We start from the raw sequence: 56,337 nt of genomic DNA on the forward strand, positions 1-56,337 counted from the left end.
CGACCCAGCGCTGGGCGGCCTCGACCGGGTCGCCGTAGGTCTTCTCGGTACCGCGTTCACCCTGAACGAGTTGGACGACTTCACCGTCTTGCATATCGACGGCGGGGATGACTTCGAACTCCGGGAACATACGACATCGTCTGCGAGCGACGGCCCTAAACGCACCGAATGCGGCGACGCCAGCGGGGGGACGGTGCGTCACTCGGAAAACAACAGTTCGGAACGGCTTTGTCGCGCCGGGTAACAGACATACCCAATGAAACTCTTCGGTTCCAGCGGGACGCGCGGTGTGGTGGGTGAGAGCCTCACCCCGGAGTTCGTCCTCCGCGTCGCCAAGGCCGCCGGGACGGTCTGGACCGCCGACCGCGTCGCCATCGCCCGCGATACACGAACCACAGGAGAGATGTTCGTCAACGCCGCCGCGTCCGGTCTCGCGAGCGTCGGCGTGGACGTAGACGACCTCGGTGTGGTTCCGACACCCGCCGCCGTCCGATACTGTGAGAGTGAGTCCATCCCGGGCGTCGTCATCACCGCCTCGCACAACCCACCCGAGTTCAATGGCGTCAAACTCGTCGGCGACGACGGTATCGAACTCTCTGTCGAGGAGTTAGAGCGCATCGAAGACCACATTCTCACCGAAGAGTTCGACGTCGCGGCGTGGGACGAAGTCGGCAGTTGTCGATCGGTCGAGACGGTGAACGACGACTACCGCGAGGAACTGCTCGCGAACGTGGACCGCGAGGCCATCGCCGCCGCGAACCTCACCGTCGCACTCGACCCCGGCCACGGCGCTGGGTCGCTCGTCACCCCCGACCTCTTGCGCGAACTCGGCTGTGAGGTCCGCACGGTCAACGCCCAGCCAGACGGCCACTTCCCCGGCCGAGAATCCGAACCCGTCCCCGAGAACCTCGGTGACCTCGAACGACTCGTTCGTGCCACCGGCGCCGACATCGGTATCGCACACGACGGCGACGCAGACCGGGCCATCTTCGTCGACGAACACGGCCAGACCATCTCCGGCGAAGCATCGCTCGCCGCACTCTCTGCTGCCTTCCTCGAACCGGGCGACTACACCGTCTCTGCGGTGAACGTCTCCCAGCGACTCGTGGACGTCTGCGACGACGTGGGTGCCGAACTCGAACTCACCCCTATCGGAGCGACGAACCTCATCACGAGAATCCGCGAACTCTGGCGGGCAGGCGAGAACGTCCCCATCGCCGGCGAGGGCAACGGGGGCATCTTCTTCCCGAACTATCGACTCGTCCGCGACGGGGCCTACATCGCGGGAAAGTTCCTCGAACTCGTCGCCGAACGCCCCGCGAGCGAGGTTGTCGCGCCCTATCAAGAGTACTACAACGTCCGCATCAACATCGAGTATAGCGACGAAGCGGAGTTGACGGCCATGCTAAACGCCGCCGACGAGTACGCCGCGAACGCCGACGCGACGCCGAACACGACCGACGGCTACCGCCTCGACTACGGCGACGCGTGGGTACTCGTCCGCCCGTCGGGGACAGAGCCCAAAGTCCGCATCTACGCCGAGGGTCGCGACGAAGCCCGGGCGACCGAACTGGCTGAAGACGCCGAAGACGCCCTCCGCGCTGCAATCGCCGACCTGTAGCGGGGCTAGTTCTGTACGCAGGGAACCATTTTCAGGCGGGGGTGGGACCTTCATCCATGGACAGTGCCATCGCCATCAGACCCCCGTCTTCGCTCGCGGAGATGCGAGCCGTCTGGGACGTGAACGTTCGGTGTTGGCTCGATGCCTACGGCCACATCTTCCCTGACGACGCCCTGCCGGACCCAGACGCCGGCCCCGACGACCACGAACTTCGTCAGCGATTCGAGTATGTGAACATGCTCAACGAAACCGACTCGGGGAGATACGTCGTCGCCGTGGACGAATCGGCACCAGATGGAGAGACTGGTGTCGTGGGGTTCGCCGCCACACGATGGGGTGACGAGACGAAGTCGTTCGTCGGTGACGACGACGCTGATCTGTGGGTCATCTATGTCGACCCGACTCGCTGGGGTGACGGAATCGGGTCGGCACTGCTCGACGAGGTCACAGGGGCAATTCCGTCACGATACGACCGTCTCGTCCTTGAGACGTTCGCAGACAACGACGGTGGCAAACAGTTCTACCTCGCACGAGGGTTCACCGTCATCGACCGAATCGAGACGGACGTCGGAGACGACAGCTATCCCGCACTCATCATGGCTCGCTCACTCGACGCGTAATCGCCGCGAGGAGGTCACACAGAAACTAATCGCTGCGAGCACGCAACTCAGAAACTAATCGCGGCGAAAATCAGTGCGAGTGCCCCGAAGACGAGGAGCATGAACCCGCGTTCGAGGTCGGAAGCGTCGATGGCGTCCTCCGGCGGGTCCTCCCGTGTCGAGTCGAGGACGAACTCCGGGTCGTCTGAGCGGGCGACTCGACGGGCGGCGGCGGCGCTCTTGAGGAGTCGGGCACCGAGTGCGAAACACCCGAGGCCCACGACGACTGCCACGACGGTGATTGCGTTTACCATTGCTCCTCGCTGTCTCTCGTTCGGTTACTGGTCGTCGTAGACGGCGGCCGGGTCGAAGACGCGTTCACCGACGTTCTCGCCGTCGATGGTCCGGTAGAAACACGACCGATGGCCGGTGTGGCACGCGCCGACGTTCTGGTCGACGAGGTAGAGTAACGTATCGGCGTCACAATCGACGCGCACTTCTCGTATCTCCTGTGTGTGGCCGCTCGATGCACCTTTCTCCCAGAGTTCGTCGCGACTGCGCGAGTAGTAGTGTGCTCGGCCCGTCTCGATAGTCCGTTCGAGCGCCTCCGGCGAGACGTACGCCAGCATGAGCACCTCCCCAGATTCCGCATCCTGCGCCACGGCGGGGACGAGTCCGTCGTCCCCGAAGTCGACATCGACCGTCATAGTTCGGGCGACGAGGTCACGGGGGTTATCTCTTGTGCGTCGTGGACGCGTGACATCAGGCGATTCCGAGCGCGCCCAGCACGCCGAAGAGGATGTCGCCGTAGACGAACGCGACGACCAGTCCGACGAACATCGGGACGATGAACGGAATTCCCGGCGAAATCCAGACAGACTCGCGAGTCGTCACGAGGTCGAGCCCACCACGGAGTTTCTCGGGTGTCGTCCCGTACGCAGAGCCCTCGATCGACTCGAGGAACGCCGCCGCACCCCACGGGTCGTCGAAGTCGGTCTCGGGGTCAGCGTCTGCATCCGGCGACTGTTCGGCTTCAGTGACTCCCCCATCAGTACGCACCGTTCGATGGACTGCACCGTCAGTCGGGTCGAACGTCTCGTCGATGCTCTCGGGGTCACGGAACGTGTCGGGGGTCTCGCGGAGGTCAGAGAGCGTGATGCCACGCCAGCGAAGGTACATTCGAAGCGCGTCGATATCCAGGCCGTTTCGCGTGATACCGTCGGGCGACTCGAAGAGACGGCCGTGCGTGGTCGAAAGCGACGGGACCGACACGCGCCGGCCGACGAACGAGAGGGGGAACTCGAACTCGCCTGCGGTGAGGTTGCGGACGGCGAGCAACAGGGGGTACGCGAGGCCGACGATAACGGTGTTCGTCAGGATGGTCATCGAGAAGACGCCGAGCGCCGTCTGTTCGAGGGGGAACACCAGTTCGCCGAGGGTGTAACTCGGGAACGTCGGCAACAGGATGGCGAACACCATGAGCGCCTTGGCGTCGGCACCACCGAAGCCACCGAGTCGCCAGAAGAGGTACGAAAGCGGGACGACGAAGAAGACGCTCACGCCGACGCGGATGAGATAGAGGCGGTCGAACACTGTCTCGACTGGCAGGTGGCCGAGCAGTTCCCACGCGAGCAAGACGAGTCCCAGCGCCGCCAGCGGATACCAGACGACGTTGGGGACGCGTCGCGTGCGAATGTCGCGCCACGCAGTCCACGCGAGGACGGGTACGACGACCAGTCGGAGGAGGTCAGGGAGCGTCCCGATACCGAACATACCCGCAGACTGGGGGCAGGGGAGTTAGGTGTTCGGGATGGATATCAATCGTGAAAGTAGACGGTGTCACGGCATGGCAAACCCACAATACCGCCAACACAGGTTCTCCTCCAGAAGCTATATAACCGCGTCCACTGCAGAAAGAGGTGACATGTGCCGGGAGACGAAGCGAGAGCCAGCCTGGGTGTCGGCCATCAGGCTGGCGTTCCTCCGAGGAACGATAACCATCGAGGGCGTGATGGAAGAAGCAAACCTCGAGCCCGGCCACGAGCGAACGGTGCAAAACGTACTCTCGACGATGGCCGAACGAAATCTCATCAGACCAGTCGAGTCGAAAGAAGACACCTACGTCCCTGGTCCCGTCCTCATCGAATCCGACCGATACAACCTCGACTTCTCGAAAGCCTCGAACGGCGGTGCCCATCGCTGGAAGTCGGCCAACTAACGTCCGACGGCCCCATCTCTGTCATCGTCTTTTCATAGCGTAAACTATGAGTGAACTACGCGGGTACTCAGTGACTATGGGACGTCTTACGGACACGAAGATATCCGAGAAGAACCTGACGACGATACCGAAACCAGTGCGGAATTTCCTCGATGTCGGTGCCGGCGACCGAGTCGAGTGGCACGTCGAGGACGGACAGATTCTGGTCAAGAAACTCGATTCAGCGTAAGCATTCGAGACAGCGTAGGCATTCGAGAAAGGGTCGGTGACGACGACCCAGGTTCGGCGTGTCGCACTCAGATGTCGTCTGGGGCGTCGATGTCGCGCCGAATTCCAGCGTCGGCGACGTCGACGAGCGCGCTCCTCTCGCCGTCGAGAAGAATCTCCCGCCCGCCTCTGTCACCCTCGGTGTCGAGCAGGGCGTCGAAGTGACGTGCGTCGAAGAGGACCGGGTTTCCTCTGGTACCCTCGAACGCCGCGGCGAGTGCGTCACCAGCGCCGGTCTCGTACGCGACACGGAGCGCGTCGACCGTCTCAGAGGCGACAAACGGCATGTCGCCGAGTGCGACGACGACAGCATCTGCGTCGGGGTATCGGTCCCGGACCGCTTCGATTCCCGTCCGAAGAGACGATGCCTGTCCCGTGTCGTAAGCGTCGTTGACGGCGATTTCGACAGGGAGACCGTCGAGAGCCTCGCGCACACGGTCGGCTTCGTACCCGAGGACGACGACGACGGCGTCGACGCCGCTGTCGACGAGCGTCTGGGCGGCGTGACGGACGACGGGGTCCCGGTCGACCGTCGCCAGCAACTTGTTTTGGTCACCAAATCGACTGCTCGTCCCGGCGGCGAGCAAGACGCCAACCACGGTTGGTGAGTCGCCCATCGAGTCGGAATCGGATGCAGCGTCAGGAGTAACGCCCCGAACGAGCGGTAGGTCTCGGGAATCGACCGGCGTACCCGGCCCTCCTTCCGGGCGTTTTCCTGTCATCGTTCCAGTACCGAGTACGGGACGACAGAGACCTGTTCGTCGGCCGCGACCGGGTCCTCCGTGAGTACTACCCCGTCTGCCGCGCTCGCACGGGTACTTGACGAGAGGACGCTCGGATTGAACGTCTCGTCGTACACCGAGAGCGCCGAATCGACGTGGCCGAGCGGCATCGCGACTCCATCCTCGACGGTCACCGGAATCCCGTAGGTGAACCCGGGTGGGGCAACGTCGACATCGCGCGCCATTCGCGCAGTGACCGTCGGGAGCGACGTCTCACCGGTGAAGAACGGGCGAGCGACGAGCGCCGTCACGAGGTGTGCGCCGACTGGCTTGCCGGGGATGGCAAATGCAACCGCATCGTGGTCGGGGAGTCGAGCCACAGCGATGGGTTTGCCCGGCCGCAGTTGGACGCGGTGGAACAGCACGTCTCCGAGGTCGGCGAGTGCCCGGACGACGTAGTCTTTGTCGCCGACGCTCGTCCCCCCGGTGGTGACGACGACGTCGTACTCTCGGGCGAGGTCCGCGATTCGACGTTTGACACGGTCGTGGGTGTCGGGGACGGACCCCTCGTACGTCGCCTCGTGGCCCCACGACCGGATCAGGCCGGCGAGCATCGGCGAGTCGAGGTCGGCGAGGCGGCCCTCGTGAATCTCCGTGCCGGTCGCCAGCAGCCCGACGGAGAAGCGTTCGTGGACGCGAACCTCCTCGATACCGAGGTCGCCGAGCAGTAGCGCGTCTTTGGCACCGAGGCGGTCGCCGACGGCGAACAGTTCTTCTCCCGCGGAGACGTTGCTCCCACGTTCGTACACGTACGTCCCGGGTTCGATGTCGGGTCCGGTGAGACGACCGTCTTCGACGACGGCCTCTTCGCGTTTGAGGACGGCGTTCGCCGATGGCGGGAGTGGTGCACCGGTCGCAATACGGGTCGCCGTCCCGGAGGCGAGCGCGGGTGGTTCGTCCTCCGGAAACACGCCGGTGTCGACGACTTCGAACGGATACGAGTCGGACGCGTCGAACGCGAATCCGTCCATCGTCGCGAAACTATACTCTGGGAGGTCGACGGGAGCAGCGACCACTTCTGCGACCGTCCGACCGACGAGATTGTCGAGCGAGACACGTTCGGTCCCGAGTCGGGACAGCTGAACGTCGCGGAGCGAGCGAGTTCGCCTGATTGCGTCCGAGACCGGGATGAGGTCGTCGCATTCATGCGATTTTACGTTACTCATTGGATTGGATTACCTCGTGAGCAGTGATAACATACCACCGAACACTTATTGTCACGGTGTACTATGAAAGATGACGAGGTAATAGTATGCACATAGTGCGGGGTTATAAAAGATGACAACGGACAGTGACCGACCAACGAAGCTCGAAGGCGGGTGGCACTGATGGAGTTCAACGGCGAGTTCGAACTCGAGAGCGTCCCACCGGAGAAAGCGTGGGTCGTACTGTCAGACCCTATCGCGGTACGAAACTCGTTGAAAGGCTGTAAGTACATCACGCCGAAGACCGACGAGTTTAGCTTCGACGACTACGAGCCGGAGGAGGATGTCGAGACACTCCCCGAGGCGGACCCCGAAGTCGTCGCGGCGCGCGCGTTCAAAGAGGGACAGGAGTACGCCGCACTGATGCAAATCGGCGTCGGGAGCGTCAAGCCACGCTTCGAGACGACCGTGACCATCCAAGAGCGCGACGAAGACGACTTCATCATGACCGCAACGGGCGGGGGAAGCGCGAGCGGCAGCAGCTTCAGCATGGAGTCGGGGATGGAGATTAACCCACTCGAGAACGGCGACGGGTCACGTATCGAATGGTGGACCGAGGCCGACATCTCGGGTCGCATCGCCCAACTCGGGTCACGCGTCATCAACCCTGTGGCGAACAAAATCGTCGGCAACTTCTTCAAAGATATCGAGCGCCAGATGACCGAAGTCAACGAGGAGACGGATTCGAGTATCACAGACCGAATCCGAGGGTTGCTATGAAGCCCGCACCGTTCGAGCAGCACGAACCGACGACAGTCAAGGAGGCGGTGAGCCTGCTCGAAAGTCTGGACGACCGGGCGATTCTCGCCGGCGGCCAGAGTATGGTTCCGATGCTTCGATTCCGACTCGCAGTGCCGGAGACCATCATCGACATCAACCGCGTCGAGGGACTCGACAACTTCGGAGAGGAGGACGGGTGGCTCAAACTCGGCGCGCTCGTGCGCCACGCAGACGTGGAACACTCCGACCTCATCGCCGAGAAGTACGGCAGTTTCGCCGACGCGGCCCCGCTCGTCGCTGACCCGCAGATTCGAAATCGCGGGACGGTCGCCGGGTCGGTCGCACAGGCAGACCCGAAAGGTGACTGGGGGAGCGTCCTCCTCGCCCACGAGGGCGAAGTCGTCGCCCACGGCCCCGACGGCGAACGGACCATCCCAGCGGACGAGTTCTTCCTGTTACCGTACGACACGACGCTCGATGAGAACGAACTGCTCACCGAACTTCGCGTCCCGGTTCCGGCCGCGAACGAGGGGAGTGCCTACCACAAACTGAAACGCAAGGTCGGTGACTACGCGATGGTCGGGTCGGCCGTGCGGCTCATCCTCGACGACGACGGCGTCATCGAGAAGGCCAACATCGGTCTCACCGCCGTCGACATCACAAACGTCCGGGCGACCGACGCCGAAGAACACCTCGAAGGTGAACGTCCGGGGAGCGAACTGTTCAAGCGCGCCGGCGAGCTGGCGGCAGAACAGTCGAACCCCGAGGCCGACGAACACGGCGGCGTCGCGTACAAAGAGCGGATGGTGAGCGTCCTCACCCAGCGGGCGCTCGCCGACGCGGTCGAACGTACTGGCGCGGTGAAACGAAAGGTGAAACAATGACAATCACACGAGAGATTACGCTCACGGTCAACGGAACCGAGCACACGGTAGAAGTCGAACCGCGCCAACTCCTGGTCCACGCCATCAGGGAAGAACTGGACATGACCGGGACGCACATCGGGTGCGACACCGGAAACTGCGGCGCGTGTACCGTCGTGAAGGACGGCGAACCCATCAAATCCTGTCTGATGTTCGCCACGCAAGCCGACGGAAGCGAACTCCTCACCGTCGAAGGAATGGAAGAACTCCCCGAGGCGGCCGGCGGACTCCACCCGTTACAGGAGGGCTTCCGCGAGGAACACGGCCTCCAGTGTGGGTACTGCACGCCCGGCATGCTCATGTCCGGGAAGGCACTGCTCGACGACAACCCGAACCCGAGCGAAGGCGAGATTCGCGAGGCCATCAGCGGCAACCTCTGTCGCTGTACCGGCTACCAGAACATCGTCAAATCGGTCGAGTACGCGTCGGAGAAACTCTCCGAGGTCGCCGCCGCCGACGGTGGCGTCGACGCGAGCGACGCGCCCAGCACGGCCGACACCGAGTTCACCTGCGGCGTCGAGAACTGCTGCGGCGGCCCATCGACCGACCGCGAACACGTCTCCGACACGGGAGGTGACGTCCGATGAGCAGCGACGAGCGACCGTACGTCCACTCGGAAGACGGCGGACCCGACCCGGAGACGTTCTGTGGCCACGGCCGCGGCGGGATGGGCGAGGAGGTCAAACGCAAGGAAGACCAGCGGTTCATCACCGGTCGCGGCAACTACGTCGACGACATCAAGAAACCGGGGATGCTCCACTGCGAAATCGTCCGCAGTCCGCACGCCCACGCCCGCATCGAGAACATCGACAAATCCCGAGCGTTAGACGTTGACGGCGTCGTCGCCGTGCTCACCGCAGACGACCTGCTCGAACACGGCCTCGCGACGATGCCGACGTTGATGTCGGACACGCAGGACGTGCTCGTCAACGACAAGGTGAAGTTCCAGTCCCAGGAGGTCGCCGCGGTCATCGCGACCGACCGCTACACCGCGAAGGACGGCGCGCAGAAGGTCGTCGTCGACTACGACGTTCTCGACCCGGTCGTCGATCCGAAGAAGGCGCTCGAAGACGACGCGCCACTCATCCGCGACGACATCGAAGGGAAAGAAGACAACCACTGTCTCGACTGGGAGACAGGCGACGAGGAGGCCACCGCGAAGGTGTTCGACGAAGCCGACGTGACGGTCAAAGAGCAGATGCTCTACCAGCGACTCCACCCCGCACCAATCGAGACGTGTGGAGCGGTCGGCGACTACGACCCCGGCAAGGACAAACTGACGGTGCACATGACCTCGCAGGCGCCGCACATCCACCGGACGCTGTTCTCGATGGTGGCGGGCATCCCCGAACACAAGATTCGCATCATCAGCCCCGACGTGGGCGGTGGATTCGGCAACAAGGTGCCCATCTACCCCGGCTACGTCGTCGCTGCGGCGGCGTCGGTCGTCCTCGAAAAGCCGGTGAAGTGGGTCGAGGAGCGCTCGGAGAACATCCAGACGACCGGGTTCGCCCGCGACTACGACATGACGGGCGAAATCGCGGCGACCGAAGATGGCGAGATTCTCGCGGTCAGAACCGACGTGCTGGCGAACCACGGCGCGTACAACGCCGTCGCCCAGCCATCGAACTTCCCGGCGGGGTTCTTCAACATCTTCACCGGGTCGTACGACATCGAGACGGCCTACGGGTCGTTGACGGCGGCCTACACGAACACCGCACCAGGCGGGGTCGCCTATCGCTGTTCGTTCCGGGTCACCGAAGCCGTCTATCTCATCGAGCGGATGGTGAAGGTGCTCGCCGACGAACTCGGGATGGACCCGGCGGAGATTCGACGGAAGAACTTCATCCCGGCGGAGAAGTTCCCCTACGAGAGTCCGACCGGATGGAACTACGACTCCGGCGACTACGAGAAAGCGCTCGACCTCGCACTGGAGATGGCCGACTACGACGCCTACCGCGAAGAACAACAGCGCCGTATCGACGAGGATGCCGACAAACTGCTCGGTATCGGCATCTCCTCGTTTACCGAAATCGTCGGGGCCGGACCCGGCAAGACCTGTGACATCGCGGGCGTCGAAATGTTCGACTCCGCCGAGATTCGGGTCAACCCGACCGGAAGTGCCGTGGTCAGAGTCGGCGTCCAGACGCAAGGACAGGGTCACGAGACCACGTTCGCCCAAATCGTCGCCGAAGAACTCGGCATGGACGTCGAAGATATCACGGTCGAACACGGCGACACCGACAACGACCCGTACGGGCTCGGTACCTACGGGTCGCGGAGTACGCCGGTCGCGGGCGCGGCGGCAGCGGTTGCCGCCCGGAAGGTCCGCGAGAAGGCAAAGACCATCGCCGCGAACGAACTCGAAGCGAGCGAGGACGACGTGACGTGGGACCGCCAGAGCGGCGAGTTCCACGTCGTCGGCGCACCGGAGCGGTCGGTCACGATTACCGAAATCGCCGCCGGTGCGTACATGAACCACCCCGCGGGCGAAGAACCCGGCCTCGAAGCCGTGGATTACTACGACCCGCCGGAGATGACGTACCCGTTCGGTTCGTACATCGTCATCGTCGAAGTCGACCGAGAGACCGGTGAAGTCGAGTTCGAGAAATTCGTCGCCGTCGACGACTGTGGGAACCGCATCAACCCCATGATCATCGAAGGGCAAATCCACGGCGGACTCGCCCAGGGTATCGGGACGGCGATGATGGAACACGTCACCTACGACGACAACGGCAACGTCACTGGTGGCGACTTCATGAACTACCTCCTTCCCACGTCGATGGAGATCCCCGAATTCGAGACGGGATACACCGTCACGCCGTCGCCACACCATCCCATCGGTGCGAAGGGCGTCGGCGAATCGCCGACCGTCGGGTCGCCACCGGCCATCGTCAACGCCGTCGTCGACGCGATGTCGCACGCCGGCATCAGCCACATCGAGATGCCGATGACGCCAGACAGAGTCTGGGAGAAACTCGACGAAGCGGGCCTCGCCATCGACCCGGCCGACCACCTCGACTTCGAGTTCGAAGCGGCGGGAAGCGGCGAGACAGCAGACGACTAACGATACATGACAGACGGAACAGCACACGACGGCCACGATGGACACCACGACGCGGACGCCACCGACGACCTCGCCGAGCGCGAACGCCTGCTAACCGAACGCGGCGAACCATACGCTCGGGCGACGGTCGTCCGGCGCAAGCCGCCGGTCTCGGCGAACGTCGGCGACCGCGCAGTCGTTACCTCAGCGGGTGACCTCGTCGGTTGGGTCGGCGGCGCGTCCTGTGCGCAATCGACGGTGATTCGCGAAGCGCAAGCAGCGATCGCTGACGGGAAGCCACGGCTGCTCGGCCTCGCGCCCGACCCAGAGGACGTTGCACGCCCCGGACTGGACGCGTTCCCGATGACGTGCCACAGTGAAGGGACGCTCGAGGTGTTCGTCGAACCGGTGATTCCAGCGACGCGACTCCTCGTCGTCGGCGACTCACCCGTCGCACGCTCGCTCGCCAGATTCGCCCCCGAACTCGACATGGCAGTCACCGTCGTCGCTCCCGACGGGGCGAGCGACTGGCAGGCAGCAGACGACTCCACGACGGTCCTTTCTACGCTCGACCCCGGCACAATCGCCGCGGAGGTCGGGTCGGAGCCGCTCGTCCTCGTCGCCTCGATGGGCAAGTACGACGCTCGCGGTGTCGCCGCCGGCGTCATCGCCGACGCGCCGTACATCGGTCTCGTGGCGAGCAGCGTGCGCGCGACGGAAGTCGTCGAGCGTGCTGCCGGACTCCTCGAGACCGACCCGAATTCGGTTCGAGAGGCGATTACGAACCCCGCCGGCGTCGACATCGGTGCCCACACGGGGGCCGAAATCGCAGTCAGCGTGCTCGCCGAACTGGTCGACGTTCGGTCGTCGATGGGGGCGGTTAGCGAGTCGGTCGGCGACTCGGACCGCGCTGCCACTGCCGACTCGCCAGGCGATGTCGAGACCGGGTCTTGCTGTTCCGGAAGTGACGGCGGAGCGAAGACCGCAGACTCCACCGACGCGAGCGCCGGCCCGCACGTCGACCCTGTCTGCGGGATGACGGTCGACCCAGACGGCGCACCGAGCGTCAGTCACGAGGGAGAGACCTACTACTTCTGCTGTCAGGGCTGTGCGGACTCCTTCAGCAACGACCCGGACGAGTACCTCGACGCGGACGAGGGACAACCCGCGCATTCACGATGACGAGAGAGCAGTCCGAGTCCTCGAACGTACCCGCGCCGTTCGCCGATCTCTCCGAGTCGGAGTTGCGTGAGCGATTCGACCGACTGGACTACGTTGCGACCGACCGCGTCGTCACCACCGTCTATCTCGCGCTTCGGATGGGGCGACCACTCCTCGCGGAGGGACTGCCCGGAAGCGGGAAGACGGAACTCGGGAAAGTACTCGCCGAGGCGTTCGACACCGAGTTGATTCGCCTCCAGTGTTACGAGGGATTGACCGTCGAGAACGCCCTGTACGAGTGGAACTACACGAAGCAACTTCTCGCAGTTCAGTCAGACGAGGCACGCGTCAGCGCGGATACGTCGGAGGGCGCACCAGCGTCCGATGGTGCGAACGCGCCATCGGAGTCGGTGTTCAGCGAAGCGTACCTGCTCGAGCGCCCGCTCCTGCGGGTCCTCACCGCCGGCGACGACCGACCACCGGTGCTACTCATCGACGAGATAGACCGTGCCGACGAGGAGTTCGAAGCGTTCCTGTTGGAACTGCTCTCGGACTTCCAGGTGTCGATTCCCGAACTCGGCACCGTCACGGCCGACCACCCGCCAATCGTCATCCTGACTTCGAACCGCACGAGAGCACTGAGCGACGCACTCAAACGACGCTGTCTGTACTTGCACGTCGAACCGCCGTCGTTCGAGACGGAGTACGAGATAGTCACCCGCAAAGTCCCCGAACTCGACGGAGTCGTCGCGGCCGAAGTATGCGCCATCGTCGAACGCCTCCGGGAGGAATCGTTCCTCAAGCGGCCGGGCGTCGCCGAGACACTCGACTGGGCGCGAGCAGTCGCAACCCTGCGGGCCGATTCAGGAGACGAAGCAGGCTCTGCGTCCATTTCGGCCGTCGAAATCGAGCGGACCATCGGTTGTCTGCTCAAGGAAGTCGAAGACGTAGAGCGGGTCGACGCCGAACTACTCGAACGGCTACACGACGCCGCCGCCGGGGCGAGCGACCGAACCGCGGAGATTCCCGATGACCCCCGGTCGTGACTTCTTCGACGGGAACTCCGCGGGGCAGAACCAGCAACGTGGCTGGCAGAACGTCCCCGACTTTCGACTCGCACGACGCCACGTCGTGACGGAGTTGATCCGTTTCACACGCACTCTCCGAAACGCAGGTGTGTCTGTCCCGGCAAACGGCAGTCTCGACGGTGCGAAGGCACTCGCAGTAATCGGCCTCTCTGACCGTGAGGTCGTGGCTGACGCGCTCCGAACGACGCTCCTCTCCGATGCCGGCGACGACGACGCGTTCAACGAGGCGTTTCCAACGTTCTGGCACCGGCTACGCACGGGACTCGACCGAATCGCCACCGACGAGGGCGGCCTCTCGCCCTCCGGAGACGAGACGGACGACACTGGCGGAACCGGTTCGGTGGCGCAATTGCAGGAAGAAACGGACGGCACCGACTCCCAGGAAACTATCGCCGGAGCCGAGGCACCCGAGATGGGCGCTGGCGACGACCCGGGTCGGGTCGATGTTCGCATTTCGACGGGTATGCAGCACGCGACAGGCGAGCGACCTGCATCGACCGAACCTGACGACGGCAACGCACGGCAATACAGCGCCGTCGGCGGGCGCGAAGCGGTCGACGACGACACGCAGACACTCTCCAAACGCGACCGGGCGGCCATCGACAGATTCATCGACGCGCTGGCGACGATTCCCGGCCGTCGAAGCCACAGAACCGAACACGGGAGACACGTCGATGCTCGCCGTGCACTCCGTTCGAGTCTCGCCACCGGCGGAACGCCGATTCGCCTGCCGGCCCGCGAGTCGGCCGACAGCGAACTCCAGTGTTGTCTCCTCGTCGACGTCAGTGGCTCCGTACTCGACACCATCGACCGAGGGGCGCTACTCGCGTTCGCCGAGGCGGTCCAGACGAGCGCCCGGAACGGGTCGGTGTTCCTGTTCGACACCGACCTCGTCGATGCGACTGACCAGTTCACACGAGCGAAGGGTGACCCCGCAGCCGCGCTCCGTGCCGCCGAAATCGACTGGGGTGGTGGCACGCGCATCGGTCACGCGTTCGAGACGCTCCGACGAGAGTATCCCTACGCTATCGACCGGCGAACCGTCGTCGTCGTCGTCAGCGACGGTCTCGACGTGGGTGACCAAGAGACGCTCCAGCGTGCTGTGACGTGGCTCTCTCGGCAGGCGAACGCGCTCGTCTGGCTCAACCCCCTCGCGGTGTCGCCAGCCTACGAACCGCGGTCGAGGGGGATGGCGACGTGTCTCCCGTACGTCGACGGCCTGTTCGGTTTCGCGACGCCGGCAGACCTCGACGAGGCCGCACGACAACTCGAACACCGTGGGACCGCCGGCCCAATCGGGTACGAGTACGACCCGCGGCGGAACCGCGACCGAGACGACACCGCGTCGAGCACGACGGTCGGCGCGAGCGACGGCGGGGGGACACGATGACCGACCCGCTCCTTCCCGCTGTCGTCGACCGACTCCGGACGCTCGGTGCGCCGACTCGAGCGACCGTCGAAAGCGTGACTATCGGCAACAGGGCGGTGATGGTCGAACTGTCCGGGGTGACAGACGCGTCCCAAACCGAGGGGAGTTCGACCGGCGGGGAAACTGTCGGTCTCGCCCATCGCCCGTCTGGACCCGCGCCATCGACGGACGGTCTCGACGTGGCGACGCTGCTCGAGTGGGCGACGTCGGCACCGGTGGAGGGGCACGAAACACCCGGCGACCGTGTCTCGCTCTCCGTCGCCGTCGCGGCGCTCAACGCGCTGTCGGCTCCGTACATCGACTGGATAGCCGGCGACCCGATGGCGCTGCTCGACTCGGCTGTCGAGACTATCGCGACGGTAGGGCTGTTCCGCCCTGCGTTCCGGAAGTTCGACAACGTGGACGTCCACGTCATCGAACGCGACGCAGTCGGCGACGTGGCCGCACCCGATGGTGTTCGGGTCACGACCTACCGACAGGCAGACGCGAGCAAGGCGCTCGTCGACGCCGAGGTGCTTTTCGTAACTGGTTCTGCGATTCTGTACGGCGGGGTCGAGCGATATTTGGACGCCGCACCGGCTACGGCGACGGTTGTCGTCGTCGGCGCAACCGCGTCGTTCCTTCCCGAGGTGCTTTTCGACGCCGGTGTCGACGTCGTCGCTGGCGCGTCAGTGGTCGATGTCGACCGTGCCCGAGAAGCGATTCGCGCCGGCGGGTGCGGGACCGACCTGCACGACGCCGGCGTGCAGAAAGTGTATGCCGTTCGTGACGGGTCCAGCGCGAGCGGACTGTCGCTCCGGCGACGTTCGAACGAGGGCCAGAGAAGATTGAACCCATGACAGGAAGCAGATGGAGTGTCCCGGAAACCGAAGTAGTACAGCGCGTTCACGAGCGACTCGATGCGGGCGAAGCAGACGTTCTCGCGACCATCGTCGACGTAACGGGGAACGCCTACCGACGACCCGGTGCGAAGATGCTCCTCGACGACGGGGGCGACGGCATCGGGAGCATCACGGCCGGCTGTCTGGAGGACGACCTGCGCCGGGTCGCCAAGTCGGTCCGCACGGAGGGTCGTCCGGAACTCGTCACCTACGACTTGATGGACGACGAAGATGATGTGTGGGGCCTGGGTGTCGGCTGTAACGGTGTCATCGACGTACTGCTGGAACCGTTGACCGAGACGTATCGTCCGGCCGTCGAAGCGTTCGCAAACGGGCGAGACGTGGCTGTACTTACTATCCTCGACGGAGGCGAACCGACAGACGAAACCGGCGGAGAGAGCGGACTGCTCGAAACCGGAGACCGAGCGTACTACTACCCGGACGAGGGGAGTTTCGTGACTGCCGAGGGCGAACCAGCCAGCGAGTGGCCCACGTCACTGCCGGCATTGACCGAGAGCGCCGAGTCACTCGCCGAGCGGGGACGAGCGGGCGTCGTCGAACTCGAACACGAGGGGCGTCGACTCAACGTGTTCGTAGACGGCCTCGCGGCCCCGCCGAACCTCGTCGTCTTCGGGACGGGTCACGACGTCGGCCCGGTCACCGAGTTGGCTGCGAAGAACGACTTCCGGGTGACGGTCGTTGGATTCCGCGGCGGGGTCGACCTCGACGAGCGGTTCCCGGATGCGGACGAGACGATAACCACCTCGCCAGGGTCGGTCGCCGACGCGGTCGGCCTCGACGAGCGAACCTACGCAGTCGTCATGACGCACAACTTCATCGACGACCGGTTGACGGTCGAGACGCTCCTCGGCTCGCCGGTCCCGTACGTCGGACTGATGGGTCCCCACGACCGCTTCGAGGAGATGCGCGAACGGTTCGAAGAAGAGGGGACGACCTTCGACGGTCAGGCGCTGTCCACGCTCTACACGCCCATCGGACTCGACCTCGGTGGGGGGTCGCCGTACCAGATAGCCCACAGTATCGTCGCCGAAGTACTGGCCGTCTCTAACGACCGAAGCCCCGGTCACCTCCGTACGCGCGAGGGCCACATCCACGAGCGGGTAATCACTGGGTCTGGACCTGATGACTGAGGGGTATCAACCGAGAAACTGGGTTGGGGTCAGAAGACGGCGAGTTCGAAGAAGTGAGAGACAGGCACCGAGAGGCCGAACAGCGATAGCACGACGACTGGCACGACCACCGACTTCGTTTGGTCGTATCCGTACGCCGCCGACCCGAACGCGAGCGCCCACAACACGTGTTCGAACCCATCGGGAACGTCCGCGAAGAGCGCGGCGAACGCGACGATGAGAATCAAGCCGAGTGCGAACACAGGAACGAAGAGCGGCCGGTAGAGGACACGAATCGAGCGTTCGAGGACACTTCGATAGAAGAGTCCAAGACTGACACCGCCTGCAACTGTGGAGACGAGGAGGATGCCGAAGAGAGCGAGTCGCCACTGTTTGGGAAACACGACCACCGTGTACGCACTGCCTCGAAGCATCCCATCGAAGAACACCCCCAGTCCCGCCGTGAACACGACGGCGTGTTTCGTGGGCATCGACGCACGACTACGCAGGAGTTCGAACACGGTCGCAGTCAGTACCCCGTAGCCAACCCCGGTGAGAATCGTCGATTCGGCCCACTGAGAGAGTGCGGTGAGGAACGACGCCTGTGGATGGTACGTCGAACCGACGGCCGCAGCGAACGACGTGCCGAAGACGAGCGGTGTCCCGATCGTCGTCGCGACGAGCGCCAAGAGCGGCAGAGCGACGACAGCGAGTGTGGTCCCAACGTCTGCTGGTCGGGGACGCGTCGGCGACAAGTCGATACCTCGGAATCTCGCGTACGCGAGCGTTGGGAGTGCGAGTCCTGCGATGCCGGGAGACGAGAGTACATCGACGACTGGAACGCCGCGGAGTCGGAGCGAGGCCCAGTACGCGCCGACAGTCGTGAGTGTGATGCAGACGAAAAAGAGACTCAGTCGGCCCAGTTCGCGCGATTCGGGTGGGATCGAAACGTCGAGTTGGTCGGGGAGGGTGTCGATAGACGAGGACACATGAAGACGCACCGCTCAGGGTGACAAATCCCTGTCGGCTGTCGGAGACCGTTCTCTCACTCGCCACCCGACGTATCGGCAAGAGGAGCGACCCACCAATCAGGCTCTCTGTACTGCTGCGCGTGCGTTTTCCACCCACCAGTCGAGGTCCTTGTACGCCGCTGGCCAACTGGTGAGCAACCGGTCCGACGCAGAATCAAGTTCTTCAGGCGTCCAAAATCTGGCTTCGGCAACTTCGTCGGCTGCGGTCGGCGTGCCACTCACGTGCGCAACATCGACTGCGTAGGCGAGGGTCGTTTTGTGCGTCGTCCCAAATTTGGCGAACGTGCGAGCGTCGAACAGGACGAGGTCGTCCGGGTCGACGACGAGCGTCGTCTCTTCTTCGAGTTCGCGTGCACCCGCCTCGTCAGGGTTCTCGCCGGCCTCGACCATCCCACCCGGCGTTCCCCACAGGTCACGGTCGGGGAGGTCAACCTTCACGAGGAGTATCGAATCGTCGTCGATGACCGCGAGACGCGCAGTGGGTATCGGGTTGTAGAAGACGTAATCCTCGCAAGAATCGCAGTAGTGGGAGGTTGGCGGGTCGACAGGCGATAGGTTCGTTCCACAGTATGGACAGTACGACGGTGGCCTGTTAGCCATACACACATGTCGTTCAGAGGTTATATTATATCTATTCGAGAGAGAGAGATGCAGAAGAACCCGTGTGGACAGCGTATCCACTCACACCCGAGCGTCGAAAGAAAGTGTTGAGTTGGCGTCTTAGATGACGCGGTTCTGCAGGTAGTCGAGGTGCTTCGCGTTGTAGACGATCTTGACCTCGTCAGCAGTTGGCGAACCGATGCAGGTCAGACGAACGTTCTTGTCGTTGACTTCCTCGTCGGAGAGAATCTGCTGCATGTCCATCTCGATGTCGCCTTCCTTGACGATGGCAGCACAGTTCGCACAGGCACCTGCGCGGCAGCTGAAGGGCCAGTCGTAGCCCTGTGCTTCCGCGGCTTCGAGGATGTACTCGCCCTGATTGACTTCGAGTTCACCGAAGTCTTCATCGTCGAAGCCAGCGTCGGCGGCCTTCTCGAAGAGGTCGTCATCGTCGAGGTCCCATCCCTGGTCGTCAACAGCTTCGTAGTTAAGGTAAGTTACCGTGGGCATCAACAAGCGGTTCGGAGGCCACCCCATTAGACTTTGCTGTTCCGTGCGGTGAAAAACCGGCCGGCATAGTGAGGTCGCACATGATAAATCGAGATACAATCGCAACCCGAAGACAGCGCAGTTTCGTCAGAAGACACTCGAAGAAAACAGTGCGTACGAGGCGAGCGCAGACAGCGACGGCGTCAACATCCAGAAGAAGATGACGCGACCAGTCGTTCCGGGGTTGAACAGGTCGTGTGCGGAGAGTTCGTCCGGTGCTTCCTCACCGATCTTCGGGACTTTGTCCTCACGTTCTGCGGCGAGTGCGTTCACCGACACCTGCGGCGTCTCGCCACCGAGTGCTTCACCGATGGTGACGGTTCGCGTCGCACGACCCCAGCCGAGACCGACGATACACATCGTCGCGCTCACGGCGAGACTCGCCGGGATGCCGATTGCCGACAGGAACGAGATGAGTGATGCACTGACGGCCTCGACGATGAGCGCGGCGAGAATCGGGAGTTCTGTCAGGTCGTTGCCGACGGTGTCGAGGGTTCGGCGGGCGATGGTGAACGCACCGAGTCCAATCGCCCCGGACGCGATGAGGATACCCGCGTTCATCCCGACCGCCCCGTTGCCGACCAGCGGGGCGACGGCGTTAGCGACGTTCGACGCACCGGCCGAAAACGCCATGTAACAGGCGACGACGACGACCAGAATCGTGCTCCCGAGTTCTTTGTGGGTCGTATTCGGCCCGAGTCGGGGGCGCGGGATGGTCCCTCTCCGGTCGAGTGTCACGAGCGGGCCGGGACTCTGGTCGAGTTTCAACCACGCGTCGAGATATGGGTAGACGTAGCGGCCGATGACCGCACAGATCCAGAAGGCGATGACCGGGGCGACGATCCACCACGAGATGATTTCGAGCATCACGTCGGAGTTGAGAGAGCCACGAGCGAGGCCGAGACCGGCAATCGCACCGACGGCAGTCATCGAGGTCGATGCGGGAACGCCGAAGGTGTTGGAGACCAAGAGTGCGATTCCAACGAAGAACAGGACGGCGACGCTGGCCGCGAGCGTGAACTCGCTCTGCGGGACGATTTCACCGCCCATTTTGGCGACGACTTCGCGTCCAATCGTCCACCCACCGAGGAGTGCGAATCCCGTCATCAACGCTGCTGCGGTGACTTTTCCCAGCACGTTGCTCCCGACGGCCGGGCCGAACGCGACCCCAGTCGACGACCCACCGATGTTGAACCCGACGAACACTGCCACCAGGAGTCCAACGAAGAGGAGTGTTTGTACCACGACCACTGTTTCCCGCTCATCCGCAAAAGGAGCGACGGTCGAATTCTCGTCACATCACCGATTCGGCACGTCGAAGCAGTGCGGTTTCGCCCAGGCCAGGTCAGGCCAAGTCAGGCCAGGCCCGGTCAGTTCGACGCCGATCGAATCGCCTGGTCGAGGTCGGCGATGATGTCCTCGGTGTCCTCGATGCCGACCGAGAGACGGACCATATCGGGCGTCACGCCTGCTGCGGTCTGTTCGTCTTCGGTGAGTTGCTGGTGGGTCGTCGATGCGGGGTGGATGACGAGCGTCTTCGCGTCGCCGACGTTCGCCAGAAGCGAGGCGAGTTCGACGTTGTTGACGGTGCCTTTTGCTGCCTCGTAACCGTCTGCGAGGCCGAACGTAATCATGCCGCCGTACCCGCCGTCGAGGTACTCCGAGGCTTCCTCGTGGGTCTCGTGTGATTCGAGTCCCGGATAGTTCACCCACGAAACCTTCTCGTGGTCGTCTAAGAACTCCGCGACAGCCTGCGCGTTCTCACAGTGGGCACGCATCCGAAGTGGGAACGATTCGAGTTTTTCGAGCGTCTGCCACGCGTCGAACGGCGACTGCGAGTTGCCGAGGTCACGCAGTCCGCGAGCGATTGCCGCGTACGTGAATCCAGCGGGGCCGAACGTCTCGTCGAAGTTGACGCCGTGGTACGCCGGGTTCGGCTTTGCAATCTCCGGGTAGTCGTCGGCGTAGTCGCTCCACGGGAAGTTCCCGCCATCGACGAGGACGCCGCCGATGGTCGTCCCAGCGCCGTGAATCCACTTCGTCGTCGACTCCCAGACGATGTCGGCACCGTGGTCGATTGGGTTGCACAGATACGGTGTCGCGAACGTGTTGTCCACGACGAGTGGTGTCCCGTATTCGTGTGCAACGTCGGCGATTGCTTCGATATCGGGCGTCACGAGTGCTGGATTGCCGATGGTTTCGAGGTGGACGAACGCGGTGTCTTCGTCGATGGCTTCCTCGTAGGCGTCTACGTCGAGCGTATCGACGAAGCGCGTGGTGACGCCCCGGCGCTCGACAGAGTGAGTGAGGTAGGTGTAGGTACCGCCGTACAGCGACGACGCGGAGACGATATTGTCACCGGCCGACGCGAGGAGGAACGTCAACAGGTCGAACGCGGCCATGCCGGAGGACGTGGCGACAGCGCCGACACCGTTTTCGAGGGAGGCCAGACGCTCCTGGAGCATTCCCACCGTCGGGTTCATCAGGCGAGAGTAGATGTGGCCGGGCTTTTTCAGGGCGAACTGGGCGGCGGCGTCGGCGGCGTCGTCGAAGACGTACGACGTGGTCTGATACAGCGGTGGTGCGCGCGCACCCGTCTCCGGGTCGGGGTCCTGTCCAGCGTGAAGGCTCCGGGTGTTGAATCCGGATTGGTCGTCGCTCATAATTCGTGAGTCGGCGTGTAAGGGCTAAAACAGGGTGACAAGCGCAATTCCCGCCGGAGTCTACGACGCCGACCCGTAACCGGCGGTCCGGGGCGCTGTAGTCGGGTACTGTACGTCGGTCAGGCGAACAACCCCACCACCCACCGGACGACTTCCGACCCGGCGAGTACCGTCCCCTCGACGCGCGAGAGTCGCCGTCCCGTCCACAGCGCGGCGACAACGACGAGCGAGACGGCGACCAGCCACCAGAACGTCTCCAGCGCCACCGCGCTCACCGACAGCGGGCGAACGAGCGACGCAACGCCCACGACGCCGAGGAGGTTGAAGACGTTGCTCCCGACGACGTTGCCGACCGAGACGCCGAGACTCCCGCGTCGAAGCGCGACGAGAGAAACCGCGAGTTCGGGCGTCGACGTTCCCGCGGCGACGATAGTCCCGCCGATGACCCACTCCGAGACGCCCGCGTCGAGCGCGAGGGCGGACGCCGCCTGAACCAAGAGGTCACCACTGACGAGGATGATGCCGAGTCCGACGAGAAGAGAGACCACGTCACGCCAACGAAACGGCGTCCGTTCGGTCACAACTCCCGTGTCCGAGGCCGGCACCGTCTCGTCGGCGGCGGCGGTCTGTCGGTCGGTTCGAAGCAGAAACGCGGTGTAGGCGACGAACAGACCGGCCAAGAGTCCGCCTTCGAGGCGAGTCACCACGAGGTCGGAAACGACGGCACCAGCGAGGAAGGTGCTAGCGAGCAGTGCGATGCCGTCTCTCCGGAGGAGCGACTCGTCGACAGCGACGGGGCGTACGATAGCGACGACGCCGAGGACGAACGCGATGTTGTAGATATTCGAGCCGAAGACGTTGGCGAGCGCGAGGTTGCCAAGCCCTTTGAGCGCGGCGTCGACGGTGACCGCGAGTTCGGGTGTCGACGTGCCCACGGCGACGACGGTCAGGCCGATAGTGAAATCCGAGACATCGAGTTGGCGCGCCATTCGGACGACCGAGTCGACGAGCAGTCGAGCGCCGCCCCCGAGACCGGCGACGGTCACGACGACGACACCGAGTTGCACGACTACGTCAGGCAGTGCCATCTTTAGGAGACAACAGGGGGAGGGATATCATGGTTGGGGCGAACGCACTCTGGTGCGGGAACAACGACGAGTCAGCGAGAGAACAGCGGCGAGTCAGCGCGAGAACAGCGACGGGTCAGCGAGAGAACAACGACGAGTGAACGGGGGCGAAGTCTTTCTCCGTCTCCGATTTGCCGCCGTCTGTGACCGTGTCGGTGACGGCCCGTCCATCGACGCCGTCGGTAACGAAATCGCCAAGCGGTGGCCCGACTTTCTCAGGTTCGACGAGGAAGGCGTCGTGGCCGTGGTCGGATTCGACGACGTGGTGAGCAACAGGGGCGTCGCCCGCACGGAACGCCTCGGCCAGCGACTCCGACTGGTCGGTGGTGAAGTGCCAGTCGCCGGTGAAGGAGACGAGCAACGCTTCGCCTTCGAACGCTGCCAGCGCGGCGGCGTCGGACTCGTAGCCCTCCGAGAGGTCGAAGTCGTCCATGGCGCGCGTGAGGTAGAGATACGAGTTGGCGTCGAACCGTTCGCCGAACTTCTCGGCCTGATAGTCGAGATACGATTCGACTTCGCGGTAGGGGAAGAACGCTGCCGCCGGGTCCGCGGGATACGTATCCCCTCGGCCACCTCGACCAGCGGACCGCCGGCCGAACTTGCGGTCCATCGAGTCCTTCGAGAGATACATCAGATGGCCGATCTGCCGGGCGAGTCCCAGTCCCCCGACTGGGTCGGGCTTGTCGTCGCCGTAGTAGTCGCCGCCGTTCCAGTTCGGGTCGGTCGTAATCGCACGACGGGCGACGGCATCGAGTCCGAGACACTGTGGGTCGAGACGCGCCGCCGCCGCGACGACGACCAGTCGCTCTACGTCGTCGGGATACTGGACGGCCCAGTCGAGCGCGTTCATCCCACCGACTGACCCGCCGACGACGGCGTGCAGTCGACCGACTCCGAGGTGGTCGAGGAGAAGCCGCTGTGCGCGCGTCCAGTCGGAGACGGTGACCGGTGGGAAGTCTGTTCCCCACGGGTCGCCATCGGGGCCGTCGCTCGCGGGGCCACTGGACCCGTAACACGACCCCGGGACGTTCACGCAGATGACGTAGTACTCGTTGGTGTCGATGGCTTTGCCCGGCCCGACGATGTCGGACCACCACGCACGCGCCTGTCCCGAGACACTGGACCCGTTCCCGAGACTAGCGACGTGTTGGCTTCCGGTGAGGGCGTGACAGACGACGACTGCGTTCGTTCCCGTGAACTCGCCGTACGCCTCGTAGGCGACCTGCAAGTTCGGGATGATTTCGCCCGACTCGAACTGGAACTCGCCCACGTCGACGACGTCCGATTCGACGTGCCTGCCGGGTGCGACGCGGCCGCGACTCATCGACTCACCCCGGGGGTCACCCCACCGTTAGAGACGCCCGACGCGCCCGTCGTCACTGCTCGTTCGATGGCCTGGTCGAGGTCCGCGACGATGTCGGCGGCGTCTTCGATACCGACAGACATGCGAAGCATGTCGGGTTGAACGCCCGCCGCACGTTGTTCGTCGTAGGAAAGTTGCGCGTGCGTCGTCGAGGCGGGGTGGATGAGGAGTGACTTCGCGTCCCCGATATTCGCGAGGAAACTGACGAGTTCGACCGACTCACAGACCGTCTTTGCCGCCTCGTAGGACCCCTCGTCGTCTTCGCCTTCGAGGCCGAACGTGACCATCCCCGCATAGCCGCCATCCAAGTACTTCGACGCCAACTCGTGCGTCTCGTGGTCGTCGAATCCGGGGTACGATACCCACGAGACGGCGTCGTGGTCGCGGAGGAATTCGGCCACGTGGCGGGCGTTCTCGCAGTGGGCGCGCATCCGGAGTGCCAGCGTTTCGAGCCCCTGAATCGTCTGCCACGCGTCGAACGGCGACTGACACCCGCCAGTGCTTCTCACCGCGCGGTGGCGGACGACCTGCGCGAACGCTCGCTCACCGAATCGTTCGACGAAGTCCACACCGAACGCGGGGTTCTCACCCGAGAGTTCCTCGTAGTCTGCGGCGTCCCACGGGAACGTCCCACCGTCGACGACGACGCCGCCGACGGTGGTTCCGGAGCCGTGAATCCACTTCGTCGTCGACTCCCAGACGATGTCGGCACCGTGTTCGAGCGGTCGGCAGAGCGCCGGTGTCGCGAACGTGTTGTCCACGACGAGCGGGACCCGGTGGTCGTGCGCAACGTCGGCGACTGCTTCGAAGTCCGGCGTCTTCAACGACGGGTTCGCGATGGTTTCGAGGTGGACGAACGCGGTGTCTTCGTCGATGGCGTCGGCGTAGGCGTCGATGTCCAGCGTCTCCACGGTTCGTGGTTCGATACCTCTCCGGGTGGCGGTCTTCGAGAAGTACGAGGAGGTGCCGCCGTACATGTCTTCGGAGAGGACCACGTTGTCGCCGGCACTGGCGAGAACAGTGGTGATGGCGTCGATTGCGGCCATCCCAGAGGCAGTGACGACCGAATCGACACCCGCTTCGAGGGCGGCGAGTCGGCGTTCGAGGATGCGAGTCGTCGGATTGGAGATACGCGAGTAGACGTCGCCGTCAGATTCGAGCGCGTAGAGGTCTGCAGCGGTGTCCGCGTCGTCGAAGACGTACGACGTGGTCTGATAGAGTGGCGGGGCACGGGCCCCTGTCGCCGGGTCCGGGTCCTGTCCGGCGTGGAGGCCACGAGTGCGGAAACCTCGGTTCATGTATGTGATGCATATTTCTGGAGCAAAGAATAACCACTAGTTACGGCAAGCGTTGCCCACGTTTTTCGAGGGAGACGTGAAGATGCCGTCGGGGACGGTCAAACCGCTCTACTCGGCTGGGGCCCGAAAACTCATGTCGACTGGTCGAACAGTTGGTATGTGACTGAACATCTCTTCGGGGTCGGTGTCATGTTCCTCGCCATCGGCTTCCCTGGCGCTCTCAAGCCCTACAAGACTGCCCAGTTCACGGAGCGACTGGATTCCATCGGGAGCAAGACGTCGTGGGACGACGTCGAACCCGCCGAGTGGAACGTGACGCTCACGCGATTCGGCGGCATCTTCATGAGCGCACTGGGCGTCGCGTATCTCTTCGCCTGAGATATCCGCAGTCCGAAGTCGCCCCGGAGCGTTTACCCGCCACCCGTCCGACACATCGACCAATGAGTGACGCCGACGCCGATGCCGATTCGAACCCGTATCTTCGCGACCCGCCGACCGAGTTCGAACCCGCCGAGTCGCTCGCGCGTGACGACGCCGAGCGACAGGCGAAACTCCTTCGCGAGGCCATCCGCGAACACGACCACCGCTACTACGTCGAGGCCGAACCACTCATCTCCGACGCGGCCTACGACACGCTGTTTTCCCGGCTCGTCGCTCTTGAGGGAGCGTTCGACCTCGATACCACGAACAGTCCGACGAACCGCGTCGGCGGCGAACCACTCGAGAAACTGGAGACGGTCGAACACACCGCGCCCATGCTCTCTATCGACCAGAGTACCGAGGCCGACGACCTTCGGGAGTTCGACGAACGAGTCCGCCGCGAAGTCGGTGACGTCGCCTACGTCTGCGAACCAAAGTTCGACGGCCTGTCGATAGAAGTCGTCTACGAAGACGGGCAGTTCGTCCGCGCGGCGACTCGTGGCGACGGCCAACGCGGCGACGACGTGAGTGCGCAGGTGAAGACGATTCCGACGGTTCCGCTCTCGCTCCGTGGCGACCCACCCGAACGACTGGCCGTTCGCGGCGAGATTTACATGCCGAAACCAGCCTTCGCAGACCTGAACCGCACTCGCGTCGAAGCGGGTGAAGACGCCTTCGCAAACCCCCGAAACGCTGCCGCCGGGACGCTTCGCAATCTCGACCCGTCGGTCGTCGCCGAGCGACCCCTCGCCGTCTTCTTCTACGATATTCTCGACGCGAGCGACACACCCGAGACACAGCGTGCAGCACTCGACCGGTTTCACGATTGGGGGCTTCGCGTCGCAGACGACCACGTGGAGTTCGTCGACGACGTAGCCGGCGCACTCGACTACCGCGACCGGATGCTGGAGATTCGCGACGAACTCGACTACGAAATCGACGGGACCGTCATCAAGGTAGACTCGCGCGACGCCCGCGAACAGTTGGGCGAGAAGAGTCGGTCCGTCCGGTGGGCGTTCGCCTACAAGTTCCCGGCCCGCCACGAGGTGACGACAGTTCGCGACATCGTGGTCCAGGTCGGCCGAACCGGGCGACTCACGCCCGTCGCCCTCCTCGACCCGGTCGACGTCGGCGGCGTGACCGTCTCGCGCGCGACGCTCCACAACCCCGACGAAATCGCCTCGCTCGGCGTCGCAATCGGCGACCGCGTCCGAATCAAACGCGCCGGCGACGTGATTCCACAGGTGGTCGAAGTCGTCGAGGTCGACGAGCAACGCTCGTCGGCCCACCGGACGGAGTCCGGCGAAGACTCTGGCGGCACCTACGAGTTCCCCGACGAGTGTCCCGTCTGCGGGAGTCCAGTCGACCGCGATGGTCCGCTGGCGTTCTGTTCCGGTGGCCTCACCTGTCCAGCACAGCGCGAAGCCTCCATCGGCCACTTCGCGGTCAAAGGTGCCATGGATATCGACGGTCTCGGTGGCGAACGCGTGGCCCAACTCGTCGAGGCGGGACTGGTCGAAACCGTCGCCGACCTCTACGAACTCACCGTCTCGGACCTCGTGGAACTCGAAGGGTGGGGTGAGACGAGCGCCCAGAACCTCGTCTCCGCCATCGAGGAGACGAAATCACCAACGCTGGCGTCCTTCCTCGTCGGCCTCAGCATCCCCGAAGTCGGTGAAGCGACGGCGCGTGAACTCGCCCGTGAGTTCGAGTCGGTAGAGGAGTTCCCCATCGACGAAGACGTTTCTCACACCCAGTTCGACGCGTTCGAAGACCGACTGACCACCGTCCCAGACGTGGGCGAGACGGTGGCCCATCGTGTCCGCGACTTCTTCGAGAACGAGGACAATCGAACGGTGATTCGGTCACTGCTCGACCACGGTGTCTCGCCCGAACCTGTCGAAGTCGGCGGCGACGAACTCGACGGGATGACGTTCGTCGTAACCGGGTCGCTCGCTGTCAGTCGAAGCGCCGTCAAAGAACTCGTGGAATCTCACGGCGGCAACGTCACGGGGTCCGTCTCGGGCAACACAGACTACCTCGTCATCGGGGAGAATCCGGGGCAGTCGAAACGCGACGATGCCGACGAGAACGGCGTCCCCACGCTCGACGAACCCGAGTTCGAGGCGCTGCTCGCCGAGTTCGGTGTCGCGTATCCGCCAGAGTAACGGCGGCTGAAACGGAGGAAATGCGGGTCGACTTAGAGGTCGACTCGTTCGAACGTCCAGTAGCCGAGCAGCGGCGGGACGACGATCCACGCGAGGAGAACAGCGAGGATGAACGCCCCGGAGAGGTAGAACGGAATCGACTCCTGCAGCACGGGCTGGATGAGGAGTTGCTCACCGAGGCCCGCTTTGAACAGGCGCGCTGCGACGGCCGACCCGTAGAGTTGTGCGATGAGCGTCTCGTAGGCTCGAAGCGGGTTCAGGTACTTGATGAACAGGCGCATGAGCACGATTTGTTCGACCCCCATCTGCTCGACGCCCGGCACCTTTCCGAACACCCAGTTGAGGATGCGCGGGACGCCCGTCGCAACCGTCGACCAGAGGACGGCGAAGATGAAGTAGAGGCCGACGGTGCTGAACAGCGCCTGTCGCTGCGACTCGGACGTCGCGGAGAGCCAGACACCGATGGAGACGAACGCCGTCGCGAGCAGTCCCGAGAGCGCAACCTGCCCGGCGAACGAGGCGAACATGACCTTCCCGCCGGTCAGGAGCATCGCGAAGAGGGCGACGACGAACCCGACGAGCATCGCGATGAGGACGACGAGCGACCGGCCGAGGAACTTTCCGAACACCACGTCGCGGCGAGCGTTCGGCAGCGACAACAGGAGTTTCATCGTCCCGGACTCGCGTTCGTCGATGAGCGACCCGTGGGCGGTGACGAGTGCGATGAGTGCGAGGACGAATCCGAGCATTCCCGCGAAGGAGAAGCTAAACAAGCCACCGGGTGCCGTGGTGAGTCCGAACAGTGATTCGGAGTTCGCGCCGGCACCCTTCAGGAGGTAGCCGAAGAACAGCGCCGTCGACCCGCCGATGAGGAGGGTGAAAAACAGCGTCAGCCCCACGAGCCACCGTGACCGGATGGCGTCGCGGAAGTCTTTGCGTGCGACGGATTCGAGCGTCATGCTGTCACCTCCTGTGTCTCGTCTTCGGTGTACGCGAGGAAGATATCCTCCAGCGACGCCGAATCGGTCTCGAAGTCGGTGACCGTGGCTCCGCCGGATTCGATGGTGCTGATGACGCGCGTCTTCGCGTCGTCGGTACACCCGACGACGAGCGTTCCGTTCTGAGATTCGACCGACGAGACACCGTCGATGTCGCGAACCGTGTCGAGGTCGGCGTCGCCTTCGACATCCAGTCGGAGGATGGCCTCTGCTTCGACTCTGTCGCGGAGCCCCTCGACGCTGTCTTCGGCGACGAGTTCTCCCTCGCGCAGGATGCCCACGCGGTCACACACCGCTTCGACCTGTCCGAGGACGTGGCTGGAGAAGAACACGGTCGCACCGCGGTCGGCTTCTTCGCGGACGATTTCGCGCATCTCGCGCGCACCAGCGGGGTCGAGCCCCGACGAGGGTTCGTCGAGGATGAGGAGGTCAGGGCTTCCGGCGAGTGCCATCGCGAGGGCGAGGCGCTGGGCCATCCCTTTCGAGTAGCCACCTGCGCGACGGTCAGCGGCGTCGGCGTCGAGGCCGACGCGCGAGAGCAGTTCGTCTGGGTCGTCGGAGGCTTCCTTCGACTCGATAGCGAACTCGACGTGTTCGCGACCCGTGAGTCGGTCGTACACGTCGTAGCCTTCTGGGAGGACACCGGTGCGCCGGCGGACGGCGACGCTCTCGGCCTGCGCGTCGTGGCCGAGGACGTGAATCGACCCACTCGTCGGGCGCACGAAGTCCAAGAGCATGTTTATCGTCGTCGACTTTCCAGCGCCGTTGGGACCAAGAAACCCGAAGACCTCTCCCGATTCGACGGAAAACGAAAGGTCGTTGACGGCGGTCACGGTGTCGGTTTTCGACGACGGCACGAGCGTATCGAGTACGCCTCCGTCGTCTTCGAACCGTTTCGTGACCCCGTTCAGTTCGATGGCGGCCATGGGCGGGCCTGCGTCGTACTGGGTTAAAGGGTTTTAGGTGCAGGAATCACCGCCGATAACGGCGAAAAGGCAACAACGGAAGCGAGAGGAGCGGAGACGCGTGTTGAAGCGTTCGTTTGGGAGAGAGATTCGTTTGAGTCGTGAGGCTCGGTTGGGTCGTGAGGTCCGGTTGAGTCGTGGGATTCAGTTGAGTCGTGCGGCTCGGTTCCGCAGTGAGACTCGACAGTCAGATTTCCTCGTCGGGAGCGTGCGTCTCGGACATCTTCGTCGCTTCGGCGGCGTACCGCTCGCGCAACTCGTCGTCCGTGACCGTTTCGAGATTATCTACCGGTGCTTCGATTGCGGCCGTCGTCGCCATCCGACGCTGGTGCATCACGGCCGCGGCGATCTCCTTTCGCAGTTCGTACTCGCCATCGGTCGTCGCGTAGATGAGGACGATGAGGTCACGGTCGTCGTACGAACGCTCGACCAGCCAGAGTTGGGCGGTGTCGTCGGCCATACCACGTGATTCAACGGGGTGACTCTTACACGTGGCGCATCCAGCAAAGTGGCGGTTATGTGACCTGCGAAGACGACGCGTCAGGGGTTGCCGCCGGTCAGCTCTTCGACTTCCATCGCGAGCACCGAGAGTGCCTGTGCGCTCTCGTCTGTCGCCGAGACGATGCTACCGACCGCTCCCTCGGTCTCGACAGTTCGGTCACGCACGTCCTCGATAGTCACGGTCAGTTCCTCGACCGATTCGGCCTGTTCGTCTGTCGCCCGCGACACCTCGGCGACACCGTCGGCGGCCACGTCGATAGACGACGCAATCTCTTCGAACGCTTCGAGCATCTCGGTGATGCTCTCGTCGGCGTGGTCGATTCGGTCGTTCGACTCGGTGGCCGCAGTCACCGCGTCGTCAGTGCGTGACTGGATGCTCTCGATCTGTTCTGTGATGTCTTCGGTGTGCTGTCGCGTCTCGTCTGCGAGCGACTTGACCTCCTCTGCGACGACGGCGAATCCGTCGCCGTCCTCTCCGGCGCGGGCCGCCTCGATGTTGGCGTTGAGCGCGAGCAGATTCGTCTGTTCTGCGACTTCGGAGATGACCTCGACGACGGCCTCGATGTCGTCCATCCGAGTTCCGAGTTCGGTCACCCGGTCGACGAGTTCGTCACTCATCGTGACGACGCTCTCGGTCGCAGCCCGTGCATCGGTGTTGGCTTCGCGGCCCTCCTGTGCCGCCGAGCGGGCCTCTTCTGCCGCAGAGTCGACTTCGTCTGCCGTCGCGGCCACTTCTTCCATCGTCGCGCTGAACTGCTGCATCTGTGTCGCCCCCTCGTCGAGCAAGGTGCGCTGGTGTTCGACGTTCTCGGCGATGGTGTCGGCGGCAGACGCCGCGCGGGTGACCGCCGCAGTCGCCGTCTCCGTCTCGTCTTCGACGTTCGCTGCCAACTGCGAGAGATTCCTAGCTGTCTCGTTGACTGCATCGACGACGAGAAGCAGCTGGTCGTCGATGACGCGGGACTCGTCGATGCTCGCGCGGGCGTCGAGGTTCCCCGCACTCAACTCGGTGAGCGTCCCTTCGACTTCGTGGACGAGTCGTTCGACTTCGCGCTGTCGGGCGACGTCCTCGGTTCGGTTGCGGACTGTCTGGAGGACGCCAACGAGTTCGTCGTCTTCGTAGAGCGGCATCGCAGTGTGGCGGGCGTGACAGACGTCGCCCCGGGCGTCCTCGAACGTCTTTTCAGCGGCGTAGAGAGCGCGCGCAGCATCCTCCAGTTCGACACCGTCAGTTTCGTCCGCGCTGGTCGGGTTGTCGAGTACGGTTTTCGCGAGCACGTCTTTCCCCGGCGTTCCGTAGAACAGTTCTCCGAGGTTTCGGTGTCCGAGTGCCGCGTGGTCAGTCGTTCCGGTGAGCGACTCGACACCGGAGTTCCACGCAGCGATGCGGCCCTCGTCGTCGAGCACGAACGCAGGTAACCCGACACCATCGAGGAGGACATCGTCGTCGACGTTCAGGTCGGGCGCGTTCGCGACGACGGCAGTTCCGCCGTCGGTCAGCGGTGTCGTTCGACCGACCCACGAGCGGAGACGAGTGATAATTCCGAATCCCATTTGCCCAGAGAATTCCAAGCGCTACACGAGTAGTTTTCCCATCGGTTATCAGCGACGATAATAAGTAGACAAGACTGTCGTCTACAGAATTCGTGTGCACAGAATCACCCACGAGAGTACACCAGAGGCGGGGTGGAAACGAGGCGAACCAGCAACTCGACAGACGAGACAAACCCGTGACTCGAAGACGAGACAAACCCGTGACTCGAAGACGAGACAAACCCGTGACTCGAAGACGAGACAAACCAGCGAGGACGCGTCAGCCTCAAGCCATTCGCGGGGTAACCACCGACAGATGGACGTAGGCGCGGTCAGAGAGCGGGCCAGCGAACTCCCGTCAGACCCCGGAGTGTACCAGTTTTTCGACGGTGAGTCGGTACTCTACGTCGGCAAAGCAGTCGACATCCGTGCCCGCGTCAGGTCGTACGCAGACCCGCGGTCAGAGCGTATCTCACGGATGGTCTCTCGGTCGTCGGGTATCGATTTCGCCGTCACGGACACCGAGACACAGGCGCTCCTCCTCGAGGCAAATCTCATCAAGCGCCACCAACCGCGCTACAACGTCCGCCTCAAAGACGACAAATCGTATCCACTCGTCCAACTGACCGACCACCCAGTCCCGCGAATCGAGGTAACGCGCGACCCCGAAGACTCGGCAACCGTATTCGGTCCCTATACCGACAAAGGCCGAGTCGAGACGGTGGTGAAAGCCATCCGCGAGACCTACGGGCTTCGAGGCTGTTCCGACCACAAGTACGCCAACCGCTCGCGGCCGTGTCTCGACTACGAGATGGGCCTCTGTACTGCGCCGTGTACCGGTGAGATTACTCACGACGCCTATCGAGACGACGTCGAATCCGCGATTCGGTTCTTCAAAGGAGAGACGGGCGTGCTCGCGGACCCACTCCGCCGAGAGATGGATGCCGCTGCCCAGAACGAAGAGTTCGAACGCGCGGCAAACCTCCGCGACAGACTCGAAGCGGTCGAATCGTTCCACGGCGCTGGCGAGGCGGCCGTCTCGTCACAATCCGACGAGCGGGCAATCGACGTGCTCGGTGTCGCACTCCGCGGCGACTCGGCGACGGTCGCCAGACTCCACGCCGAACGCGGACAGTTAGTGGAACGGACTCGACACCACCTCGACGCACCGGACGGCGAAGACCGAACTGCGGCCGTCCTCTCGGCGTTCCTCGCACAGTTCTACGCGGAGCGAACCCTCCCCGACGCAGTCGTCCTCTCTGAACATCCTGACGACCAAGACGTGGTTTCGTGGCTCGAATCCGAAGGCGTGAGCGTTCGCGTCCCCGGCGCGGGCCGCGAAGCCAAACTCGTCGAACTCGCGTTGAAGAACGCCCGTCGGCGCGCGGGCCGCGACGACGGACTCGCGACGCTCGCTCGCGAACTACACCTCGACGTGCGTCGCGTCTCTCGAATCGAAGGCTTCGACGTGAGTCACGCACAGGGGAAATCTGTCGTCGGCAGCGACGTGTGTTTCGTGGACGGAAGCGCCGAAACGTCGGATTACCGACGCCGCCGACTCACCGAACGGAACGACGACTTCGCCAACATGCGCGAACTGATACACTGGCGAGCGACACGCGCCCTCGAAGGCCGCGACGACCGACCCGACCCGGACCTCCTTCTCATCGACGGCGGGAAAGGCCAGTTGAACGCCGCACTCGACGCACTCGAAGAGACGGGGTGGGACATTCCTGCGGTAGGTATCGCCAAAGACCGCGAGCTGGTCATCACGCCGGACCGAACCTTCGACTGGCCGGACGACGCGCCGCATCTGCACGTTCTCCAGCGCGTCCGCGACGAAGCACACCGGTTCGCCGTCCAGTATCATCAGACGCTCCGTGACGAGGTGAAGACCGTTCTCGACGACGTTCCCGGTGTCGGTCCGAAGACACGCCGAGCGCTGTTGACCCGGTTCGGAAGCGTCGAAGGCGTCCGCGAGGCGACGATAGACGACCTGACTGACGTGCCGGGCGTGGGGACGAAGACAGCAGAAGAACTGAAGCGCCGATTGTGACGAGAGATTGGACTAGTCTTCGAACACCGGCGAGCGAAGCAGGAGCACCACGGCGACGACGACCCACGGGAGGACGGCCACAGCGCCGACAGCAGCGGGGCCGAGTAACGCCGGTGCGCCAGTCGTCGCGAAGATAACCCCGAGGCCCCCGAAGGCGTTGAACATCCCGTGAGCGAGTGCTGCGGGCCACACCGAGTCGGCACGGAGCGCGACCCACGCGATGAACACCCCGACCATCGTCGTCATCCAGACCATCGCCAGAAATCCTGTCCACGGAGCCCCGACGTAGTTGAATCCGTAGTTGTATCCCAGTGCGATGAGCGGCCAGTGCCACGCTCCCCAGATGACGCCGAGGACGACGACTGCCCGCCGAGGGCCGAGCGGCAGGAGTTTCTGCAGCAGATACGCTCGCCAGCCGAACTCCTCCCCGAACGCGAAGAACGTGTTCACCGTCGCACCGAGGACGAGCGCCTGGACGATCTGTACGGCGACGACGAGTTCGAACGACGTCCCCGGCGGAAGCAGGCCACGGAGGGCTGTCGCATCGGGGTCGAAGTAGACTGGAAAGAGTGCGAAGAACAGGACCGCACCGACGGCGATGAGTGCACCGGGTGCAAGCCACGCGATGAGGTAGGTGCCAAGATTCGACCGAAACGCGGGTCGAAGACGCAAATCGTCCCACCCTTCGTCGGTGACGAGTCTCGTGACGACGTTCGCAACCGTCGGTGAGAACATGTAGAACGTGCTGACGAGGACCAGCCACAGCGGGAACCCGGGTGCAACCTGCGGTGAGTTCGTCAAGCCACCAGTTGCGAACACGACGAGCGCAGTCGCTCCCGAGAGTCCGAACGCGACGAGGAGGAAGACGAAGACGCGACGTGGTTCCCACAACTCGACACGCGGGTTCGACTCCGTCGGAGCGTCGCCAAAGGTAGACATACGTGAATTATCGGTCGACGAGAACAAAACGATTGGCTCGGCAGAGACACGTGTCTCAGTGGATGTAGAGACGCAGCGATTCCAAAAAGCGGTGTGTCGCGGACCAGACCGCGTTACGCGATTTTGTTGTACTGGTCGCGAAGCTTCTCGGCGGCGTCGTCCATGAGGTCGGCCTCGTAGTCGTCGAGGTCCCATTCGACGACCTCTTCGATGCCGTTCGAGCCGAGTTTGACGGGGACGCCGAAGGCGGTGTCCTCGTAGCCGTACTCGCCGTCGAGGACGAGCGAACCGGGGAGCACTTCGCCGGTGTCGTGCAGGACGGCTTCGACCATGTGGGCGACGCCCGTCGCTGGGCCCCACTGGGTCGCACCCTTGCGCTCGATGACGTCCATCGCGGACTCCTTGAGGTCGCCGAGAATCTCGTCTTTCTCGTCGGCGGAGAAGGCAGGGTCGTTGCCGTTGACGCGAACCTTCGAGAAGACGGGGACCTGTGCGTCACCGTGTTCGCCGAGGATGGTCGCTTCGACGTTCTTGACCGGCGCGCCGAAGCGCTGGCTCAGGACGTAGCGGAAGCGTGCGGAGTCGAGACGGCCACCGAAGCCGATGACTTTGTGGCGGTCGCGGTCGCCCGTCTCGTAGAGGTGACGGTTGAGCAGGTCCACCGGGTTCGAGGTCGTAATCGAGACGAAGTCATCGTTGTACTCGGCCAGCGAGGAGCCGATGTCGTCCATGATGGGTGCGTTGTCGCCCGCGAGGTCGATACGGGTCTGCCCGGGTTGGCGTGGAATCCCCGCCGTGATGACGACGACGTCGGAACCGGCGGTGTCTTCGTAGCCACCCTGCGTCACGACCGTGTTGGAGTCGTACGCGATACCGTGGTTCGTGTCGGCCGCCTGTCCGACCGTCTTGTCTTCCATCTTCGGGATGTCGACGAAGACGAGTTCGTCACAGACATCACGAAGCGCGAGGTTGTATCCTGCCGCAGCACCGACAGTCCCAGCCGCGCCAATCACGCTAACTTTGGTCATACCACACTAACGTGGCTCTGGATTCCGAGTAAACGTTTCGGAACGCGCACCGAACCACTGTCTGTCGATTTGCCGTTCGACAGTTGTCGAATACCCGCAGACGTCGCCGCACGCCGTGGGGTTTTTCGACGTTCACGGCGTCCACACCCACATGAGCGAGTTCGACAAGGAGGCAGAACGCCAAAAACTTCGAGAGAAGTACGAGCGAGACGAGCAAAAACGGCAGTCCACACAGCGAATGAGCGAGTTGCTCTTGAAGGGGGCGACGATGACGAACAAACACTGCGACCAGTGTGGTGACCCAATCTTCCGCTACGACGGCCAGGAGTTCTGTCCGACCTGCCAGACGCAAGGACAGGTCGCTGTCAGCGCCGACGCAGATGCCGAGAACGCTGCCGAAGCAGTCGCACAGGCAGAAGCCACTCCCGAACCAAAACAGGCGGCAGCAGACGACCAGCACGTCGTAGACGACACCCAACGCGTGAACGCCGACACCAGCACACAATCCTCCGAAAACGGGCAATCGACGGACGAGCGTCGTGCGTCTTCGGCAGTCGAGAGCAATGTTGCCAAGGAAATCTCGACAGGCAACCAGACACAGTCCGGTGAGGTCGACGACCAACGCTCGTCGGCCCGTCAGACACAGTCCGGCGATATTTCGAGTGCGCGCCAGTCACTCGTTCGAACGCTGAACTGGGCCGCGACCCAGGCGGAGTCGACAGACGACCCGCGACGCGCACGCGAGTTCCTCGGTGCGGCGCGAGAAGCGGCCGAAGCACTCGCTGCGCTGGACCGGTAACCAGTGAGCACTACCCAACTGCCCGACTCGAACGGGCGGTAGAACTTACGCCTCCCCGGACCCTTCATCCGGTATGCAGATTCTCATCCCCATCGACGGAACGGACGCGAGCAAGCGCGCGCTCGATTTCGGTATCGAGATGGCAGTTCAGATGGACGGGAACCTCCACGTCGTCCACTTTACGAACAAACCAACCGATGCCACCGAGACGATTCTCGACGATGCACGCACCAGACTCGCGGCTGCCAATATCCAGTCTGAACCGGAGCTGACCACGCTCACCATCGACGTGTGGAACGCCGACAGAGTCGGCGAAGAGATTCTCGACGTGGTGAACGAACACGGCTACGACCACGTGGTGATGGGCCACCACGAAGATGGTGCAGTCGAACGCGCCGTCTTCGGCAGCGCAGCGGAGACGGTACTCCGCGCAGAAGCCGTTCCGATGACGATCGTTCCCTGAAGGTGGATACCTGGTCCCTGACGAAAAGCAGACGCTTGCTGTGAGTGGTCCGACCCACGCTTCGTGGGTCGCTTTCTCGGGCCACCGAGTGCAACGACGCGAGTCGGGTCTGTCGGTGCTGCCTCTCTGTCGTTAGGCGACGCGGACGGTGTTGTTCCCGCCTTCGGCGCGGGCGTAGTCGTCGCCGGCGTCAATGTAGTGCGTGGTGTGGACGTACATCTCGCGCTCGTCCTCGCGAGACTCGTCCGTACAGAAGATGTCGCGGTCGTTGACGTGGCTATCGTCGTGCTGCGGTTCGCCGTAGAAGGTGCGCTGTCTTGCCGGGGCGTCGGTGGGTGAGAAAGAATTACTCATGTTCGAGTAATAAATTGGGTGCCAGGCACATAATAGTTTCTCTGGTACAACAATAGTGACAGATATCGGTCGTTCTCGGGTCGGTAGCGCCCAAATCGAGCGTCGGGGGGTCGGTAGGCCGACGGAGAATGAGTGATGGAACGACGCCCGCCAAATACCCGACTGTCGCTGTCAGCGATACTCGGACCCGACGACTTCTCGAATCCGTTCGGCGGTGACTTTGCCGACACCGCGGACTTCCTGTAAGTCGTCTTCGTTCGCCGTCATCACCGCTTCGACGCTGCCGAAGGCCTCTAACAGCGTTCGCGCAGTGACGGGGCCGATGTCGGCGATGGCGGAGACGACGTACTCCTGTTGTTCGTCGAGCGTCTTCGCACTCTTGCCGCCGTGGACGCTCACGCTCCGTTCTCGGTCGGTCTGTTCGCGCGTCGCAATGGTCGCGAGCATCTCTGCGGTGTCGTCTTCGTCTTCGGTGAAGAGGACGCTCACACCGAAGTCGACTGCGACGGAGGAAATCGCCCCGCGAATCGCACCGGGATGGATGTTGCGCTCCTCGTAGAGCCCACGTCCCTCGATGATGAGAAGCGGTCTCGCGTAGTGGCGAGTCAGGTCTGCGACCTGTTCGAAGATGGAGCGGTCACCACCGGTGAGCGTGTCGAGGAAGTCCGAGACGCTCTTGCGTTCGACTGCGACCCGGTCCGAGAGGATGTAGTCGCCGACGGCGAGCGTTTCGAGTCGAGTCGTCAAATCGTCGCGTTTCGAGAGCGTTCTGGCGATGTGGGAGTCGAGTTCGCGCTGGTCGACGACGATTTCGACGCCCTCGTCTGACCCGGCTTTCGCGATGGTCCCCGCCTCGTCGTCGGCGGAGTCCCCGGCGGGAGATTCGTCTCCGTCTGCTGCCGCATCGTCGCCGGATTCCTCGCCGCTCTCGTCGTCGGGTTCGGCTCGCGCTAACTCCTTGTCGGACGGTCCGAAGTCCGCGAGACCCGACTGGCCGTTCTTCGCACTCGCGGCGGCGACGTTCTCGGCGGGTTGATTCGGGGAGGAATCGTCGTCTGCGCTCGTCTCCGAATCGGCCGCGTTCTCGCCCGATACCCCTTCATTTCCAGTGGAACTACTCCCTGCGAACGACGCGAGGTCACGCTGTGAGTGGTCGAGTTCTGCCTCGATTTCAGGCGCGGCACCTTTCAGTTCGCGGAGTTCCTGTTGCATCGTCTTCTCGCGGCGACGCGAAATCCAGAAGTACGCTTCGTCGCGCGTGTCTTCGGCCAGGAGAACCACGACGCGTCCGTCTGCCTGCCGGCCGGTTCGCCCCTTTCGCTGTATCGACCGAATGGCCGTCGGAACGGGTTCGAAAAACAGGACTAAATCGACTTCCGGAACGTCCAGTCCCTCCTCTGCAACAGAGGTGGAGACGAGCACTTCGAACTCGCCGTTTCGGAACATGTCGAGCGTCTCTTGCTGTTCTTTCTGCGACATCCCGTCAGACCCCTCTCGGTCACCCTGTCCGACGAACCGCCGGACGGAGAAGTTCTCAGAGAGGAACTCTGTCAGCGCTTCGGCGGTGTCGCGCGACTCGGTAAAGACGATGACGCGCTCGCCATCGTGGATTCCGAGCGTCTCGGCGAGGAGGATACGCGTCTTTCGGAACTTCGGGTGGAGGCCGTCGAACGACTCTGCTTTCCGCATCGCTTCGCGGACTTTCGGTTCGGCGACGAGTCGCTGACTCGCCTTCGACGCTCCCGACGACCGGGCGGCGTTGCGCTGGCGTTCGAAGTACCGTCGCACGGATTCGACAGACTGTGTCTCGACGAGTTCGACCGCTCGTCGGAGTTTCATCACCTCCGCGTGCGTGGACATCCCCTTGTAGCCCTCCGACTTGTCGGCGTTCATCAGTCGCTGGAGTTCTGCCCGCATGCGGTTGAGGTCCTTCTGCGAGACGTCGGGCCGAGTCGAGCGTGCGACACCAAGCTCTTTGAGTTTCTCCAGACGGTCCGTGATGACCTCGTTGAGCGCGTCGCGTATCGCTAAAATCTCGTCTGGGAGTTCGATTCGGTTCCACTCGACGTCGGTGTCGTGGGTGTACTCGTCGACGTCGGCGTCACCTTCGGTCATCACCTCGACGTCGACGATTCCGAGGTTCTCACACACTTCGAGGATGGCCTCTTCGTCGCCACCGGGAGACGCACTCATTCCGGTGACGAGTGGGTCCGCCGCGTCAGCGTGGTATCGTTCGGCGATGTAGACGTACGCGTAGTCACCGCTCGCGCGATGGCACTCGTCGAACGTGAGGTGTGTCACGTCCCGAAGCGAGATTCGGTTGCCGATGAGGTCGTTTTCTATGACCTGTGGCGTCGCGATGATTATCTGGGCTTCGTCCCAGAGTTTCGCCCTGTCGTCGGGCCGGACGTCGCCGGTGAACACCACGATCTCGTCGTCCGGGATGGTGAGCGCCTCACGATAGAAATCGGCGTGTTGTTGGACGAGTGGTTTCGTCGGCGCGAGAAACAGCGACTTTCCACCGACTTCGTACAACCGCTCGGCCGTGACGAGGAGACTGACCGTCGTCTTGCCGAGCCCAGTCGGCAGACACACGAGCGTATGGGTGTCGCGGGCGGCTCCTGCGAGTCGAATCTGGTAGAGCCGTCGCTCGATGAACGACGGTTCGAGTAGCGGGTGGTCGACGTACGCGACATCCTCAGAGGCCGGCATCGATTGCGATTACGCGCGCTCTCTGATAAGGGTTCGTTGAGCACGGTGAAAGTGAACGGAACCGAACGGAATCACCCAGCGTTGCGCCGGTACCACTCGTCACCGCGCGCAGTCTGCACCGTCGAACTCGACGTCGTCTCGTCGCGGGTCTGGAAGCGACGCACCGACGAGTTCAGCCCACTCAGCCACCTTCGTTTTCGTTTGCGGGTTGGACATAGCGCTTCCCCAAGAGAATATACTCTCAATTCACGTATATAATGATTGTGCCCGCTCAACCGGTCGTCGTATCAAATGACTGGTGAGTGTGGAGTTGTGAATCTGCGTGAGTTCGAGAAGAAATAGACGGGTGCGGGTTAGTCTTCTCGGGACCCCGGACCCCAGGAGTCTGGGACTTCGATGACGTAGCGGCCGTCTTCTTTGAGCGAGATGATGTACTCGTCCCGGTCGTACAGTTCCATGAGATTGAGTTCGTACTGCCCCGGATTGACGATTTTTATACTCTCGAACTGGTCGTTGAGTTCCTCACGGAGTTCGTCGAGGTTCGGTCGTTCGTCGGACGATGGTTCGATGGTCGTCCCATCGACATCTGGTGGTTCCTCCGCTGGTGTCCTCGACGGCGATGCGTTCTGTGTGTCGCTGTCGGCGGGTGTCACGCCCGGTTCGACGTCGGATGACGCTCGCCGTTTCTCGTCGAGAGCGGCGAGTTCGTCCGGTGAGACGACGTCGCTCCGAGCGCTCTTTTGGGAGTTGTCTTCGTCGGTTTCTCGTGCGCGTATGTGTGGGCGTGACGCCGATTGTTCGCCTGGAGCGGACTCTGACGCAGGGGAAACTTCAGCGTCGCCCTGTGGCGAATCGTCGGATGCGTCGGGAGCGTCTGGCCACTGGCCCCACTCTCGAGACGAGTCAGCGGCGCGAGGCTCGTCCGACGACTCCGTCGGCGGAGCGCTCGGGGTGTCGGATGGCTGCGTCTCTGCTGGCGATGGCGACCCTCCTTTTGCATCGACCCAGTCACTGACGGTCAATTCTTCGTCGTCGACGTCTGGGCGGACATCCGTCTCAGAGACCCGTTCACGGACGGCGTCGGCTGCAGACGACGTCAGGTCTCGGGTTCCGGAACCACTCTGTGTAGACGTATCTGTGGACGTACTGTCGCTGCTGCTCGCGGCACCGCTCGTCCCCGTCTTGGGTTTGAACTGAAACTTGTTGCCGCCGCAGCTCGGACACCCCGAAAGCATCTCTTTCGAACCGTCGGCGAACACCTTACCGCACGTGGTGCATTGATGTGGCATTGATGGATGTGGGCGCCGGATGGCGCGTAGGTTGTCGTTCGTCTCCCCCTACCGACGCGAGACGAGCGCGCTGATGAGGTTCTCGTCTTTGTGGAGCGTCTGGATTTGGTTCGCCGGGCCGATGACCGTGAGTTTCTGCGTCGACTGCCGACCCATGAGTCGGTCGAGGAAACTCTGGTCTGCGGTCTGCGAGCGCGGATACGTCTCGATTTCGATGCCGTTGAACTCGTCTGGTGCGATTTCGGCCATCGTCACTTCGATGAGTTTGGACTCTTCGTCGGGCGACAGTCCCTCTTCGAGGATGACGATGTTCCCGTCGCGGACGCCATCGAGGATGAGCCGAATCTTCTCCATGCTCGTGAGGTTTGCCATCCTGCTGCCACTGAAGAGGTCTATCTGCACCCCGTCAGCGCCGTTTTCGGATGTCGTTGCTTCAGGCATGGTGAATCACGCGAAGTACTCCGCTATCTTGGCGTACACTTCGTCCATGTTCTCTCCTTCGAGCGCCGAGAGTTCGACCGTCTCGTGTTGTGGGTACGCGTTGGCGATTCGCTCGACGTTCGACTCGTCGAGGTCGATTTTGTTGGCGAAGATGAGCACCGGCAGGTCCTGACTCTCGATGATTCCGATGAGCATCGTGTTGACCTGCGAGATCGGGTCTTTCGTGCTGTCGAGAACGTAGATGACACCATCGACGTCCTCTCGAAGCCAGTGCATGGCTTCGGCGACACCTTCGGTCGCTTCACGAGAGCGACGAACGGCGTCGTCTTTCTCCATGTCGTGTTCGAGGAACTCTTTGTAGTCGACTTTCGTCGTGACACCGGGCGTGTCGACGATGTCGATCGTGACTTTCTTGCCATCCCGTTCGATTTCGACGTTCTCCTTTCGGCGAGCGCGTCGAGTCTCGTGAGGGATGTGGCTCTCTGGACCGATTGCGTCACCGGTCCAATCACGGGCGATACGATTTGCGAGAGTCGTCTTCCCGGCGTTGGGCGGGCCATAAATACCGATCCGCTTCGGCTCGCTCTCCGAAAAGAGCCGGTCGACGACTCGTGAGATGCTGTCTCTTAGATCTGTGAGCAGTCCCATCCTGGGCCTCCCGCACCTCCCGAACTCGTCGTGGAGGGCGTATGGAGGTATCACCCAACCGGACTCACTTAAGCACTACGTCAGACACTAGTCAAGAATCAGATATGATGTGTTTCGTCGGATTTCCCCACCGTTTCCGGTCGAAACCGCCGAAATACGCCGATTCGATGTCGAGCAACCGTCCGAGTATGGACTGATCGGTAATTCGAACGACCAAGATATTCTTCTTTCCGTGTGTACGCGAGGCCGGGTTTCAGAGCCCGACCGAAGTCGAACTCGCGATAATTCCGTGCTCAAACCGTGTTCGGTGGTCACGATGGACACGAAATCGTCGGTGGTGCACACCCCCACCCCTTTGTTTCAGGTGGAACGCCCCGAGAGGGTGGGTGGGGTGGAACCGCTAGACGGCGGTTGGATGTTAATTCTAGAGAAAACGGCCCCAATAATAACGTATTCTTCTCTACTACGGGTATGGTAACAGGTTACGTGTAATAAAACCACCTGCTTCTAGATACACCCGAGACCCCCACCACCCGTGTTTTCGTCTCCAATCGAAACAAAGGGGTGTGGGGCATCCACGACACAGGGGTTTCCCGTCGAACTGGAGAACGACCACTTATTTCGACGCGAAACAGGGGGGTTGCATCCATCAGAGAAGCGCTCTACCCGCTGAATTATTCGATAGCCTATTTTCGTCCGTTCCACAGGAAATGAAGGGGTCTGTGCCTCCAATTTTTCGACTCGGCACACAGGTAACAGGGGCAATTTCGGCTGCTCGATCGTCTGAAGACACTCAGTTTTGTTGGATAGTCCACGTCAACGTTCTCGTCCCAACCCTGTGGATGCACGTCTCGAGAACCATCCGCGGATATTTCGACTCGATTCGCGCTTGCGCGCGCCTCGTAAACTTCGGTCACTTCTCTTCGGCACCTCCAATCGACCATCGGCACCCTCGGTGCTCTCGACACGATACCCTCGCCCCCGAGATACACGAGTGGACCGAAACCACAGAGCTTTGAATCGAGTTCAGTACCTGGACTCGAACGAGATGGCATCACTTCCAGTCGAAGCAGTTCACCGCGTGCAGTTCTGGCGGATTTTTACCGTTTCGTCCGCCTCGACCGGTTCGATACACCGTCTATGTGGGTGTCGTCGATAGTCTTCCCCCTGATATTCACAGTGAGGTTCACAGTGATGTTTCGCAGTGATGATTCGCAGTGATGTCAGCTGTGAGGTTCGCAACCATGTTCACAATGATGCTCGCAACGATGTTCGCAACGCTCGACACAATTGCCTCCGGACGTGTCGTGTCGTATTCTCGTAACGAAATCAATCGCGTCTGCCGATTTTCGGGAGTTCATGTGGTTGACGAGTCGGAGAAGTAAGATTTTTGTACCAACTGTTCGTTTGGTTCCTTTGCATCATCTGGAATCGCCTTCTGTGGCTTTCGGAGTAGTTGCCGGGCATCACCGGCTTCAGACTCTACATGGGCCGTTTTGGGCGACCATTCCACTTGAAACGAGGGGGCACACACGATGGACGAGGACGATACACCACGAGGTGATAACCGGCAGGATGAGGGCACCGATTCGGCGGACGACCCGGACGTTCGCTCCAACGGGGCGGCGGCCGACGTCTCCGCAGAGGATATCGACATTCAAGCGAGCATCGGCCCGGACGGTGTGGTACCCGATGACGATGCCGACGAGCAGAGTTCGTCGGCCCACCGGACGCAGTCCGGCGATGTCGACGGAGGAACGCCGACAGATAGCCAGACGCCGTCTGGTGATGTCGACAAACACAAAGACCCCGAGGTGGGGCTGGACAAAGTCGTTCTGAGCGACGACGAAGGGGCGAAAGGCCTCTTCGACGACTTGCTCGCCGGTGAACCCATCTTCGAGAACAAAGAGGTTCTCCGCCCGTCGTACACGCCGCACGAGCTCCCCCACCGTACCGACCAGATCAACCAGATGGCGACGATTCTCGTCTCGGCCCTCAGAGGCGAGACGCCCTCGAACATCCTCATCTACGGAAAGACCGGGACCGGAAAGACCGCCAGTGCGAAGTTCGTCAGTCAGGAACTCGAATCGACCTCGCAGAAGTACGACGTTCCGTGTGAAGTCGAGTACATCAACTGTGAGGTGACGGACACGCAGTATCGCGTCCTCGCCCAACTCGCGAACAAGTTCATCGAGAAAAACTTCGAGCGCATCGACGCGGAACTCGACCGACTAGACGAGATGCGCACGCGGGCAACCGAAGACCCGAACGCCCTCGAAGACACACCGTACGACTCGATCGCCGAGATCGACGAACGCGCAGAGGAACTCTCGACCGACGCAGACGAGATGGAGACGGTACCGATGACGGGGTGGCCGACAGACCGCGTCTATACGACGTTCTTCGACGCCGTCGATTACAAAGAACGCGTGGTCGTCATCATGCTCGACGAAATCGACAAACTCGTCGAAAAATCCGGCGACGACACGCTCTACAACCTCTCTCGAATGAATTCAGAACTGGAGAACTCGCGTATCTCCATCATGGGTATCTCGAACGACCTGAAGTTCACAGATTTCCTCGACCCGCGGGTCAAATCGAGTCTCGGTGAGGAAGAAATCGTCTTCCCACCGTACGACGCGAACCAACTCCGCGACATCCTTCAGCACCGCGCCGACGTGGCCTTCAAAGACGGTGCGCTGACCGACGACGTCATCCCGCTGTGTGCCGCATTCGCCGCACAGGAACACGGTGACGCTCGCCGTGCACTCGATTTACTCCGAACTGCAGGCGAACTCGCCGAACGGGGGCAGGCCGACACCGTCGAAGAGGCACACGTCCGGCAGGCACAGGACAAAATCGAACTCGACCGAGTCGTCGAAGTCGTCCGAACGCTTCCGACGCAGTCGAAAATCGTCCTCTTTGCGATCATCCTCCTCGAGAAGAACGGCGTTCGCAACATCAACACCGGCGAGGTGTTCAACATCTACAAACGCCTCTGCGAGGAGATCGACGCCGACGTGCTCACCCAGCGCCGCGTCACCGACCTCATCTCTGAACTCGACATGCTCGGCATCGTTAACGCTGTCGTCGTCTCCAAGGGTCGCTACGGCCGAACCAAGGAGATCAGCCTCTCTGTCCCCATCGACGAGACGGAAGCCGTCTTGCTGACGGACTCACGGCTCGGAGATATCGAGAGCGCCCAACCGTTCGTGCAAGCACGGTTCGACAACTGATTCTGGAACGAGAAAGAGACGAACGTTTTACCGCACTCTACGCTGCCAGCGACGGTGCTGCAACGTGGTTCGAGCCAGCGGGTTCGGCAGGACTCGGTACGTGTTCCAGTGGAACTGGAACGGGGTTCATCGGTGTCGCCGACGACATCGTACTCGCGAGAGTCAGACGAACCCAACCGAGGAACGGGATGCGGACGCGTGCGACGCCTTGGACCCATTCGGCTCGGACTGGTTCGCTGATGCCGCTCACCTGGTCGTAGCGAGGGTTGTTGTCGCCTTTGGTGATGAACCCGTCGTAGGGTGCTGGACAGTGAGCGAGTTGCTCGCAGTTGGACGCCGACATGTAGTCGGGGTTGGCTCTGTCGTACCAGTTTTCTCCTGCTTCGACCCAGAGCATCGACCGATGGATGATCGGTGGCCCCCCGACACCTGGGTTGTCGTAGACGATGACGCTCCCCGCGTCACCGAACGTCCGATAGCCGACTTCTGCACCGGTTTCGGCGGTGACGACCGAGGTTCCCGAGACGGCAGCGTCGGGAGCGTAGCGTTCGGGACCCGTGATGAACACGAGGTCACCTCTGTGCATGTGTGGTTCCATGCTCCCGCTCTCGACGGCGACCATGGGTGGCCACACGCCGCTGATAGCGAACAGGAGCAAGCCGACGGCTAGTACTGCGAGTGCGCTGACCAACGCTTCTCGAATGAACAGGAGCGGTCCGTCGTCCGCCGTCCGAAGTCGTTCGAGAATTCCTTCGTCGCGGTCGGGACCGCCCGGTGACTTGGAGAACGGCGGGCGGTCGTCGTCGGCGCTCATTACTCCCCACTTTACCCGGACTGGGTTTCAACGTTCTGGGTTTCGGCATCCTTTTTGCTCCCCTCCGCCGATTTCGGCGTGTGCCACTGGAGACGCCGGCGCGCATCGTTCGGGCCCTCGTCAGTCACGGCTACAACGCCGAACGCGAGGCCGTGACGCTCATCGCCGGGTCAGACGACCCGAGTGTGACACTCGCGCGAGTCGTCGACTCGGTTCCAGACGACGCGCTTCGTATCACGACCGACCACGTCCGTGCGGTGCTGGCGTCTGCACCTGCGGCGGACCCGCCGGGGACCGAATCTCCGAACGACTCGACTTCAGGAGACCCCCCTATTTCCGATGCAACATCGAGAGACGGTGACGATACTGTCACTGGTACAACTCCACCTGAAACACAGGGGGTGACAGGCGGACGAAACACGGACCCCACACTTCGGTCGCTCGTAATTGCGAACGATATGACCGGGCAGTCGACCGGGACCGGCGAGTACGACGACTTCGTGAAGGTGTTCCGTGATAGGTACGAGAAACTCTCGAAGATGCTTCGGGGGCGGGTCAATCACCGGCCTGCAAAAGCAATCTCGAACATGTCCGGTGGGGAAGACGCCGAACTCATCGGCCTCGTCGACGACGTTCGGTCGACTAAGAGCGGCCACTGGATAATCGACCTCGAAGACACGACTGGAACCTTCCCGTGTCTCGTGATGAAGGACAAAGATATCGCGGCGAACGTGAACGAACTTCTCTTGGACGAGTGTATCGCCGTTCAAGGGACGCTCTCGGGCGACGCGGGCATCCTCTTCGTCGATTCGATGCACTTCCCGGACGTTCCGCGAAGTTACCGTCCGAACACTGCAGACCGTCACGTGCAGGCGGCGCTCATCTCCGACGTCCACGTCGGCAGTCAGGAGTTCATGGAAGACGCGTGGAATCGGTTCGCCGATTGGCTTCACACAGACGAAGCCGAGAACATCGAGTATCTCCTCATCGCCGGCGACATGGTCGAAGGCGTCGGCGTCTACCCGAATCAGGACGAAGAACTCGACGTCATCGACATCTACGACCAGTATCGAGCGTTCTCTGAACACCTCAAATCGGTTCCCGGCGACCTCGATATCGTGATGATTCCGGGGAACCACGACGCGGTTCGCCTCGCAGAACCGCAACCCGGATTCGACGACAACCTTCGCGACATCATGTCGGCGCACGACGCGCACATCACGAGTAATCCGTCGATGGTGACGCTCGAAGGCGTCAAGATTCTCATGTACCACGGCGTCTCGCTCGACGAGGTCATCGCCGAACTCCCCGCTGAAAAGGCGAGTTACGACGAACCGCACAAGGCGATGTACCAACTCCTGAAGAAGCGACACGTCGCACCGCAGTTCGGCGGCCACACCCGTCTCGCACCCGAGAAACTCGACTATCTCGTCATGGAGGACGTGCCGGACATCTTCCACACCGGCCACGTCCACAAACTCGGCTGGGGGAAGTACCACAACGTCCTCGCGGTCAACTCCGGGTGCTGGCAGGCCCAGACCGACTTCCAGAAGTCCGTCAACATCGACCCCGACTCGGGATACGCGCCCATCGTCGACCTCGACACGCTGAACATGACGGTCAGAAAGTTCTCGTAACCTCCCGTTTTCACTCGTAACCTCCCGTTTTCACTCGCAACCTCTCTGTTTTCATTCGCAATCCCCTCATTTCTACTTTCAATCCCTTCTGTTTCCACTCTCAACCCCTTCATTTCCACTCGAACCTCCTGCGTTCACCCGTTTCAGGGTGAATTTCTCACGTCACGACACCGGTCTATCCGAGAGCCATGTCGAGATAGAGCATCACGACGACGCCGGCCATCGTCCCGAACGTCGCCAGCCGTTCGTTGCCGCCTGCGTGGGTCTCTGGGACGATTTCGTCGGAGATGACGAACAACATCGCACCCGCCGCGAACCCCATCGCGTACGGGAGCAGTGCCGATGCGTACTGGATGGCCCACGCGCCGAGGACTGCGAGCGGAATCTCGACGAGTCCCGCTCGAATGCCTGCGAACGTCGCGTAGGTCGTACTTCGCAATCCGGCGTTGACGGCGGCGATCGAGACGGCTAACCCTTCGGGAATGTTCTGGATGCCGATAGCCAGCATCAACGGGATGGCCGTGCTCAGGTCGCCCGACCCGAAGCCAACGCCGACTGCCAGCCCTTCGGGCATGTTGTGGATGGTGATGGCGACGATGAAGAGGATGACCGAGGCCATCTTTCGGTCAGGCTCTGTGACGTCTGTGCGAGTCCGACCGGTCACGAGAATGTGAACGTGGGGAATCCACACGTCTGCCTGGTCGAGGACGACGACGCCGATGACGAACCCGACGAGGACTGGGAGCGGATTTCCTCCGGCCGCCTCGATGCCCGGAAGGATGAGACTCGTGAAACTCGCGGCGAGCATGACGCCCGCGGCGAATCCGAGCAGCGTATCCAGTGAGCGCTTCGAGGGGTCGCGCCAGACGAGAATCAACAGCGCCCCGAGCATGTTCAGGAAGGCGATGAAGAGTCCGCCGACGAGTCCTTGCATCACCGGATTCGTCCCCGCGATGGACACGAAGATGCCCTGTGCGGAGGTCACGACTAACTCACCTCGACTGGGCGACTGTCGTGTATCGTTGTCATGCAGTCATCAACGAAATCCTCCTATGTATGAACTCCGACGAGTCTCACTGGCCGGTGTTCGAAGGCGGCCGATTACGTCGTTTCAGTGAGCCGGTACCGAATCGTCGGATAGCCATCGAACCGTGGCCCGTCACCGACGCGTTCGAATCCAGCGTGTTTCACTGCCGCGCGAAGCGCCGGTTCGTCTTCGACGACGAGTACCTCGACTGGAAGTCCCTCGACGCTCGCAAAGCGGAGGGGTTCTTCGAGGAGGCGACGTGTGGCGTCTTCGGTCCCACCGAGACGCGTGACGTGGACGACGCCGTCTCGAACGTCGAAGCCGACGAAGCCGAGAATCGGGGTGTCCGCCGCCGGTGCGTCGACGTTTGGGTCGGCACCGGCGTCGTCCGTCGCGACCCGAACGGTTCGGTCGCGAATCAACCGACGCATCGCTCGTGTCGGCGCGTCGGCGATGGCGGCGAGTGCCTCGGCGTCGGAGTCGACGGCGTCTCTGACTTCCATATCTCTTCGTTCCGCTCCATCGTTCATAAACCTCCGTACAGGGAGACGACAGAGTGGGACCGTCTCGTCCCCGAATCTCGGAAAGTCGGCAACCGTTGAAAAAGAGGACATAGTTATACGTTCCCCCGCGTTAGCCAACCGCATGACTGAGCACCAACCGTCGAAGCGACCCGTATCGGAGGGACGATGCGCGTAGTCGCGAAGTTCGGCGGCACGTCACTCGGGAGTGGAAACCGAATCAATCGCGCCGCGGACTCTATCGCTGCGGCAGTCGAGAAAGGCCACGAGATCGCCGTCGTCGCCTCCGCCATGGGGTCGACGACCGACGACCTGTTGAACGAAATCAAGTTCGAAGCGGACGACAAGGACCGCGCCGAAATCGTGTCGATGGGCGAACGGACGAGTGTCCGGATGCTCAAGGCGGCCCTCGCCGCTCGCGGCGTCAACGCACTGTTCGTCGAACCCGGTGCAGACGACTGGCCGGTCATCACGAACGAACTGGGCGAAGTCGACGTCGAAGAGACCCAACGACGCGCCGCTGAACTCGCCGAGGAGTTAGACGGCGTCGTCCCGGTCATCACGGGATTCCTCGCACAGACCATCGACGGCGAGATTACGACGCTCGGTCGCGGTGGTTCGGACACCACCGCCGTCATGCTCGGCAAGTATATGGACGCCGACGAAGTCGTCATCGTGACCGACGTGGAAGGCGTCATGACGGGCGACCCACGGGTCGTCGAAGGTGCCCGTAACGTCGGCCGAATCACCGTCGACGAACTCCGAAACCTCTCGTTCCGTGGCGCGGAAGTCGTCGCCCCCTCTGCGCTGTCGTACAAAGACGAAGCGCTCGACGTTCGCGTCGTCCACTACCAACACGGTGACCTGCTAACCGGTGGGACGCTCATCGAAGGCGAGTTCCACAATCTCATCGACATGCAGGAAGAACCGCTCGCCTGCCTCACCGTCGCGGGGCGTGCGATTCGCAACCGACCGGGCATCCTCGCGGACCTCTCGACGGCGCTCTGGGAAGAAGATATCAACGTGGATTCGGTCGCCTCGGGAATGGACTCGATCACGTTCTACGTCCTCGAAGACGAGGCAAACCGGGCCGAAGCGGTCCTTCACGACCGCGTCGTCGCCGACGACGCGCTCTCGTCTGTCACCGTCGAAGACGACATCGCCGTCGTCCGCGTCACCGGTGGCGAACTCCCGAACCGACCGGGCGTCATCTTCGACATCGTCGAACCGCTCGCCGACGCCGGCATCAACATCCACGACGTCATCACCTCCGCGACGTCTGTCGCAATCTTCGTCGCGTGGGGTGACCGCGAAGAGACACTCGAAATCATTCAGGGCGAATTCTAAGGCGTCTCCAACGGGCCACTGAGCGGCCGATTTCACTCACCCTCTCGTCTCGATTGGCGTTTTCACCGTCTCACAGCGTATCACGTCGCTGAAGACACCGATGTACATTCTCGTCCACGAACGGTGAGAAACGGTCGCAGTCCCGCGTTTTTCCGCCTACAGCCTTCTTCACATTCGCGGGTGTGTCTCTGGTATGCGCTCGTACAAGGCAAAGATGGTCGAACCCATCGAACTCCCGTCTCGTGAGGAACGAGAGGCCGCCCTCGAGCGGGCAGGGTACAACGTCTTCAATCTCGACGCCCGCGACGTCTACATCGACTTACTGACCGACTCTGGAACCGGAACCATGTCCGCAGAGCAGTGGGCCGCGATGATTCGCGGCGACGAAGCGTACGCCGGAAGTGAGTCGTTCGCCAGACTCGCAGAATCCGTCCACGACGTGATGGGATTCGAGTACGTCATCCCGACCCATCAGGGCCGCGGCGCGGAGAACGTCCTCTACGGCGTTCTCCTCGAAGAAGGCGACGTGGTTCCGAACAACTCGCACTTCGACACGACGCGGGCACACGTCGTCAATCAGGGTGCAGAACCCGTCGACTGTCCGTCGCCCGCCGCCCGCGACCCGAACTCGAACGAGAAGTTCAAGGGGAACTTCGACATCGACGCCGGATACGCACTCGTCGAAGAAGTCGGTGCAGACGCGATTCCAGTGGTCGTCCAGACGATTACGAACAACTCCGTCGCCGGCCAGCCCGTCTCGATGGCGAACATCCGTGCAGTGGCTGAGTTCGCCAAAGACATCGACGCGCTGTTCGTCATCGACGCCTGCCGGTTCGCAGAGAACGCCCACTTCATCAAAGCAAACGAAGCAGGCTACGAAGACCGGTCTGTCGCCGAGATCGCTCGCGAGCAGTTCGCCCACGCCGACGCCATCACCATGTCCGGCAAGAAAGACGCGCTCGTCAACATCGGCGGATTCACCGCCATGCGCAACGAGACCATCTTCGAACACGCCAAACAGCGGGCGATTCTCTTCGAAGGCTTCCCAACCTACGGTGGCCTCTCGGGGCGCGATATCGAGGCGATGGCCGTCGGTCTCCGCGAAGCAGTCACGCCACCGTACGTGCGTGACCGCGTCGAACAGGTGGCCGAACTCGGTGACTTGCTCTCAGAAGAAGACGTTCCCGTCTATCTCCCGACGGGTGGCCACGCCGTCTACCTCGACGCCGGCGAGATGTTCCCGCACATTCCGAAAGACCAGTATCCGGGGCAGGCACTCGTCTGCGCGCTCTATCGCGAAGGTGGCGTTCGTGGCGTCGAACTCGGCGGATTCGCCTTCCCCGGGACGAACCGCCCTGACCTCGTCCGTCTCGCACTTCCCCGCCGGACCTACAGCCTCGAACACCTCGAACACATCGCGGAGACGGCGGGGAAGGTGATGGAGACGGCCCACGAGTACGATGGCCTCGAAATCGTCGAAGAACCGCCGATGAAAGAGCTTCGCCACTTCTCGGCGACACTCCGTCCCGTCTCGAACTGAGCGACTTCCGGGGCGTTCGTCGTCTTCTCTCGCTCACCGACCCTCGTAGAGACGCGTCGCGATTCGTTCCGGTAATCCCACCTCACGGACGCGTTCTGCGACACGGTCGATGTCGTATCCGACGCGGTGTTCGTCGACGACCATCTCGTCCACGTCGACGACGGCGTAGGCGGCCCGTGGGTCGCCGTCACGTGGTTGGCCGACACTTCCGGGATTCAACACGATACCTTCGTCGAAGATGCGGTGGCTCTGAATGTGGGTGTGACCCAGCACGAGCAACTCTTCGCCGAACAAGAGCGCGGGCGAGAAGTCGTCGGGGTAGGTGTAGCGGTCCGGGTCGCTCGGGTGGCCGTGGACGAGTGTGACGCGCCCATCGGCGAGGGTTCGACGCTCCGGAAGCGACCTGAGCCAATCGAGTGACGACGGTGAGAGTTCGTCGCGGGCGAAATCGACACCTGCGGCGGCGAGACTGTTGAACCGAAACCCCGTCCCCTCGATGACCGCTCGGTCGTGATTCCCAGAGATGGTTGGGATGTCTCGGTTCGAGAGTTCGGTGACACACGCGTCGGGCCACGGATTGTAGCCGACGACGTCGCCGGCGCAGACGATGGTATCGACTGGTGGCATGTCCGAGAGTACGGCATCGAGTGCAGGGAGATTTCCATGCACGTCCGAGATGACGCCCAGACGCATGACTCTCAGTACGGTTGCCTGATTGATAAGTTCGTGGCCGAGGAGAGACCGTTGCGTTCGCTCGAACCTGTCTATTCGCCGTTGTAGAACGCCGTTTCGACGTCGTCGCCGACGGTTGCGGCGGCGGCACAGACGGCGTGTTCGAACTCGTGGTCGTAGAGTTCGCGAGCAGCGTCGGCGGCAGTCTCGGCGGCCAACTCGAACGCTCGTGGGTCGTCTTCTTCGTAGGTTGCGACGAGCGTGGGTTCTGCGACTTCCTCGACGATGAGTGCGTCCTTGCGGACGATGCCGATGAAGGCTTCGTCGGCACCGACGACGCCAGCGATGCGTGGCGTGTTGTAGTCGTCTCTCTCGTAGTCGAGTGCGAGCAGAATCTCCGCGAGGGCGTCGCGTGGGGAGTAGCCCATGTCGAGTTTCTCCGCGATGGGGTCGACCTGTGACCCGTTGCCGACGACGACGTAGTCGCCGCCTTCGCGGACGCAGTTGTAGGCGATGTAGGGGTTGTCAGTCTCCGGGGCGTCTGGCGTCGGTCCGACGGTGAGCGTTCCGTCTCGCTCGACGACCTGACGGTTCGGGAACGACCGAGAGGAGACGCGGTAGGCACCGATTCCGGGACCGACGACGACGAATCGTCCGACGTACATACACGACAATGGATAGAACGAGGGCAAATAGGTGGCGGTTTATACACGTCTATCCGACCGACTGCGAAGCGATGACACGGTCCTCCCGACACGCAACGTTTACAAATACCCGTGAATTACGAGATGATGCGAAGTCCCATGGGGTAGTGGCCAATCCTGTTGCCTTCTGGGGGCAACGACCCAGGTTCGAATCCTGGTGGGACTACTTCTCTGATTTCTACGCCCCGCTGGGGGAGTATCGCCCCTGTTCTCCAGTTGAAACGAAGGGGTTCAGTTCAGAATTCGAAGGGGGTTGTTTCGAGTGGAAAAATCACCAGGCGACGGCCGATTTTGTAAATAATGTACGTTTTGTTTCTGCTTAGCGGTCCACTGTGAGAAGTGCGACACGCTCCTTGACGAGTGCCGGCAGGTCACCGTCGGCAGCAGTCAGTTCAGCCGCACCGATGTCGAAGAAGTCGCGAACGAGTTCCTCGTCGTACTCGCCGAGCGTCTTCGCCTGTTCGAGGTCCAGACGGTCGAAGAGTGCCGTCTCCGCGTCGTCTTCGTCGCCGCCGTCGACGACGATCACGACCGGAACCGTCCCTTCCGAGACGCCCATCTCGAACGCGCGGTTGATTTGCCGCCGCCCGCTCGCGTAGAGGATGAACTCGACGGCTCTATCGCGGGCGATTTCGTTGCCGCGAGCGATTGCTCGGTCTGCGAGTTCGACTGCCCGTTCGAGGTGGTCTCTGTCCACGACGAACCGCGCGTCGAACGCCTGAATCGTCGCGTCGGTCTCGTCGGAGACGTCGCCGACGGTGGCGATGAACGCGTCGAGGTCCGAGACGGTCGCTCGCGCTTCGAGGACTCTCATTCGAAATCACCCAGACTGGCCTGCTGATTCGCGCGCTCTTTCGCCGTCTCGAATCCCGCGTCGTCGGGGACGGCGTCGTCCGGCGCGTCTGATTCGTCCACCTCGTCCATCGACGGGTCTTTCCGACCTGCCGCTTCGAGGATGTTCTGGGCGGTCTTTCGCCGTCCCCGGAGCGCCGCGAGGATACGTGACTTCTCCGCTTCGCGCAGGTCTGCACGGGTTTCGACGCCTGCTTCGAACAGACGGCGGGCACGCTTTCGACCGACGCCGCGAACGCCTGCAAGGTCGAGGAGTTCTTCGCGAACGCCGTACTCGACGCGCTTCTTGGCTTCTCGAACGGCGTACACGGCTTCGAGGTCCAACTCGCTGGCGAGGCGTTCTGCTGCGCCCAACAGCCACTCTGCCGTCTCGACTTTCCCACGGATGTCGCCCGGCCCGACGCCGTACCGTTCGGTGATTCTGTCTTCGTCGACTTCGCCGACCCAGTCTTCGAGGAGTCGCGCCGTCTTGAGGGCCGAGAGCCAGTCTTCGAAGGCGACATCTTCGTACTCCGACGGAACGCGTCCAAGGAACTCGGGTTCGCGCTCGTAGCACAGTTCTGTGTACGTCTCTCTGTCACCTGATTTCAGGTAGAGTTGGTACATGTCCGGCGTCCGGCAGACGAGGTGGTAGAGACCGAGTGGCGTCGGATAGGTGATGTCCGTCTCGAACTCGAGTTCGTCGCCGTCGTCGTCGCTGTCTTCGTCTCCGCTACCGGCGTTGACCATCTCGCTGGCCTTCTGGAATCCAGCGGTTACGTCGGGTTTGGAGTCCCGCTCGCGTTTCGAAGACTCGCTCGTCTCGCCCGCCAGCGCCCGAAGTTTCTCGGTTCGGTGCTTCGCCGACCATTCGAGACCGTCGATGATTTCGGCCGCACTCATCGGGTCGAGATAGAGGCGCGAGACGGTGTGACCGACCGGCGTCGCCTGAATCGTCTGGTCTTCGAATTCGATGAAGCCGTTGATTTCGAG

At 62.6% G+C, this 56,337-nt stretch carries 54 protein-coding genes and 1 tRNA gene (2 of these 55 cut by a window edge); 23 read left to right on the forward strand and 32 right to left on the reverse strand.

Annotated elements, in window-relative coordinates; translation table 11 throughout:
* Positions 1-130, reverse strand: the start of a protein-coding gene (hisA, locus tag ACK3SC_RS00285; RefSeq protein WP_416838130.1) for a 1-(5-phosphoribosyl)-5-[(5-phosphoribosylamino)methylideneamino]imidazole-4-carboxamide isomerase. 587 nt of this gene lie to the left of the window's left edge; only the first 130 of its 717 coding nucleotides appear in the window; it begins with the start codon at positions 128-130; its stop codon lies off the left edge, out of view.
* 126 nt (positions 131-256) lie between these two features.
* On the opposite strand from hisA, the gene glmM reads away from it, so the two are divergent.
* Both glmM and ACK3SC_RS00295 read left to right on the forward strand, forming a co-directional pair.
* The gene (gene glmM, locus ACK3SC_RS00290) at positions 257-1,621 is read left to right on the forward strand and encodes a phosphoglucosamine mutase (RefSeq protein ID WP_416838131.1); all 1,365 of its coding nucleotides are present in this window, start codon (positions 257-259) and stop codon (positions 1,619-1,621) included.
* A gap of 56 nt (positions 1,622-1,677) precedes the next feature.
* Positions 1,678-2,241 carry a GNAT family N-acetyltransferase gene (locus ACK3SC_RS00295; protein ID WP_416838132.1) on the forward strand — a complete coding sequence of 188 codons (564 nt, stop codon included), beginning with the start codon at positions 1,678-1,680 and terminating at the stop codon, positions 2,239-2,241.
* A gap of 47 nt (positions 2,242-2,288) precedes the next feature.
* On the opposite strand, the gene ACK3SC_RS00300 is transcribed toward ACK3SC_RS00295, so the two are convergent.
* Genes ACK3SC_RS00300 through ACK3SC_RS00310 form a run of 3 tightly spaced genes read right to left on the reverse strand, consistent with a single transcriptional unit; the run spans position 2,289 to position 3,993 of the window.
* On the reverse strand, positions 2,289-2,534 hold the full coding sequence (locus ACK3SC_RS00300) for a hypothetical protein (RefSeq protein ID WP_416838133.1): 246 nt from the start codon (positions 2,532-2,534) through the stop codon (positions 2,289-2,291).
* A 24-nt stretch (positions 2,535-2,558) separates the two neighbouring features.
* Positions 2,559-2,927: a phosphoribosyl-AMP cyclohydrolase gene (gene hisI / locus ACK3SC_RS00305; protein WP_416838135.1), complete on the reverse strand. Its 369-nt coding sequence runs from the start codon at positions 2,925-2,927 to the stop codon at positions 2,559-2,561.
* Between the two features lie 55 nt (positions 2,928-2,982).
* Complete coding sequence (locus ACK3SC_RS00310) at positions 2,983-3,993, reverse strand: prepilin peptidase (protein WP_416838136.1); 1,011 nt, start codon at positions 3,991-3,993, stop codon at positions 2,983-2,985.
* A gap of 151 nt (positions 3,994-4,144) precedes the next feature.
* Here ACK3SC_RS00310 and ACK3SC_RS00315 point away from each other — a divergent pair, with 151 nt between their 5' ends.
* Positions 4,145-4,438 (forward strand): hypothetical protein, encoded by a 294-nt coding sequence (locus ACK3SC_RS00315; RefSeq protein WP_416838137.1) that lies wholly within the window; start codon positions 4,145-4,147, stop codon positions 4,436-4,438.
* A 76-nt stretch (positions 4,439-4,514) separates the two neighbouring features.
* Positions 4,515-4,667 (forward strand): AbrB/MazE/SpoVT family DNA-binding domain-containing protein, encoded by a 153-nt coding sequence (locus ACK3SC_RS00320; protein WP_416838139.1) that lies wholly within the window; start codon positions 4,515-4,517, stop codon positions 4,665-4,667.
* 67 nt (positions 4,668-4,734) lie between these two features.
* Here ACK3SC_RS00320 and ACK3SC_RS00325 read toward each other — a convergent pair whose 3' ends face one another.
* Positions 4,735-5,427: a nucleotidyltransferase family protein gene (locus tag ACK3SC_RS00325; protein WP_416838141.1), complete on the reverse strand. Its 693-nt coding sequence runs from the start codon at positions 5,425-5,427 to the stop codon at positions 4,735-4,737.
* Positions 5,424-6,653, reverse strand: coding sequence for a molybdopterin molybdotransferase MoeA (locus ACK3SC_RS00330; RefSeq protein WP_416838143.1), 1,230 nt, complete (start codon positions 6,651-6,653; stop codon positions 5,424-5,426). The genes ACK3SC_RS00325 and ACK3SC_RS00330 overlap by 4 nt, the downstream gene beginning before the upstream one ends.
* Before the next feature lie 162 nt (positions 6,654-6,815).
* Between ACK3SC_RS00330 and ACK3SC_RS00335 the strand changes: the two genes are divergently transcribed.
* From ACK3SC_RS00335 to ACK3SC_RS00375, 9 genes are read left to right on the forward strand one after another with little or no spacing between them, the layout of a single operon-like run.
* The gene (locus ACK3SC_RS00335) at positions 6,816-7,412 is read left to right on the forward strand and encodes a CoxG family protein (protein ID WP_416838144.1); all 597 of its coding nucleotides are present in this window, start codon (positions 6,816-6,818) and stop codon (positions 7,410-7,412) included.
* On the forward strand, positions 7,409-8,296 hold the full coding sequence (locus tag ACK3SC_RS00340) for an FAD binding domain-containing protein (RefSeq protein WP_416838145.1): 888 nt from the start codon (positions 7,409-7,411) through the stop codon (positions 8,294-8,296). The genes ACK3SC_RS00335 and ACK3SC_RS00340 overlap by 4 nt, the downstream gene beginning before the upstream one ends.
* Positions 8,293-8,922 (forward strand): (2Fe-2S)-binding protein, encoded by a 630-nt coding sequence (locus ACK3SC_RS00345; RefSeq protein WP_416838147.1) that lies wholly within the window; start codon positions 8,293-8,295, stop codon positions 8,920-8,922. Before ACK3SC_RS00340 ends, ACK3SC_RS00345 begins: the two co-directional genes overlap by 4 nt.
* Positions 8,919-11,402, forward strand: coding sequence for an aerobic carbon-monoxide dehydrogenase large subunit (locus tag ACK3SC_RS00350; RefSeq protein ID WP_416838149.1), 2,484 nt, complete (start codon positions 8,919-8,921; stop codon positions 11,400-11,402). The genes ACK3SC_RS00345 and ACK3SC_RS00350 overlap by 4 nt, the downstream gene beginning before the upstream one ends.
* 6 nt (positions 11,403-11,408) lie before the next feature.
* A complete protein-coding gene (locus ACK3SC_RS00355) occupies positions 11,409-12,563 on the forward strand; it encodes an XdhC family protein (RefSeq protein ID WP_416838150.1) in 1,155 nt (384 codons plus the stop codon).
* Entirely contained in the window at positions 12,560-13,588 is a 1,029-nt protein-coding gene (locus ACK3SC_RS00360) for an AAA family ATPase (RefSeq protein ID WP_416838151.1), read from the forward strand. Before ACK3SC_RS00355 ends, ACK3SC_RS00360 begins: the two co-directional genes overlap by 4 nt.
* Positions 13,572-15,020, forward strand: coding sequence for a vWA domain-containing protein (locus tag ACK3SC_RS00365; protein ID WP_416838152.1), 1,449 nt, complete (start codon positions 13,572-13,574; stop codon positions 15,018-15,020). Before ACK3SC_RS00360 ends, ACK3SC_RS00365 begins: the two co-directional genes overlap by 17 nt.
* Positions 15,017-15,898, forward strand: coding sequence for a Rossmann-like domain-containing protein (locus ACK3SC_RS00370; protein WP_416838153.1), 882 nt, complete (start codon positions 15,017-15,019; stop codon positions 15,896-15,898). Before ACK3SC_RS00365 ends, ACK3SC_RS00370 begins: the two co-directional genes overlap by 4 nt.
* On the forward strand, positions 15,895-17,091 hold the full coding sequence (locus tag ACK3SC_RS00375; RefSeq protein WP_416838154.1) for an XdhC family protein: 1,197 nt from the start codon (positions 15,895-15,897) through the stop codon (positions 17,089-17,091). Before ACK3SC_RS00370 ends, ACK3SC_RS00375 begins: the two co-directional genes overlap by 4 nt.
* Positions 17,092-17,120: 29 nt before the next feature.
* Here ACK3SC_RS00375 and ACK3SC_RS00380 read toward each other — a convergent pair whose 3' ends face one another.
* From ACK3SC_RS00380 to ACK3SC_RS00415, 8 genes are all read right to left on the reverse strand, one after another.
* Complete coding sequence (locus ACK3SC_RS00380) at positions 17,121-18,059, reverse strand: hypothetical protein (protein WP_416838155.1); 939 nt, start codon at positions 18,057-18,059, stop codon at positions 17,121-17,123.
* A 99-nt stretch (positions 18,060-18,158) separates the two neighbouring features.
* The gene (locus tag ACK3SC_RS00385) at positions 18,159-18,701 is read right to left on the reverse strand and encodes an NUDIX domain-containing protein (protein ID WP_416838156.1); all 543 of its coding nucleotides are present in this window, start codon (positions 18,699-18,701) and stop codon (positions 18,159-18,161) included.
* A gap of 120 nt (positions 18,702-18,821) precedes the next feature.
* Positions 18,822-19,211, reverse strand: coding sequence for a ferredoxin Fer (gene fer / locus ACK3SC_RS00390; RefSeq protein WP_416838157.1), 390 nt, complete (start codon positions 19,209-19,211; stop codon positions 18,822-18,824).
* Between the two features lie 126 nt (positions 19,212-19,337).
* Complete coding sequence (locus tag ACK3SC_RS00395) at positions 19,338-20,456, reverse strand: anion permease (protein WP_416839909.1); 1,119 nt, start codon at positions 20,454-20,456, stop codon at positions 19,338-19,340.
* A gap of 164 nt (positions 20,457-20,620) precedes the next feature.
* The gene (locus tag ACK3SC_RS00400) at positions 20,621-21,913 is read right to left on the reverse strand and encodes an O-acetylhomoserine aminocarboxypropyltransferase/cysteine synthase family protein (RefSeq protein ID WP_416838158.1); all 1,293 of its coding nucleotides are present in this window, start codon (positions 21,911-21,913) and stop codon (positions 20,621-20,623) included.
* A gap of 119 nt (positions 21,914-22,032) precedes the next feature.
* Entirely contained in the window at positions 22,033-23,001 is a 969-nt protein-coding gene (locus tag ACK3SC_RS00405) for a calcium/sodium antiporter (protein ID WP_416838159.1), read from the reverse strand.
* 115 nt (positions 23,002-23,116) lie between these two features.
* Positions 23,117-24,364, reverse strand: a complete 1,248-nt coding sequence (metX, locus tag ACK3SC_RS00410; protein ID WP_416838160.1) for a homoserine O-acetyltransferase MetX — start codon at positions 24,362-24,364, stop codon at positions 23,117-23,119.
* On the reverse strand, positions 24,361-25,701 hold the full coding sequence (locus ACK3SC_RS00415) for an O-acetylhomoserine aminocarboxypropyltransferase/cysteine synthase family protein (protein WP_416838161.1): 1,341 nt from the start codon (positions 25,699-25,701) through the stop codon (positions 24,361-24,363). The genes metX and ACK3SC_RS00415 overlap by 4 nt, the downstream gene beginning before the upstream one ends.
* Positions 25,702-25,860: 159 nt before the next feature.
* Between ACK3SC_RS00415 and ACK3SC_RS00420 the strand changes: the two genes are divergently transcribed.
* Entirely contained in the window at positions 25,861-26,079 is a 219-nt protein-coding gene (locus ACK3SC_RS00420; protein ID WP_416838162.1) for a hypothetical protein, read from the forward strand.
* Between the two features lie 62 nt (positions 26,080-26,141).
* Positions 26,142-28,289, forward strand: a complete 2,148-nt coding sequence (gene ligA, locus ACK3SC_RS00425; RefSeq protein WP_416838163.1) for an NAD-dependent DNA ligase LigA — start codon at positions 26,142-26,144, stop codon at positions 28,287-28,289.
* 32 nt (positions 28,290-28,321) lie between these two features.
* Here ligA and ACK3SC_RS00430 read toward each other — a convergent pair whose 3' ends face one another.
* The 4 genes from ACK3SC_RS00430 to ACK3SC_RS00445 all read right to left on the reverse strand — a co-directional run bounded on the left by ACK3SC_RS00430 (position 28,322) and on the right by ACK3SC_RS00445 (position 32,307).
* Positions 28,322-29,248, reverse strand: coding sequence for an ABC transporter permease (locus ACK3SC_RS00430; RefSeq protein ID WP_416838164.1), 927 nt, complete (start codon positions 29,246-29,248; stop codon positions 28,322-28,324).
* Positions 29,245-30,213, reverse strand: a complete 969-nt coding sequence (locus tag ACK3SC_RS00435) for an ATP-binding cassette domain-containing protein (protein ID WP_416838165.1) — start codon at positions 30,211-30,213, stop codon at positions 29,245-29,247. Before ACK3SC_RS00435 ends, ACK3SC_RS00430 begins: the two co-directional genes overlap by 4 nt.
* Before the next feature lie 226 nt (positions 30,214-30,439).
* Positions 30,440-30,712 (reverse strand): hypothetical protein, encoded by a 273-nt coding sequence (locus ACK3SC_RS00440; protein ID WP_416838166.1) that lies wholly within the window; start codon positions 30,710-30,712, stop codon positions 30,440-30,442.
* A gap of 80 nt (positions 30,713-30,792) precedes the next feature.
* On the reverse strand, positions 30,793-32,307 hold the full coding sequence (locus tag ACK3SC_RS00445) for a methyl-accepting chemotaxis protein (protein ID WP_416838167.1): 1,515 nt from the start codon (positions 32,305-32,307) through the stop codon (positions 30,793-30,795).
* Between the two features lie 295 nt (positions 32,308-32,602).
* Here ACK3SC_RS00445 and ACK3SC_RS00450 point away from each other — a divergent pair, with 295 nt between their 5' ends.
* Complete coding sequence (locus ACK3SC_RS00450) at positions 32,603-34,342, forward strand: excinuclease ABC subunit C (protein WP_416838168.1); 1,740 nt, start codon at positions 32,603-32,605, stop codon at positions 34,340-34,342.
* A 12-nt stretch (positions 34,343-34,354) separates the two neighbouring features.
* Here ACK3SC_RS00450 and ACK3SC_RS00455 read toward each other — a convergent pair whose 3' ends face one another.
* Both ACK3SC_RS00455 and mdh read right to left on the reverse strand, forming a co-directional pair.
* A complete protein-coding gene (locus tag ACK3SC_RS00455; RefSeq protein WP_416838169.1) occupies positions 34,355-35,281 on the reverse strand; it encodes a CPBP family intramembrane glutamic endopeptidase in 927 nt (308 codons plus the stop codon).
* A 113-nt stretch (positions 35,282-35,394) separates the two neighbouring features.
* On the reverse strand, positions 35,395-36,309 hold the full coding sequence (gene mdh / locus ACK3SC_RS00460) for a malate dehydrogenase (RefSeq protein WP_416838170.1): 915 nt from the start codon (positions 36,307-36,309) through the stop codon (positions 35,395-35,397).
* Positions 36,310-36,460: 151 nt separating this feature from the next.
* On the opposite strand from mdh, the gene ACK3SC_RS00465 reads away from it, so the two are divergent.
* Both ACK3SC_RS00465 and ACK3SC_RS00470 read left to right on the forward strand, forming a co-directional pair.
* Positions 36,461-37,108 (forward strand): Sjogren's syndrome/scleroderma autoantigen 1 family protein, encoded by a 648-nt coding sequence (locus ACK3SC_RS00465; protein WP_416838171.1) that lies wholly within the window; start codon positions 36,461-36,463, stop codon positions 37,106-37,108.
* 73 nt (positions 37,109-37,181) lie between these two features.
* Positions 37,182-37,571, forward strand: coding sequence for a universal stress protein (locus ACK3SC_RS00470; RefSeq protein ID WP_416838172.1), 390 nt, complete (start codon positions 37,182-37,184; stop codon positions 37,569-37,571).
* Between the two features lie 132 nt (positions 37,572-37,703).
* Here ACK3SC_RS00470 and ACK3SC_RS00475 read toward each other — a convergent pair whose 3' ends face one another.
* The 5 genes from ACK3SC_RS00475 to ACK3SC_RS00495 form a co-directional block, all read right to left on the reverse strand.
* Positions 37,704-37,925, reverse strand: a complete 222-nt coding sequence (locus ACK3SC_RS00475; RefSeq protein WP_416838173.1) for a hypothetical protein — start codon at positions 37,923-37,925, stop codon at positions 37,704-37,706.
* Positions 37,926-38,096: 171 nt separating this feature from the next.
* The gene (locus ACK3SC_RS00480; protein WP_416838174.1) at positions 38,097-40,637 is read right to left on the reverse strand and encodes a DEAD/DEAH box helicase; all 2,541 of its coding nucleotides are present in this window, start codon (positions 40,635-40,637) and stop codon (positions 38,097-38,099) included.
* A gap of 353 nt (positions 40,638-40,990) precedes the next feature.
* The gene (locus tag ACK3SC_RS00485; RefSeq protein ID WP_416838175.1) at positions 40,991-41,926 is read right to left on the reverse strand and encodes an OapC/ArvC family zinc-ribbon domain-containing protein; all 936 of its coding nucleotides are present in this window, start codon (positions 41,924-41,926) and stop codon (positions 40,991-40,993) included.
* A 48-nt stretch (positions 41,927-41,974) separates the two neighbouring features.
* Positions 41,975-42,367, reverse strand: coding sequence for a DUF2073 domain-containing protein (locus ACK3SC_RS00490; protein WP_416838176.1), 393 nt, complete (start codon positions 42,365-42,367; stop codon positions 41,975-41,977).
* 6 nt (positions 42,368-42,373) lie between these two features.
* Complete coding sequence (locus ACK3SC_RS00495; RefSeq protein WP_416838177.1) at positions 42,374-43,015, reverse strand: Era-like GTP-binding protein; 642 nt, start codon at positions 43,013-43,015, stop codon at positions 42,374-42,376.
* 1,535 nt (positions 43,016-44,550) lie between these two features.
* On the opposite strand from ACK3SC_RS00495, the gene ACK3SC_RS00500 reads away from it, so the two are divergent.
* The gene (locus ACK3SC_RS00500) at positions 44,551-46,251 is read left to right on the forward strand and encodes a Cdc6/Cdc18 family protein (protein ID WP_416838178.1); all 1,701 of its coding nucleotides are present in this window, start codon (positions 44,551-44,553) and stop codon (positions 46,249-46,251) included.
* A gap of 37 nt (positions 46,252-46,288) precedes the next feature.
* Here the strand turns inward: ACK3SC_RS00500 and ACK3SC_RS00505 are convergent, their stop codons facing one another.
* Positions 46,289-46,999 carry a S26 family signal peptidase gene (locus ACK3SC_RS00505; protein WP_416839910.1) on the reverse strand — a complete coding sequence of 237 codons (711 nt, stop codon included), beginning with the start codon at positions 46,997-46,999 and terminating at the stop codon, positions 46,289-46,291.
* A gap of 146 nt (positions 47,000-47,145) precedes the next feature.
* On the opposite strand from ACK3SC_RS00505, the gene ACK3SC_RS00510 reads away from it, so the two are divergent.
* Positions 47,146-48,702, forward strand: coding sequence for a DNA-directed DNA polymerase II small subunit (locus ACK3SC_RS00510; protein ID WP_416838179.1), 1,557 nt, complete (start codon positions 47,146-47,148; stop codon positions 48,700-48,702).
* Positions 48,703-48,877: 175 nt separating this feature from the next.
* Here ACK3SC_RS00510 and ACK3SC_RS00515 read toward each other — a convergent pair whose 3' ends face one another.
* The gene (locus ACK3SC_RS00515) at positions 48,878-49,636 is read right to left on the reverse strand and encodes a ZIP family metal transporter (RefSeq protein ID WP_416839911.1); all 759 of its coding nucleotides are present in this window, start codon (positions 49,634-49,636) and stop codon (positions 48,878-48,880) included.
* A 167-nt stretch (positions 49,637-49,803) separates the two neighbouring features.
* The gene (locus ACK3SC_RS00520; RefSeq protein WP_416838180.1) at positions 49,804-50,232 is read right to left on the reverse strand and encodes a hypothetical protein; all 429 of its coding nucleotides are present in this window, start codon (positions 50,230-50,232) and stop codon (positions 49,804-49,806) included.
* A gap of 186 nt (positions 50,233-50,418) precedes the next feature.
* Between ACK3SC_RS00520 and ACK3SC_RS00525 the strand changes: the two genes are divergently transcribed.
* Positions 50,419-51,597, forward strand: coding sequence for an aspartate kinase (locus ACK3SC_RS00525; RefSeq protein WP_416838181.1), 1,179 nt, complete (start codon positions 50,419-50,421; stop codon positions 51,595-51,597).
* A 193-nt stretch (positions 51,598-51,790) separates the two neighbouring features.
* Positions 51,791-53,137: a tryptophanase gene (locus tag ACK3SC_RS00530; RefSeq protein ID WP_416838182.1), complete on the forward strand. Its 1,347-nt coding sequence runs from the start codon at positions 51,791-51,793 to the stop codon at positions 53,135-53,137.
* 33 nt (positions 53,138-53,170) lie between these two features.
* On the opposite strand, the gene ACK3SC_RS00535 is transcribed toward ACK3SC_RS00530, so the two are convergent.
* Positions 53,171-53,830, reverse strand: a complete 660-nt coding sequence (locus ACK3SC_RS00535; RefSeq protein ID WP_416838183.1) for a metallophosphoesterase family protein — start codon at positions 53,828-53,830, stop codon at positions 53,171-53,173.
* Positions 53,831-53,901: 71 nt separating this feature from the next.
* A complete protein-coding gene (locus ACK3SC_RS00540; RefSeq protein WP_416838184.1) occupies positions 53,902-54,474 on the reverse strand; it encodes an IMP cyclohydrolase in 573 nt (190 codons plus the stop codon).
* Between the two features lie 132 nt (positions 54,475-54,606).
* On the opposite strand from ACK3SC_RS00540, the gene ACK3SC_RS00545 reads away from it, so the two are divergent.
* A tRNA-Gln gene (locus ACK3SC_RS00545) sits at positions 54,607-54,679 on the forward strand.
* Positions 54,680-54,832: 153 nt separating this feature from the next.
* Here the strand turns inward: ACK3SC_RS00545 and cgi121 are convergent.
* Together cgi121 and ACK3SC_RS00555 are read right to left on the reverse strand one after the other, a co-directional pair.
* Positions 54,833-55,327: a KEOPS complex subunit Cgi121 gene (gene cgi121 / locus ACK3SC_RS00550; RefSeq protein WP_416838185.1), complete on the reverse strand. Its 495-nt coding sequence runs from the start codon at positions 55,325-55,327 to the stop codon at positions 54,833-54,835.
* Positions 55,324-56,337 carry the 3' portion of an ATP-dependent DNA helicase gene (locus ACK3SC_RS00555; RefSeq protein WP_416838186.1) on the reverse strand. It continues 1,446 nt past the right edge of the window, so the window shows 1,014 of its 2,460 coding nt (coding positions 1,447-2,460); the start codon falls outside the window, past its right edge; it ends in the stop codon at positions 55,324-55,326. Before ACK3SC_RS00555 ends, cgi121 begins: the two co-directional genes overlap by 4 nt.

Source organism: Haloferax sp. DFSO52, from assembly GCF_048158745.1.
Classification (GTDB): Archaea; Halobacteriota; Halobacteria; order Halobacteriales; family Haloferacaceae; genus Haloferax.

Excerpts from the sequence above, each read along its gene's own strand:
- ACK3SC_RS00440 (WP_416838166.1), bottom strand. The coding sequence starts at position 30,712 with ATGGCCGACGACACCGCCCAACTCTGGCTGGTCGAGCGTTCGTACGAC.
- ACK3SC_RS00535 (WP_416838183.1), bottom strand. The coding sequence starts at position 53,830 with ATGCGTCTGGGCGTCATCTCGGACGTGCATGGAAATCTCCCTGCACTC.
- mdh (WP_416838170.1), bottom strand. The coding sequence starts at position 36,309 with ATGACCAAAGTTAGCGTGATTGGCGCGGCTGGGACTGTCGGTGCTGCG.
- glmM (WP_416838131.1), top strand. The coding sequence starts at position 257 with ATGAAACTCTTCGGTTCCAGCGGGACGCGCGGTGTGGTGGGTGAGAGC.
- ACK3SC_RS00315 (WP_416838137.1), top strand. The coding sequence starts at position 4,145 with ATGTGCCGGGAGACGAAGCGAGAGCCAGCCTGGGTGTCGGCCATCAGG.
- ACK3SC_RS00470 (WP_416838172.1), top strand. The coding sequence starts at position 37,182 with ATGCAGATTCTCATCCCCATCGACGGAACGGACGCGAGCAAGCGCGCG.
- ACK3SC_RS00490 (WP_416838176.1), bottom strand. The coding sequence starts at position 42,367 with ATGCCTGAAGCAACGACATCCGAAAACGGCGCTGACGGGGTGCAGATA.
- cgi121 (WP_416838185.1), bottom strand. The coding sequence starts at position 55,327 with ATGAGAGTCCTCGAAGCGCGAGCGACCGTCTCGGACCTCGACGCGTTC.
- ACK3SC_RS00325 (WP_416838141.1), bottom strand. The coding sequence starts at position 5,427 with ATGACAGGAAAACGCCCGGAAGGAGGGCCGGGTACGCCGGTCGATTCC.
- ACK3SC_RS00495 (WP_416838177.1), bottom strand. The coding sequence starts at position 43,015 with ATGGGACTGCTCACAGATCTAAGAGACAGCATCTCACGAGTCGTCGAC.
- ACK3SC_RS00465 (WP_416838171.1), top strand. The coding sequence starts at position 36,461 with ATGAGCGAGTTCGACAAGGAGGCAGAACGCCAAAAACTTCGAGAGAAG.
- ACK3SC_RS00445 (WP_416838167.1), bottom strand. The coding sequence starts at position 32,307 with ATGGGATTCGGAATTATCACTCGTCTCCGCTCGTGGGTCGGTCGAACG.
- ACK3SC_RS00475 (WP_416838173.1), bottom strand. The coding sequence starts at position 37,925 with ATGAGTAATTCTTTCTCACCCACCGACGCCCCGGCAAGACAGCGCACC.
- ACK3SC_RS00355 (WP_416838150.1), top strand. The coding sequence starts at position 11,409 with ATGACAGACGGAACAGCACACGACGGCCACGATGGACACCACGACGCG.
- ACK3SC_RS00360 (WP_416838151.1), top strand. The coding sequence starts at position 12,560 with ATGACGAGAGAGCAGTCCGAGTCCTCGAACGTACCCGCGCCGTTCGCC.
- ACK3SC_RS00370 (WP_416838153.1), top strand. The coding sequence starts at position 15,017 with ATGACCGACCCGCTCCTTCCCGCTGTCGTCGACCGACTCCGGACGCTC.
- ACK3SC_RS00480 (WP_416838174.1), bottom strand. The coding sequence starts at position 40,637 with ATGCCGGCCTCTGAGGATGTCGCGTACGTCGACCACCCGCTACTCGAA.
- ACK3SC_RS00450 (WP_416838168.1), top strand. The coding sequence starts at position 32,603 with ATGGACGTAGGCGCGGTCAGAGAGCGGGCCAGCGAACTCCCGTCAGAC.
- ACK3SC_RS00530 (WP_416838182.1), top strand. The coding sequence starts at position 51,791 with ATGCGCTCGTACAAGGCAAAGATGGTCGAACCCATCGAACTCCCGTCT.
- ACK3SC_RS00345 (WP_416838147.1), top strand. The coding sequence starts at position 8,293 with ATGACAATCACACGAGAGATTACGCTCACGGTCAACGGAACCGAGCAC.
- metX (WP_416838160.1), bottom strand. The coding sequence starts at position 24,364 with ATGAGTCGCGGCCGCGTCGCACCCGGCAGGCACGTCGAATCGGACGTC.
- ACK3SC_RS00365 (WP_416838152.1), top strand. The coding sequence starts at position 13,572 with ATGACCCCCGGTCGTGACTTCTTCGACGGGAACTCCGCGGGGCAGAAC.
- ACK3SC_RS00525 (WP_416838181.1), top strand. The coding sequence starts at position 50,419 with ATGCGCGTAGTCGCGAAGTTCGGCGGCACGTCACTCGGGAGTGGAAAC.
- ACK3SC_RS00540 (WP_416838184.1), bottom strand. The coding sequence starts at position 54,474 with ATGTACGTCGGACGATTCGTCGTCGTCGGTCCCGGAATCGGTGCCTAC.
- ACK3SC_RS00520 (WP_416838180.1), bottom strand. The coding sequence starts at position 50,232 with ATGGAAGTCAGAGACGCCGTCGACTCCGACGCCGAGGCACTCGCCGCC.
- ACK3SC_RS00430 (WP_416838164.1), bottom strand. The coding sequence starts at position 29,248 with ATGACGCTCGAATCCGTCGCACGCAAAGACTTCCGCGACGCCATCCGG.
- ACK3SC_RS00335 (WP_416838144.1), top strand. The coding sequence starts at position 6,816 with ATGGAGTTCAACGGCGAGTTCGAACTCGAGAGCGTCCCACCGGAGAAA.
- ACK3SC_RS00485 (WP_416838175.1), bottom strand. The coding sequence starts at position 41,926 with ATGCCACATCAATGCACCACGTGCGGTAAGGTGTTCGCCGACGGTTCG.
- ACK3SC_RS00375 (WP_416838154.1), top strand. The coding sequence starts at position 15,895 with ATGACAGGAAGCAGATGGAGTGTCCCGGAAACCGAAGTAGTACAGCGC.
- ACK3SC_RS00455 (WP_416838169.1), bottom strand. The coding sequence starts at position 35,281 with ATGTCTACCTTTGGCGACGCTCCGACGGAGTCGAACCCGCGTGTCGAG.
- ACK3SC_RS00350 (WP_416838149.1), top strand. The coding sequence starts at position 8,919 with ATGAGCAGCGACGAGCGACCGTACGTCCACTCGGAAGACGGCGGACCC.
- ACK3SC_RS00515 (WP_416839911.1), bottom strand. The coding sequence starts at position 49,636 with ATGCAAGGACTCGTCGGCGGACTCTTCATCGCCTTCCTGAACATGCTC.
- ACK3SC_RS00295 (WP_416838132.1), top strand. The coding sequence starts at position 1,678 with ATGGACAGTGCCATCGCCATCAGACCCCCGTCTTCGCTCGCGGAGATG.
- ligA (WP_416838163.1), top strand. The coding sequence starts at position 26,142 with ATGAGTGACGCCGACGCCGATGCCGATTCGAACCCGTATCTTCGCGAC.
- ACK3SC_RS00340 (WP_416838145.1), top strand. The coding sequence starts at position 7,409 with ATGAAGCCCGCACCGTTCGAGCAGCACGAACCGACGACAGTCAAGGAG.
- ACK3SC_RS00405 (WP_416838159.1), bottom strand. The coding sequence starts at position 23,001 with ATGGCACTGCCTGACGTAGTCGTGCAACTCGGTGTCGTCGTCGTGACC.
- ACK3SC_RS00500 (WP_416838178.1), top strand. The coding sequence starts at position 44,551 with ATGGACGAGGACGATACACCACGAGGTGATAACCGGCAGGATGAGGGC.
- ACK3SC_RS00415 (WP_416838161.1), bottom strand. The coding sequence starts at position 25,701 with ATGAACCGAGGTTTCCGCACTCGTGGCCTCCACGCCGGACAGGACCCG.
- ACK3SC_RS00385 (WP_416838156.1), bottom strand. The coding sequence starts at position 18,701 with ATGGCTAACAGGCCACCGTCGTACTGTCCATACTGTGGAACGAACCTA.
- ACK3SC_RS00400 (WP_416838158.1), bottom strand. The coding sequence starts at position 21,913 with ATGAGCGACGACCAATCCGGATTCAACACCCGGAGCCTTCACGCTGGA.
- ACK3SC_RS00320 (WP_416838139.1), top strand. The coding sequence starts at position 4,515 with ATGGGACGTCTTACGGACACGAAGATATCCGAGAAGAACCTGACGACG.
- fer (WP_416838157.1), bottom strand. The coding sequence starts at position 19,211 with ATGCCCACGGTAACTTACCTTAACTACGAAGCTGTTGACGACCAGGGA.
- ACK3SC_RS00435 (WP_416838165.1), bottom strand. The coding sequence starts at position 30,213 with ATGGCCGCCATCGAACTGAACGGGGTCACGAAACGGTTCGAAGACGAC.
- ACK3SC_RS00310 (WP_416838136.1), bottom strand. The coding sequence starts at position 3,993 with ATGTTCGGTATCGGGACGCTCCCTGACCTCCTCCGACTGGTCGTCGTA.
- ACK3SC_RS00330 (WP_416838143.1), bottom strand. The coding sequence starts at position 6,653 with ATGAGTAACGTAAAATCGCATGAATGCGACGACCTCATCCCGGTCTCG.
- ACK3SC_RS00300 (WP_416838133.1), bottom strand. The coding sequence starts at position 2,534 with ATGGTAAACGCAATCACCGTCGTGGCAGTCGTCGTGGGCCTCGGGTGT.
- hisI (WP_416838135.1), bottom strand. The coding sequence starts at position 2,927 with ATGACGGTCGATGTCGACTTCGGGGACGACGGACTCGTCCCCGCCGTG.